Raw genomic sequence first — 54,685 nt, forward strand, 5'->3', positions numbered from 1 at the left:
GCCGCCGGGTGATCCGCTCCAAGGGCCGCAAGGTGATCGGCGTCGAGGACGACCTGCTGCGCCCCGACCTCACCCCGACCCTGGACGGCGAGGAGCTGGCCGTGGTCGGCGACGGCGCGCTGATGGCCTCGCTGGGCCGCGCCCGCAGCCACTCGATGCGCGACATCGTCTCCTCCATCCAGCGGGAGCAGGACGAGGTGATCCGCGCCGCCGCCGCGGGCGCCACCCTGGTCACCGGCGGCCCCGGCACCGGCAAGACCGCCGTCGCCCTGCACCGCGCCGCCTACCTGCTCTACCAGGACCGCCGCCGCTACGCCGGGGGCATCCTGGTGGTCTCGCCGACCCCGCTGCTGGTGTCCTACACCGAGGGCGTGCTGCCCTCGCTGGGTGAGGAGGGCCAGGTCGCCATCCGGGCGATCGGCTCGCTGGTGGACGGCATCGAGGCGGGCACCTACGACACCCCCGAGGCGGCCCGGGTCAAGGGCTCGGCCCGGATGGTGCACCTGCTGCGCCGCGCCGCCCGCGCGGCGCTGGAGCTGGGCGCGCCGCAGGAGCTGAAGGTCGTCGCCCGCGGCGAGGTGCTGAAGCTGGACGCCTCCCGACTGAAGGCCGTGCGCGGCAACGTGGTGGGCTCCGGCGGCACCCCGCTGAACCTGCTGCGCCCGCGCGCCCGCAGGCTGCTGCTGGACGCCCTGTGGCAGCAGGCCACCCGGGACCTGCCGAGGCCCACCGACCACTACGCCCGGGAGCAGCGCCAGGAGGAGAAGGAGTCCTTCGACGAGTACGTCTCGGACGAGGCGTCGTTCCTGGACTTCCTGGACGCCTGGTGGCCGGCGCTGACCCCGCGCGGGGTGCTCGGCACGCTGCGCCAGCACCGGCACATCAACCGGATCGCCCGCCGCGCCGTCACCCCGGACGAGGCCAGGCTGCTGGCCGCCTCCTGGCGCCACCTGTCCTCGCAGGGCGAGGGCGCGCTGTCCGCGCACGACGTCGCGCTGGTCGACGAGCTCCAGGTGCTGCTCGGCGAGCCGGCCCGGCCGAAGGTCCGCGAGGTGGACGCGGTGGACCTGCTGAGCGGGCTGGAGGAGGTCACCACCTTCGCCGACCGCAGCGCCCGCCAGCGGGACCGCCAGCCGGTCGAGCGCAGGGAGTACGCGCACGTCATCGTGGACGAGGCGCAGGACCTCACCCCGATGCAGTGGCGGATGATCGGCCGCCGCTCCCGGATGGCCACCTGGACGATCGTCGGTGACCCGGCGCAGTCCTCCTGGCCGTTCCCGCAGGAGGCCCAGGCCGCGCTGGACGAGGTCCTCTCCGGCAAGCCGCGCCGCCGTTTCACGCTGACCGTGAACTACCGCAACCCGGCCGAGATCGCCGAGGTCGCGGCGAAGGTGCTGGCGCTGGCCGCGCCGGGCACCCCGTCGCCGAGCGCGGTGCGCCACGTCGGTGTGGAGCCGCGCTTCGCGGCCACCACCGACCCCTCGCCGGAGGCCTTCGGCAAGGCCGCCAGGGCCGAGCTGGAGCGGCTGCTAGCCGAGGTGGACGGCACCGTGGCGATCGTGGTGCCGATGGACCGCCGGGAGGAGGCGGCCGGCTGGGCCGAGGGCCTGGGCGAGCGCGTGGTGGCGCTGGGCAGCCTGGAGGCCAAGGGTCTGGAGTACGACGCGACGGTGGTGGCCGACCCGACCGGCATCGCCGGCGAGTCGGAGGCCGGCCTGCGGGTGCTGTACGTGGCGCTGACCCGCGCGACCCAGCGGCTGACCGTGCTCTCAGGACCGGACGACCTGCCGGACGCGGCCGGCGTGCCCGCGCTGCTGCACGGCTGACGGTTCCCGAGGTCCACGGAAGAAGGCCCCCCACCGGATGGTGAGGGGCCTTCAGACGTTTAGTACACCGACCCGCCATGCTCGCCTCGCGGCAAGTGGTCCCTCGAAGGGACGAAGGTTGGGCCCGGGGGCTTGGATCGAGCCGGTGCCTGTCCAATGTAACGCATCGGCCGGGAGAGGCAAGGAGTGAGCGGCGGGAGACCGAGGGCCGCGGATGGGATTGTCGGATCCGCACACTCAATGAACGTTATTTCTGGCTTCCCCCAGGAAGGTGCGACGATCGAGGTCTAGCATGCGTAGGCGATGCCTTCAACAAAATGTTGAGCCTGCGGGACAGACGGAAGAAGGAAGCGTCGATGGCGACGGTGCCCAGTGTCTCCAACTCGATCACGGTACGGCTGGAGGTCCCGGCCCGGGGCAACGCCGTCAGTGCGATCACCACGGCCGTGGAGTCCTCCGGCGGTTCGGTGACCGGTCTCGACGTCACCGCCTCCGGCCTGGAGGCGCTGCGGATCGACGTCACGGTGGCGGCCTCCTCGGTCGCGCACGGCGAGGAGATCGTCGAGAAGCTGCGCGCGATCGACGGCGTGTCGATCGGCAAGGTCTCGGACCGCACCTTCCTGATGCACCTCGGCGGCAAGATCGAGATGTCCTCCAAGCTGCCGATCCGCAACCGTGACGACCTCAGCATGATCTACACCCCGGGTGTCGCCCGCGTCTGCATGGCGATCGCGGAGAACCCCGAGGACGCCCGCCGCCTGACCATCAAGCGCAACAGCGTCGCCGTGGTCACCGACGGCTCGGCGGTGCTGGGCCTGGGCAACATCGGCCCGGAGGCCGCGCTGCCGGTCATGGAGGGCAAGGCGGCCCTGTTCAAGCGCTTCGCCGGGATCGACGCCTGGCCGATCTGCCTGGACACCCAGGACACCGACGAGATCGTCGCCATCGTCAAGGCGATCGCCCCGGGCTTCGCGGGGATCAACCTGGAGGACATCTCCGCGCCGCGCTGCTTCGAGATCGAGGCCCGGCTGCGCGAGGCCCTGGACATCCCGGTCTTCCACGACGACCAGCACGGCACCGCGATCGTGGTGCTGGCCGCCCTCACCAACGCGCTGAAGGTGGTCGGCAAGGAGATCGGCGACATCCGCGTGGTGATGTCCGGCGCCGGTGCCGCCGGCACCGCGATCCTCAAGCTGCTGATGGCGGCCGGTGTCGAGCACGCCACCGTGGCGGACGTGCAGGGCGTGGTCCACCTGGGCCGCGAGGACCTCACCGAGAGCCTGCGCTGGATCGCCGAGCACACCAACCGCTCGGGCCGCACCGGCACCCTCAAGGAGGCCGTGGCGGGCGCCGACGTCTTCATCGGCGTCTCGGCCCCGAACGTCCTGGACGGCGACGACCTGGCCACCATGGCCGAGGACGCGATCATCTTCGCGCTGGCCAACCCGGACCCTGAGGTCGACCCGGCCATCGCCCGGCAGACCGCCGCGGTGGTCGCCACCGGCCGCAGCGACTTCCCGAACCAGATCAACAACGTGCTGGTCTTCCCGGGTGTCTTCCGCGGCCTGCTGGACGCCCAGAGCCGCACCGTCAACACTGAGATGATGATCGCCGCCGCCCGGGCGCTGGCCACCACCGTGGCCGACGACGAGCTGAACGCCAACTACATCATCCCGAGCGTGTTCCACAAGGACGTGGCCAAGACCGTCGCCTCCGCGGTGCGCGAGGCGGCCCTCGCGGGGGCCCAGGAGGCCCCGGCGCCGGCCCGTCCGACCCCCGGCATCGTGGGCACCCTCGACACCGCCGCGTTCCCCACCGTCAAGCTCTGACGGCCGGATCGGGCGACGTGTCGTAGATCGCTCAAATGTACGAATAGCGAGCATACCCGCCCAGCTCGCCCCGAACCCTTGCGACACAAGGGCGAGGGGCGTGTTTGGGCTTGTCAGTCGTAGGGCGTACCGTAGCCCTGCACGGGGCAGGCGTGTCCGACAAGTACGGAACGTCCCCCTGGTCTTCCGGCGTGTCCTCCCGACCGCCGCCCGCGCCCGGTCCGCCGGAGCCGACGGAGCGTCACACCTCCAACGGGCGGGCGATGTTCGAGTGGCTCGGCCGGGGCCCGATTGGCTTTCTCGGGGCCGGTCGGGGCAGGATTCGTATCCAGGCGGGCGGGCGGGCCTTCGACGGCTCCGGCGCGCGGCATCGGGTGCGGACCCGGCCTGCGACCACGCATTGCCTGCATGAGCACAGTGTGCGGACCTGCGGCCCATCCGGGTGCCCCCCGGTGGGAGCACCGATGGGCCCCCGCGCACCGCAAGCGAACAGACCACAGGAGTACACATGAACCGCAGTGAGCTGGTGGCCGCGCTGTCCGAGCGCGCCGAGGTGACCCGCAAGGACGCCGACGCCGTTCTGGCCGCCTTCGCCGAGATCGTCGGCGAGGTCGTCGCCAAGGGCGACGAGAAGGTCACCATCCCCGGTTTCCTGACCTTCGAGCGCACCCACCGCGCTGCCCGCACCGCCCGCAACCCGCAGACCGGCGAGCCGATCCAGATCGCCGCGGGCTACAGCGCCAAGGTGAGCGCCGGCTCCAAGCTGAAGGAAGCCGCCAAGGGCGCTGCCTGAGCCACCCCTTGAACGCCCGAGAGGCCGGGCTCCCCGCTGGGGAGCCCGGCCTCTCGCCGTTGTCGTGACCGGACCGTCAGGCCTCGACCAGCTGCTCGCTGGGCAGCTCGACGTGGGCGCCGAGGTCCCGCAGCTTGTCCATGAAGTTCTCGTAGCCGCGGTTGATCAGGTCGATGCCGTGCACGGTCGAGGTGCCCTCGGCCGCCAGCGCCGCGATCAGGTACGAGAAGCCGCCGCGCAGGTCCGGGATGACCAGCTCGGAGCCGATCAGCTTGGACGGGCCGGAGACGACCGCGGAGTGCAGGAAGTTGCGGGCGCCGAAGCGGCACGGGGTGGCGCCCAGGCACTCGCGGTAGAGCTGGATGTGCGCGCCCATCTGGTTCAGCGCGCCGGTGAAGCCGAGCCGCGACTCGTACACCGTCTCGTGGATGATCGACAGGCCGGTGGCCTGGGTCAGCGCGACCACCAGCGGCTGCTGCCAGTCGGTCTGGAAGCCCGGGTGCACGTCGGTCTCCAGGGCGATGGCCTTGAGCTCGCCGCCCGGGTGCCAGAAGCGGATGCCCTCGTCGTCCACCTCGAAGGTGCCGCCGACCTTCCGGAAGGTGTTCAGGAAGGTCATCATCTCCAGCTGGCGGGCGCCGCGGACGTAGATGTCGCCCTTGGTGGCCAGCGCCGCGCAGGCCCAGGAGGCCGCCTCCAGGCGGTCCGGCAGCGCCCGGTGGTTGTAGCCGTTCAGCTCGTCCACACCGGTGATCAGGATCGTCCGGTCGGTGCCCAGCGTGATGATCGCACCCATCTTCTGCAGCACGCAGATCAGGTCGACGATCTCCGGCTCGATGGCCGCGTTGCGCAACTCGGTGACGCCCTCGGCGAGGACGGCGGTGAGCAGCACCTGCTCGGTCGCGCCGACCGAGGGGTACGGCAGCTCGATCCTGGTGCCGCGCAGCCGCTGCGAGGCGACCAGGTAGGTGCCCTGCGGGTGCTTCTCGATGGTGGCGCCGAACTGGCGCAGCACCTCGAAGTGGAAGTCGACGGGGCGGCCGCCGATGTCGCAGCCGCCGAGGCCGGGGATGAAGGCGTGGCCGAGGCGGTGCAGCAGCGGGCCGCAGAACAGGATCGGGATCCGCGAGGAGCCGGCGTGCGCGTCGATGTCGGCGACATTGGCGCTCTCGACGTGCGAGGGGTCGAGGATCAGCTCGCCGTCCTCGTCACCGGTGCGCACGGTCACACCGTGCAGCTGCAGCAGGCCGCGGACCACCTTGACGTCGCGGATGTCCGGGACGTTGCGCAGTCTGCTGGGGCCCTGCCCGAGGAGGGCGGCGACCATGGCCTTGGGCACCAGGTTCTTCGCACCGCGGACGCGGATCTCGCCTTCGAGCGGGTTTCCGCCATGGACCAGCAGGACGTCGTCGGTCATCGTTCTCGCAATCCGGGGTGCCAGAGGAGTCAGGGAAGGGGCTCCGGGAGAGAGCCGGTGGTGGACCGTCGTACGGGCACGTTCGGACCCCCGGCGAAACCGAGTCGGCACCGTGAAGGGCGTCCACCAGACGTAGATGGTAGTAGGCGCGCCGTTGGTTCCCGTGAGCCTCTCCCGTGATGGTGCTCTCTCCGGGCCCGTGCCCGCCCCCCGGTACGGCCGTACGGGTGTTCGTCGCGGTGGCCGGTTTCCGGGCGTTGCGGTGTCCGAGCGGTGCCGTTCTGCGGGATCATGTGGGCATGACGGCGGCCCATTCGCACGGAGGCCGGTCCCACACCGGCAGTCTGCTCGTCGCGACGCCCCTGCTCACCGACCCGAACTTCGCGCGGGCGGTGGTGCTGCTCCTCGACCACGACGTCGAGGGGGCGCTCGGCGTGGTCCTCAACCGGCCGACACCGGTCGAGGTGGGAAGCGTGCTGGACGGCTGGAACAGACTCGTCGGACAGCCCGCCGTGGTGTTCCAGGGCGGCCCGGTGGCGCTGGACTCGGCGCTCGGCCTCGCGGTGGCCCCGGGGGAGCCCGGCACCGGCGAGCCGCTCGGCTGGCGCCGGGTGCACGGCGCGATCGGCCTGGTGGACCTGGAGGCGCCGCCCGAGGTGATGGCCGGCGAACTGGGCAGCCTGCGGATCTTCGCCGGGTACGCCGGCTGGTCGCCGGGGCAGCTGGAGGCCGAGCTGGAGAGCGGCGCCTGGTACCTGGTGGACTGCGAGCCCGGGGACGTCTCCAGCCCCGAGCCGGAGCGGCTGTGGCGCTCGGTGCTGCGCCGCCAGCGGGGCCCGATCGCCCTGCTGGCGACCTACCCGGACGACCCGACGATGAACTGAGCCGACCGGCCCGGTGCGGTGACACTGGCCGGGTTTCCGGAGGCGCCCATAGACTTGGCACCCATGAGCACTCTTGAGCCCGAGCGCGGCCTCGGCACCGGAACCCTGGTCGAGCCCGTCCCGCAGGTGTCCAACGGGGACGGCGACCACGAGCGCTTCGCGCACTACGTCCAGAAGGACAAGATCATGGAGAGCGCGCTCTCCGGGTCTCCCGTGGTGGCGCTCTGCGGCAAGGTGTGGGTGCCCGGGCGCGACCCGAAGAAGTACCCGGTCTGCCCGATGTGCAAGGAGATCTACGACGGCATCGGCAAGCCGCAGGGCGGCGACGGCGCCGGTGACGGCAAGTAGTCCGCGGCGCTCCGCGCGACGCCGTTTTGCATAGCACCCGGTTTCCTGGGTGGTCTATGCCAATCGTTCCGGGCGTGGGCAGGATGTCGGGATGGACCTCATTCCCGCACCTTCGAGTGCCGCCCGCCGCCCGGACGAGGACTATCCGCTCGACGCCACCACGACGCTGACCGCACCCCCCGCGCTGGCCGACGCCGAGCGCTGGCTGCGGGCCGCCCTGTCCGCCGCCACCGGGCTGCCGCTCGGCCCGGGCCGGCGGGGCGCGGGCATCGAGCTGGTCCACGACGCGACGCTCGCCGCCGAGGCGTACCGGCTCACGGTGCGCCCCGGCCACGCCCTGCTCGCCGCGGGCGGGCCGGCGGGCGCGCTGTGGGGCGCGCAGACCCTGCGGCAGCTGCTCGGACCGGACGCCTACCGGCGGTCGCCGCTGCGCCGCGAGGGCTGGGTGCTGCCCGGCACCGACATCGAGGACGCCCCCCGGTTCGGCTGGCGCGGCGCGCTGCTCGACGTCGCCCGGCACTTCCTGCCCAAGTCGGACGTGCTGCGCTTCGTCGACCTGCTGGCCGCGCACAAGCTGAACGTGCTGCACCTGCACCTGACCGACGACCAGGGGTGGCGGGTCGAGATCAAGCGCTACCCGAGGCTGACCGAGCGCGGTGCCTGGCGGGACCGCTCGATGGTCGGTTACCGGGCCGGGCAGCGCCGCGACGACCGCCCGCACGGCGGCTACTACACCCAGGACGACCTGCGCGAGATCGTCGCCTACGCGGCCGCCCGCGGGGTCACCGTCGTTCCGGAGATCGACCTGCCCGGCCACACCCAGGCCGCCGTCGCCGCCTACCCCGAACTGGGCAACACCGACGTGGTGGACACCGCCGCGCTCGGGGTCTGGACCGACTGGGGGGTGAGCCACAACGTGCTCAACGCCTCCGAGGAGACGCTGCGCTTCTTCGAGGGCGTGCTGGAGGAGGTCCTGGAGCTCTTCCCGTCCGAGTTCGTCCATCTCGGCGGCGACGAGTGCCCCAAGGAGCAGTGGAAGGACAGCGCCGCCGCGCAGGCCCGGATCCGCGAGCTGGGCCTGGCCAACGAGGACGAGCTGCAGAGCCACCTCATCCGGCACTTCGACCGCTGGCTGGCCGAGCGCGGCCGCCGGCTGATCGGCTGGGACGAGATCCTGGAGGGCGGACTCGCCCCCGGCGCCGCGGTCTCCTCCTGGCGCGGCTTCGGCGGCGGGATCGCCGCCGCGAAGGCCGGCCACGACGTGGTGATGTGCCCCGAGCAGCACGTCTACTTCGACCACCGGCAGGCGGACGGACCGGACGAGCCGATCCCGGTCGGCTTCGTGCGCACGCTGGAGGACGTCTACCGGTTCGAGCCGGTCCCCGCGCAGCTGGACGAGGCCGCCGCCCGGCACGTGATCGGCACCCAGGCCAACCTGTGGAGCGAGTTCATGGACAGCGCCAGGGACATCGACTACCGGGCCTTCCCCCGGCTGGTCGCCTTCGCCGAGGTCGCCTGGTCCGAACTGCCCGCCGAGCCGACCGAGCGGGACTACGCCGGTTTCGAGCAGCGGTTGACGGCCCACCTGAAGGTGTTGGACGCGCTCGGCGTCGAGTACCGCCCGGCTGACGGGCCGCACCCCTGGCAGCGCTGGCCCGGGGTGGCCGGACGGCCGATCGAGGGGCCGCCGCCGGTGCGCTAGTCCTACTCACCGGGAACTTCTGAGCGGTCATCCGACGTCAAGAACTGATGAACATCTGCCCTGGCCCGGAGCGGGTCGGGGCAGATACCGCCCGGTATCAGTCCCAATCGGGCAGCCCCGTTCACCGGCCCCGAAGTGATCATCGAGCATTGTGTGCCAGAGTTGCCCAACCCGGCCCGATCGCCCGTACCCTACGGGCCAGGCCGGGCTGCTGACGCAGGACAGCACGGCCGAAGGCCGGCGGGCGGCAGGCGATCGATGAGCAAGTGGAGCACGGTGGGACCCAGGTGAACCGGACGATCATGCTGCCGGCCTCCCTCGACGAGGCCGTCGACGCGCTGGCCGCCGCCCCGGCCGCGGTACCGGTGGCCGGAGCCACCGACCTGATGGAGGCCGTCAACGCCGGCCGACTGCGCCCCGCCGCCCTTGTCGGCCTCGGCCGGATCACCGAACTGCGCGGCTGGCGCTACGAGGACGGCGGCACGGCCGTCCTCGGCGCCGGACTCACCCACGCCCGGATGGACCGCCCCGACTTCGCCGCGCTCATCCCCGCGCTCGCCGACGCGGCCCGCACGGCCGGCCCGCCGCAGGTCCGCAACGTCGGCACCCTCGGCGGGAACATCGTCACCGCCGCCGCCGCGGGCGACACCCTCCCGGTGCTCACCGCGCTGGAGGCCAGCGTCACCCTGGCCCGGGCCGGGGGCACCCGCGAGGTGCCGGTCAGTCACCTGCTCACCGGACTCGACCCGGTGCGCCCCGGCGAACTGCTCACCTGGGTGCGCGTCCCGCTGCTGCACGCCCCGCAGGTCTTCCTCAAGGCCACCGGCCGCAGCGGCCCGGCCCGCGCCACCGCCTCCGTCGCCCTCGTCCTCGACCCGGCCCGGCGCTCGGTGCGCTGCGCCGTCGGTGCCGTCGCGCCGGTGCCGCTGCGCCCGCTGGAGGCCGAGGCCTGGGTGGCCGGCTGCATCGACTGGGACGGCAGCCGGGAGATCGACCCGGCCGCGACCGCCGCCTTCGGCGAGTACGTGGCCGGCGCCTGCGTCCCCGACAACTACGGCGCCGAGGGCGCCTGGGAGGCCGTGACCGAGGGGCCGACCGCGGCCGCCGTTCGGCTGCGGCGTACCGTATCGGTGCTGGCCCGACGGGCACTGGGAAGGGCGCTGAAGTGACCACAGACCCCATCGAGACCCTCGACGCCGACCCGCTCGGCCTCTCCCCGCAGGTCAGCCGCGAGCTGCGCCCGTGCGCCTCGTACACGCTGCGGGTCAACGGTTTCGAACGGCCCGTCACCGACGCCTGGATCGGCGAGAGCCTGCTCTACGTGCTGCGCGAGCGGCTCGGCCTGGCCGGCGCCAAGGACGGCTGCGAACAGGGCGAGTGCGGGGCCTGCTCGGTGCAGGTGGACGGCCAGCTGGTGGCCGGCTGCCTGGTGCCCGCGGCACTGGCCGCCGACAGCGAGATCAACACCGTCGAGGGCCTGTCGGCCGCCGGCGGCGCGAGCGACGTCCAGCAGGCGCTGGCCGCCTCCGGCGCCGTCCAGTGCGGCTACTGCACCCCGGGCATGGCGATGGCGGTGCACGACCTGCTCCAGCGCAACCACCGGCCCACCGAGGTGGAGGCCCGTCAGGCGCTGTGCGGCAACCTCTGCCGCTGCACCGGCTACCGGGGCGTGCTGGCCGCCGTCCAGACCGTCGCGGACGCCCGCGCGCTGGACGCCGAGGAGGCCGAGGAGGCCGCGCAGGCGGTCGAGACCGCCGCCGAGGCGCGGGTCGAGCCGGCCGCCGAGCCGTCCGCGGAGGCGCCCCTCGAACCCGGGCACGCCGTCGAGCCGCCGGTCTACGCCGACGCCGAGGCCTGGATCGAGCACGTCCCCCAGCAGGCCGTCCCCCAGCAGCCCGTCGAGCAGCCCCACCCGGTCGCCCACCTCGTGGAGCAGCACCCCGTGGAGCAGCACCCCGTGGAGCAGCACCTCGTCGGGCAGCAGCCCGCCGTCGAGCAGCACCCCGTCGAGCAGGCCCCGGCCGGGCTGACCTACGGCGACCCCCAGAACGGGTACGACAGCGGCGTGTACGACACCACCGTGCTGGCCCCGATCCGGGACGGCATCCCCGCCCAGGCCGCCGACGACCAGGTGTACCACCCGCCCCAGGGCTACCCCGAGCAGCCGTACCAGGCCACCCCCGCGCACGGCACCTACCTGCCCTTCCCGGACGGCCACCAGCAGCAGAGCGGCTACGACACCGGGTACGACGCCCCGGTCTACGAGTCCACCCCCGCGCACGGAACCCCGCTGCCCGGCGCCGCCTACGACGGCACGCCGCCGCACGGCACCCCGTACGCCGCCCCGCACCCGCACGGTGCCCCGGCCGAGGGCGGCGCCCCGGCCGGAGTCCCGTACGGCGCCACCCCCGCCCACGGCATCCGGCTCCCCGAGGACGACCACGCATCATGACGTCGCCTACCGACATCGGCGCAGCACTCCAGCAGGACGGCGGCGAGGGCGGCGCACCGGAGCCGATCGGCCTGGGCAGCTCCCCGCTGCGCAGCGACGCGCTGCCCAAGGCGCTCGGCATCTACCCGTACGCGGCCGACCTGTGGGCCGAGGGGCTGCTGTGGGGCGCGGTACTGCGCTCGCCGCACCCGCACGCCCGGATCCGCGGCATCGACACCTCGGCCGCGCTGGCGCTGCCCGGGGTGCACGCCGTGGTCACCGCCGCCGACCTGCCACCCGGCCCTGACGGCACCCCCGACGGCGCCCCGGCCGGGCCGATCGTCGCCGACCGGCCGGTGCTGGCCGCCGGCGTGGTGCGCCACCACGGCGAGCCGATCGCCGCGGTCGCCGCCGACCACCCGGACACCGCCCGGCTGGCGGTCGGTCTGATCGCGGTCGACTACGAGCCGCTGGAGGCCGTCACCGACCCGGAGCAGGCCTTCACCGCGCCGCCGCTGCACCCGGACGGCAACCTGTTCCGCCACCTGCCGCTGCGCACCGGGGACCCGGACGCGGTCGGCGAGATCGTCGTCGAGGGCCTCTACCAGGTCGGCCGTCAGGACCCGGCCCCGCTCGGCGCCGAGGCCGGGCTGGCCGTGCCGCGCCCGGACGGCGGCGTGGAGCTGCACCTGTCCTCCACCGACCCGCACGGCGACCGCGACCGCACCGCCGCCTGCCTCGGTCTGGAGCCGGACCGGGTCCGGCTGGTGGTCACCGGCGTGCCCGGCGCCACCACCGACCGCGAGGACCTCTCGTTCCAGGTCACCCTGGCCCTGCTGGCGCTGCGCACCGGCCGTCCGGTGAAGATGACGCTCACCCGCGAGGAGTCCTTCCACACCCACGCCTCGCGCCACCCCGCGCTCCTGCGCTACCGCCACCACGCCGACGCCGAGGGCACGCTGGTGAAGGTCGAGGCGCAGATCCTGCTGGACGGCGGCGCCTACGCGGACGTCTCCGCCGAGGCGCTGGCCGCCGCGACGGCCTTCTCGGCCGGCCCGTACGTCTGCCCGAACGTCTTCGTGGACGCCTGGGCGGTGCGCACCAACAACCCGCCGGCCGGTCGGATGCGCGGCGAGGGCGCCCTGCAGGCCTGCTTCGCGTACGAGTCGCAGCTGGACCAGCTGGCCGCCCGGATCGGCGTGGACCCGGTGGAGATCCGCCGCCGCAACGCGATGTCCACCGGCGACCCGCTGCCCACCGGACAGGCCGTCACCTGCCCGGCGCCGGTGCGCGCCCTGCTGGACGCGGTGGCGGCCGAGCCGCTGCCGGCCCTGCCGGTGGACGACCCGGACGCCGAGTGGCTGCTGCCCGGAGGGCCCGGCGGCGCGGGCGACCCGGCGGCGGTGCGGCGCGGCATCGGCTACGCCGTCGGCATGGTGCACATGCTGGGCGCCGAGGGCGAGGACGAGGTCTCCACCGCGACCGTGCGGGTCAGCGGCGACCACGCCACCGTGATCTGCGCGGCGGTCGACGCCGGGCAGGGCTTCGCCACGCTGGCCCGGCAGATCGTGCAGACCGTACTGGGTGTCAGCGAGGTCTACATCGCGCCGGCCGACAGCGACCAGTCGATCGCCGGGCCGTCCGCCCGTGGCCGGCACACCTGGGTCTCCGGCGGCGCCGTCGAGCGGGCCGCGCTGATGGTCCGCCACCAGCTGCTGCAGCCGATCGCGGCGAACTTCGGGATGTCGGTGGAGCTGCTCCAGATCGCCGACGGCAAGATCACCTCGTACGACGGGGTGCTCGGCATGCCGGTCGCCGAGGCGCTGGAGGGCAAGGAGCTGTGGGCCACCGCGCAGTGCCGCCCGCACCCCACCGAGCCGCTGGACGAGGCCGGGCAGGGCGACGCCTTCGTCTCCATCTCGTTCTGCGCGATGCGCGCCGTGGTGGACGTGGACATCGAGCTGGGCGCCGTGCGGGTGGTCGAGATGACGGTCGCCCAGGACGTCGGCCGGGCGCTGAACCCGCGCCAGATCGAGGACCGGATCGAGGCGGGGGTGGCCCAGGGCGTGGGCCTGGCGCTGCTGGAGGACCTGCGGACGGAGGGCGGGGTGCTGCAGAACCCCTCGCTCACCGGCTACCGGCTGCCCACCGCGCTGGACACCCCGGAGGTGCGGATCGCCGCGCTGCTGGAGGAGCGCGACGTGGTGGCCCCGTTCGGCGCCAAGGCGGTCGGCGCCGTCCCCGCGGTGGTCGCCCCGGCGGCCGTCGCCGCGGCCGTGCGCGCCGCCACCGGCCTGCCGGTCGGCCGGCTGCCGATCCGGGCGGAGGACGCCGTCACGGCCTGACCGGATTCCCCGGGAAATGCCGGGAACGGCGAAAAGGAATTGCCGGCCGACTTTTCGGAGTCGACCGGCAATTCCTTTTCCGGGGAGGCCATGGCGGGAATCGAACCCGCGTGTACCGCTTTGCAGACGGTTCCCTAAGCCACTCGGGCACACGGCCAGTGAATTCATGGTGGCCGATCCGGGGGAGCGGGGTCAATGCTCCTTTGTAAATTCTGTATGGCAGTGTGTGCTACGGTCGGAGACCGGTGGCGGTGTTCCCGCCACCCCGGACGAGCGCGTCGTACCCGGTGACGACAAGACGGCGCAGTTCAGCGGCAATCCGGCCGCTGTGGACTGCGGAGGCATCACCGTCATGGCTTGGCTCGTTCTGATCGTCTCGGGTTTCCTGGAGACCGTGTGGGCGGTCGCCCTGGAATCGTCCAAGGGCTTCACCCGACCCGTTCCCAGCATCGTCTTCGGTGTCGCGCTGCTGGTCAGCATGGGCGGCCTGGCGTACGCGATGCGCACCATTCCGATCGGCACCGGCTACGCGGTCTGGGTCGGCATCGGCGCGGTCGGCACCGTGGCCTACGGCATGGCCGCCCTGGGGGAGCCGGCGACGGTGGCCCGGATCGCCTGCCTGCTGCTGATCGTCTCCGGCGTGGTGGGCCTGAAGGTGCTCCACTGAGAGGTGCTCCACCGAGGCCGTCCCAGGCCTCGCGGCCGAGCCGTTCGCCGACCGGGGTCAGGGGTCATCAAGGCAGACGCCACTTACGATGATACGTATGACCACTGCCTCCCCCACCTCGGTCGACCCCGTACCGATACCCCCCGACGACGACCCCGGTGGCGGGGTCCTCGGCGGCCGCTACCGCGCCCTGACGCTGGGGATCGTCTCGGTGGTCCTGGTGATCGCCTTCGAGGCGACGGCCGTCAACACCGCGATGCCGACCGCGGCCCGTGAGCTGCACGGGCTCGGGCTGTACGCCTTCGCCTTCTCCGGCTACTTCACCACCACCCTGTTCGCCCTGGTCGTCTCCGGCCAGTGGTGCGACCGGAGCGGCCCGCTGCGGCCGCTGTTCAGCGGCATCGCGGTGTTCGGCGTGGGCCTGGTGGTGGCCGGGACGGCACCCGGGATGTGGGTGTTCGTGGCCGGGCGGGCCGTCCAGGGCCTGGGCGGCGGGCTGGTGATCGTCGCCCTGTACGTGGTGGTCGGCCGGGCCTACCCGGAGCGGCTGCGGCCCGCGGTGTTCGCGGCCTTCTCCTCGGCCTGGGTGCTGCCCTCGATCATCGGCCCGCTGGTCTCCGGGGCCGTCACCCAGCACCTGGGCTGGCGCTGGGTGTTCCTGGCCGTGCCGGTGCTGATCCTCCTGCCGCTGGCCGTGATGGGCCCGGCGCTGGCCCGCTCGGAGCGGGAGCACCCGGTGGTCAGGGGCGCGGCCTTCGACCGCCGTCGCACCCTGCTGGCCGCGATGGCGGCGGTCGGAGCCGGCCTGCTGCAGTACGCGGGCCAGCGGCGGGACCTGATCGGCCTGGCCCCCGGGATCGCCGGGGCGGCGCTGCTCGTGCCGGCCGTCCTGGGGCTGCTGCCGGCGCGGACCCTGCGGGCCGGTCGCGGGCTGCCGGCCGTGATCCTGCTGCGCGGGGTGGCCGCGGGGGCGTTCTTCGCGGCCGAGGCCTTCATCCCGCTGATGATGACCACCCAGCGCGGGCTCTCGCCGACGATGGCCGGTCTGACCCTGACCAGTGGCGGCCTCACCTGGGCGCTCGGCTCCTGGCTCCAGGGGCGGCCCGGGGCGGAGCGCTACCGCGCGGTGATGATCCGGGGCGGCTTCGTGCTGACCGCGGTGGCGATCTCGGGTGCCGCGCTGGTGCTGTTCCCGGCGGTGCCGGTCTGGGTCGCCGCGGCGGCCTGGGGCGTCGGCGGCGTCGGGATGGGGCTGGCGGTCGCGAGCGTCAGTGTGCTGATGATGAAGCTCTCCACGCCGGAGGACGCCGGGGCCAACTCGGCGGCCCTGCAGGTGAGCGACGCGCTGGGCAACGTGCTGCTGACGGGCCTGGCCGGAGTGATCTTCGCGGCGCTGGGCGGCGGCTCGCTCGCCGCCGCCCACGAGGACGGCGGGGCGGCCGGCTCGCCCGGCGCCTTCGCGGTGATCCTGCTGTCGATGGCCGGGGTGGCGCTGGTCGGCGCGCTGCTCTCCGGCCGGGTGCGGACGAAGGTCTGACGGTCAGCCGGCGGCGGGGGCTCCGGCCCCCGCCGGGGCGCCGAGGAAGGCCTCCCAGCCGTCGGCCGGGGCCTGGCCCGGGGCGAGGGTCTGGAGCTTGCGGAGCACCGCCGGGTCCTGGGCGTCCAGCCAGTCGACCAGCTGCCGGAAGGAGACCAGCCGGACCTCCGGCTTGCTCGCGATGGCCCTGAGGACGTCCTCGACGGCGTTCATGTAGATGCCGCCGTTCCACTCCTCGAAGTGGTTGCCGATGACGTACGGCGCCCGGTTCCCGTTGTAGGTGCGGTCGAAGCCCATCATGTAGGCGTCGCGGGCCTGGGTCTGGAAGCCGGGGTGGAGCGCCGGGTCGGCCTTGGTGTTGGGGCCGCACTGGTTGTACATGATGTTGTAGTCCATCGAGAGCACCTGGAAGGTGTGCCCGGGGAACGGGATGGACTGCAGCGGGAGGTCCCACAGCGCGCCGCCCTGGATCTTCTGCGGCCACACCTGGGTGCCGTTGCCGCTGCTGTCGTAGCGCCAGCCGCGCCTGACCGCGGTGGGCAGCAGGTTGCGCTGGCCCTCCAGGCAGGGGGTGCGGCTGCCGATCAGCTCCTTGCGGTAGTCGAAGGGCAGGGCCGGCAGGTCGGTGAAGCCGGTGTTGGTGCGCCAGTTCATCACGAAGTCCATCGCCTGCTGGATCTCGCTGTCCCACTCCTCCGGGGACCACTTGCCGACGCCGGTGGAGCCGCAGAAGTGGCCGTTGAAGTGGGTCCCGATCTCGTGTCCCTCCAGCCAGGCCGCGTGCACGTTCTCCAGGGTGTCGCGGATGTGCTGGTCGCTCAGGTAGCCGATGTCGGAGGCGCCGGCCTTGTGCTGCGGCGGGCGGTAGAGCTCCTTCTTGGACTCGGGCAGCAGGTAGAGGCCGCTGAGGAAGAAGGTCATCTTCGCGTCGTGCTCCTGGGCCAGCCGGCGGAAGCGGGCGAACAGGCCGTTGTCGAGCTCGCCGGCGCCGTCCCAGGAGAAGACCACGAACTGCGGCGGCCGTCGGCCGGGCTCCAGCCGGTCGGGGACGGGCTGGCGCGGCTGGGCGCCGGTGTCCGAGGTGGAGCCGTCGCCGATCATGACGGTCCGCTGCTCGGGGGCCGGAGCCGGGACGGGGGTGGCGCCCTGCTCGTCGGCCGCGCCGGTGGCCGGGACGGCGGCGTCGGTCGCCCGCTCCCCGCCGGTGGCGTGGTTGCTGCCGCAGCCGGCCGCCAGGGCGGCGGCGGTGGCGGCGCCGGCCGCCAGCAGGGTGCGGCGGGAGAGGGCGTCCATGGTCACTCCGTTCGTGGGGCGGTGGTGGGCGGTGGGCGGGAGTGCGGAGCCCCCGTCGGAGACGCGGGTGGGGAACCCGTAACCGGGTCAGCATGGCACGGGGGCGGGGCCGTTCGGAGAGGCGCAGCGGACGGTCATGAGCGATCGCTCGAACGACGCAACCGATCGGGTCCGTTGAACCGTCGGTAGGTCGTGTCGGGTGCCTTCCCGGGGGGATCGTGTGTGGAAGGTTTCCGTCGCGCTCCGCTACCGGATGCCCACGGGGCGCAGGGAAAGGGCGATCTACCCTGCCGATCGGCGGGTGCCGGTACGACCGTCGTATGGACGTGCCTTACAGTCCGTTCCGGTTGAATTGTTCCCAGGAAACTCCCAGGAAGTGGGGTTCCGTCGGCAGAGGGGAGCGCCCGTGGGCGTCCAGCAGAGCGGGGGGGCCTGGCCGGGCACCCTGGCGGCGGGGGCCGCGCTGGTGCTCGGTGCCTGGCTGCTGCACGACGGAGGCCCGTCGCTGCCGCCCGCGCCGGGGGCCGGCCAGGCCCAGGCCGGGATCGCGCCGGTCTCGATCGTCCCGCCGCTGGGCCCGTCCGCGCCGACCCGGATCCGCATCCCCGCGGTGCGGTTGGACGCCCCGGTCACGGCGCTCGGACTGGACGCCGACGGCCACCTCCAGACCCCGCCCGAGGGGGACCGGAACCTGGCGGGGTGGTACCGCGGCGGGGCCAGCCCCGGCCAGCGCGGCACCGCGATCCTCGCGGGGCACGTCGACAACAAGGCCGGCCCCGCGGTCTTCTATCATCTGGGCGCGCTCCGTCGGGGGGACCGGATCGAGATCGCCCGGGCGGACGGCGCCACCGCCGTCTACCAGCTTTACGCCATCGAAGTGCACGACCGAAAGGACTTCCCGGACGATCGGGTCTACCGTCAGGCCACTGACGCGCAGCTGCGGGTGATCACCTGCGGCGGCTCGTACAGCGAGGAGCACGGCTACGACGGCAACGTCGTCGCCTACGGTTTCCTGGCCGACACCACCCCGCCGGGCCGAGCCGCATGAGCACGTTGACCCTTGCCTCCCGCTGGAATCCGATCGACTGGCCGCTCACCGAGGGCCTGATCCCGCACGCCGTGCTGGCGGCCGGCTGGGCGGCGCTGTTCGCGCTGGCCGTCGGCCGCGGCCGGAGCTGGTGGCGGGTCCGCCTGCCCGCCGCGCTGGTCACCGCCGCGGCGCTCAGCTGGCTGCTGGACGTCGTGGTCGACGGCTGGTGGCACCCCTTCCCGGAGGGCACGCCCCGGTACGTCACCTGGTGGATAGCCGTCGCCCTGCTCGGGCTCTGCCTGGCCGGTTACCGGATGCGGCGGCTCACCTGGCGCCGGCGCGGCGGCGCGCTGGCCCTCAGCGGCCTGGTGCTGCTGATGTCCTCCTCCGAGGTCAACATCGGCTTCGGCCAGTTCCCGAGCGGGCGCGTCATGCTGGCGCCGTGGCTGACCAAGACCGACGGGCTGGTCGCCACCAAGGCGGGCCAGACCGTGGCCGCCCCGCCGGGCAAGTCCCTGGAGGAGGCCTGGAAGCCCCCGGCGGACCTGCCCGCGAAGGGCACCGTCTCGGTGGTGCCGATCCCCGGCACCAGGTCGGGCTTCCAGGCCCGCGACGCGTACGTCTACCTCCCGCCCGCCTACCAGGCCACCCCGCGGCCGCTGCTGCCGGTGGTCGTGATGATCACCGGTCAGCCCGGCATCCCGGGGGACTGGGTGCTGTCCGCCCAGATCAACGAGACGCTCGACGCCTACGCCGCGGAACACGGCGGCCTCGCGCCGATCGTGGTGATGCCCGATCAGCTCGGCTCGACCTGGGCCAACACGCTCTGCCTCGACTCCAAGATCGCCAAGGCCCAGACCTACCTCGCGGTGGACGTCCCGGACTGGGTCCACCAGAACCTCCAGGCCGCCACCGGCCGCACCGCCTGGGCGATCGGGGGAGCCTCGATGGGCGGCACCTGCGCGCTCCAGCTCGGCGTCAACGCGCCCGAGGTCTACGGCACCGTCCTCGACATGTCCGGCCAGGAGGAACCGACTCTGGGCAGTCGGGAACAGACCGTCAAGGCCGCGTTCGGCGGTGACGAGAAGAAGTTCGACGAGGTCGATCCGCTCCAGGTGATGGCCCGCAAGAAGTTCCCGGACACCAACGTCGCGTTGGTCGTCGGCGAGACCGACGAGGAGTTCAGACCACAGATGGAGAAGGTCTACCACGCCGCCCAGGCGGCCGGAATGAAGGCCAAGTTCGATCTGATGCCGGGCGGCCACGGATGGGTCGTCTTCCGGCCCGGCATCGGCCAGCAGCTGCCGTGGCTCGCCCAACAGACCGGGCTGACCCGGTGACCGGGGCGACCGCGTTGGCCACCGTCGGCGAGCAGCGCGGGCCCGGGCCGGAGACGGAGCGCGCCGCCGAGCGGGGCGCCGACCGGGCCCCGGTCACCCGGACGCCGGAACCGGGCCCGCAGAAGCTCCGGCGGGCGGCCGGGGCGCTCGGCGCCCGGCTGCGCTCGGCGCCGCTGACCCTGACCCTGCTGGCCGGGCTCTGGCTGCTCGGCGCTGCCACCGGCAGCCTGGGCCACGGCCCGTCCGACCGGCTGCTCGAACGGGCCGGGATCGGGCTGTCCACGCTGGCCGAGGGCCACTGGTGGGCGCCGGTCACCTCGATGTTCTGGTGCTCGGGCACCGGCTCGTACGTGTTCACCAGCCTGTTGCTGCTCCTGGTCGGCCCGGCCGCCGAGCACCGGCTCGGGCGGCCGCGCACCCTCGCGGTGCTGGTCGGCGGGCAGGTCGTCGGCACCCTGCTGGGCACCGCCCTGGTCGCCTTCGGCTCCTCGGCGGGGGAGCAGTGGACCGCCTCGGTGGCCGACCAGATCTCGGTCGGCCCCGGCGTCGGCGCGTTCGCGCTGGCCGGGGTGCTCGGGTACCGGCTCACCGTGCTCTGGCGCCGCCGGCTGCACCTGCTGGTGCTGCTCGTCCCGCTGGTGATGACGCTGTACGTGGGCCACCTGCAGAGCGTCCAGCGGTGCGCCGGCGCGCTGGCCGGGCTCGCCCTGGGCGCCCTGGTCAGCCGGGGTCGCCCGCACCTGCGCACCCACCGCTCCTCGCACTCCGAGACCCGGGTGCTGGTCGCGCTCTGCCTGGTCGCCGCCGCCTTCGGGCCGCTGCTCGCCTCGCTGTACGACAACGCCAGCGGGCCCTTCAACACCTTCTCCGAGCTGTACTTCTCGCACCGGCTCAGCCCGGACGAGGTGGCCGACTTCTGCGCGCTGTCGGCGCACGACTGCGCCCGGGCGCACGCCGTCGTCCGGATCTTCGACACCCCGGGCCGGATGATGGCCGCGCTGTTCCCGGCGCTGCTGCTGGTGCTCGCCGAGGGGCTGCGCCGGGGGCTGCGGTTCGCCTGGCTGGTCACCGTGGCCACCGAGCTGCTCTGGGCGGCGCTGCTGTGCTGGCTGTACCTGGACGCCGGGCCGGTCAGCCGGGACGTGGTGCAGTACTTCGTCGAGGCGCTGCTGCTGCCGCTGCTGACCACCGTCCTGCTGGTCGCCACCCGCAAGCGGTTCCCGCTGCGGCTGTCCGGCCGCTCGGTACGCCGGCTGGTCCTGGTGCTCGGCGGCGCGGCGCTCGCCTCCGCGGCCGCCTACGTGGGGGTCGGGCGGCTGGTCGCCGGGGAGTTCGAGCCGGGGGCGACCGCCCGCGGGCTGGTGGCCGGGCTGCCGGCCCAGTTCCTGCCGCCCGCGTACAACGACCTGCTGCCGGACTACCCGATCGCGGTCGGGCCGGTGGCGCGCCTGCTGGAGACGTACTGCGGGCTGGTGTTCTGGGTGGTCGCGCTGGCCGTGCTGCTGTCGGTGTTCCGCCGCCCGGTGCTGCACACCGACGCGGCGGCGGCCGGCCGGGCGCGGGCGCTGCTGACCGAGCACGGCGGCGGGACGCTCTCGTTCATCGCCACCTGGGACGGCAACCACTACTGGTTCGACGAGAGCGGCCGGGCGGCCGTCGCCTACCGGGTGGTGGGCACCGTCGCGCTGACCACCGGCGACCCGTTCGGCGCCCCGGAGGACCGGGCCCGGGCGGTGGCCGGCTTCGCCCGGTACTGCGACGCGCGCGGCTGGACGCCGTGCTTCTACAGCGTCTGCGGCGACACCAGGGCCGCCGCCGCGCAGCTCGGCTGGCGCTCGGTGCAGGTCGCCGAGGACACCGTGGTGCCGCTGCCCGAGCTGGCCTTCACCGGCCGCAAGTGGCAGGACATCCGCACCGCCCTCAACAAGGCCGGCAAGCAGGGCATCTCCGCGGAGTGGTGGGCGTACCACGAGGCGCCGCTCGCGCTGCGGGAGCAGATCCGGGCGATCTCCGAGGAGTGGGTCTCCGAGAAGGGCCTGCCCGAGATGGGCTTCACGCTCGGCGGGCTGGAGGAGCTGGACGACCCGGACGTGCGGGTGCTGGTCGCGGTGGACGAGCAGCGGGTGGTGCACGGGCTGACCAGCTGGATGCCGGTGTACGAGGACGGCGTTCCGGTCGGCTGGACGCTGGACTTCATGCGCCGGCGCTCGGACGGCTTCCGCGGGGTCAGCGAGTTCCTGATCGCCTCGGCCGCGCTCGGGTTCAAGGAGGAGGGCGCGCGCTTCCTGTCGCTGTCGGGCGCGCCGCTGGCCCGCACCGGGCAGGACGAGGAGCCCACCGGGCTGCAGCGGATGCTGGACTGGATGGGCAGGGTGCTGGAGCCGGTGTACGGCTTCCGCTCGCTGCTGGCGTTCAAGGCGAAGTTCCAGCCGGAGTACCGGCCGATGTACATGGCGTACCCCGACCCGGCCGCGCTGCCCGGCATCACCAGGGCGATCGGCAAGGCGTACCTGCCGCACCTGACGGCGGCCCAGGGCGTGCGGCTGATGCGCAGGCTCTCGGGCTGAGCGGAGGTCACAGTCCCCGGGCCCCGGACCCGGGAGACCGTGCGCCGCTGCCCGGCGGTGGCGCCGGGCCGCCCGTCAGCCGAGCAGCTGGGCGAGCGCGCGGTCGGCGTCCAGGTGCAGGTGCTCCTCGCCCTCGGGGACGAGCAGCCGGCTGCGCCACAGGAAGCGGCGCAGGTCGGCGGTGTCGAAGCGGAGCAGCGCGGTGCCCTCGGGGGCCCGCAGCTCGACCATGGTGCGCCGGCCGGCCGCGGGCCGGACGTGGACGTCGCCGACGCCGGCCGGCAGCTCGATGCCGGCCGACAGCAGCTGGCGCGCGAAGATCCAGACGATGTCCTCGGAGCCCGGGCGTTCGGCCGGGTCGTCCAGCGAGAACTCGGAGGGGAAGGCCATCCGGACGGCCAGCGGGTCCTCCGGCAGGTAGGAGAGCACCACCCGCAGCCGGACGGAGCGGTGGGCGGAGAGGATCAGGCGGGCCTGGACGGTCTCTTCGACGGTGCGCACGGGGGGGATCCCTTCGGTTCGGTGCGAGGCCACGCTTCGGCAGGTGGGGTTGGTGCGGCCTCACCCTGGTGAGAGTCACGGGGCGCCTGGTGCTTACCGGGTTTCACGGAGTATTCGATGTGATCCGGGTCACATCGATTTCCGGCCGCGCGGGCCCGCCGCGGAGCCCCGCCTGGAGGCTCGAACGGCGCCGGGCCGGTACGCTGGACGGGTTGTCCGATCGCCGCCCGACCGCGGGGCGAGGCCGCAAAACCGCCTCTGACCTGCGATGATCCCCCTCGGAGACCGTGAGTACTGCCGCCGCCTCCTCGATGCCGCTGTTCTCCGACGTACCGGAGTCGCAGGCCCCCGTCCGATCCGTCGGCCATGCCGCGCCCGCCGGCTCGCACCACCTCTCCCCGGCCTTCCCCGGCCGCGCCCCCTGGGGCACCGCGGGCAAGCTGCGGGCCTGGCAGCAGGGCGCGCTGGACAAGTACATCGAGACGCAGCCGCGCGACTTCCTCGCGGTCGCCACCCCGGGCGCAGGCAAGACCACCTTCGCGCTCACGCTGGCCTCGTACCTGCTGCACAACCACCTGGTGCAGCAGGTGACCGTCGTCGCGCCGACCGAGCACCTGAAGAAGCAGTGGGCCGAGGCCGCCGCGCGGATAGGCATCCGGCTGGACCCGGCGTACTCCTCCGGGCCGCTGTCCCGGGACTACCACGGCATCGTGGTCACCTACGCGGGCGTCGGGGTGAACCCGATGCTGCACCGCAACCGGACCGAGGCCCGCAAGACCCTCGTGATCATGGACGAGATCCACCACGCCGGTGACTCCAAGTCCTGGGGCGAGGCCTGCTTCGAGGCCTTCGAACCGGCCACCCGCCGACTGGCGCTGACCGGTACGCCGTTCCGCTCGGACACCAACCCGATCCCGTTCGTGGCGTACGAGGCGGGCGGCGACGGCATCCGCAAGTCCGTCGCCGACTACACCTACGGCTACGGGCACGCGCTGGCCGACCACGTCGTCCGCCCGGTGATCTTCCTCAGCTACAGCGGCAACATGCGCTGGCGCACCAAGTCCGGCGACGAGCTGGAGGCCCGGCTCGGCGAGCCGATGACCAAGGACCTGATCGCCCAGGCCTGGCGCACCGCGCTGTCCCCGCAGGGCGAGTGGATCCCGGCGGTGCTCCAGGCCGCCGACCGGCGCCTCACCGAGGTCCGCAAGGCGATCCCGGACGCCGGCGGGCTGGTCATCGCCACCGACCAGAACGTCGCCCGGGCGTACGCCAAGATGCTGCGCGAGATCACCGGCGAGAAGGTCACCCTGGTGCTCTCGGACGAGACCGAGGCGTCCAAGCGGATCTCCGACTACGCGGCGGGGACCTCGCGCTGGATGGTCGCGGTCCGCATGGTGTCCGAGGGCGTCGACGTGCCCCGGCTGTGCGTGGGCGTGTACGCGACCTCGATCTCCACCCCGCTGTTCTTCGCCCAGGCCGTCGGCCGCTTCGTGCGCGCCCGCAAGCGCGGCGAGACCGCCTCGGTGTTCCTGCCGACCATCCCGCTGCTGCTGGGCTTCGCCAACGAGATGGAGCTCCAGCGCGACCACGTGCTCGACCGGCCGAAGAAGGAGGGCGAGGGCCTCTTCGACGAGGAGGACCGGCTGCTCGCCGAGGCCGAGCGGGCCAACGACGGGCCGGACGGCGCCGGCGGCGAGGAGTTCTCGTACGAGGCGCTGGGCTCCGACGCGGTCTTCGACCGGGTGCTGTACAACGCCATGGAGTTCGGCATGCAGGCCCACCCGGGGAGCGAGGAGGAGGAGGACTACCTCGGCATCCCGGGCCTGCTGGAGCCGGACCAGGTGCAGATGCTGCTGCAGAAGCGCCAGCACCGGCAGATCCAGCGCAGCAAGGCCAAGCCCGCCGAGGAGGCCGACCTGCTGGAGCTGCCGGCCGAGGAGCGGCCGGTGGTCACCCACCAGGAGCTGCGGGAGCTGCGCAAGGAGCTGAACGCGCTGGTCGCCGCCTGGCACCACCGCACCGACCAGCCGCACGGCACCATCCACAACGAGCTGCGCCGCCAGTGCGGCGGGCCGCTCACCGCGCAGGCCACCGCGAACCAGCTCAAGGCGCGGATCGCGAAGATCCGGGAGTGGGCCACCAAGTAGCGGCGGATCCGGAAGCGGGCGCGGCTCGGTCCGTCGCGTCCGCTCCGGGGGTCTGCTCCGCCGCGTCCGGTCATCGGACCGGGGGCGCGTCGGCGGCCCGGCGCACCCGGCGAATCGCGGGGATTCGTCCGGAATTCGAGGCGGTGTTGAAGTCGATCACGCCCGAATTTTGGACAACCACTTCCGCCGCGTCATTTCCTTCACTACCTTTCCCCCACGCTCTTCCGTCGGGCAACCCCCCGCGGGACGGCGTCGCAGGGCCGCACGCGTCAAGGACGACGCCGTGCGGACCGAGCGCGGCCACCCCCACCTGCGCGCGACACCGACCTTGGAACGGCGCCGCCCGCCCCGCGAGCGCCGCGGAAAGGATTGCCCGCCGTGACTGCCGAGACCTCCCAGACCCTGGACCGCGGCGTCCGGGTCCTCAAGCTCCTCGCCGACTCCGAGCGCGGACTCACCGTGACCGAGCTGGCCGCCCGGCTGGCCGTCAACCGGACGGTGGTCTACCGGCTGCTGGCCACCCTGGAGCAGCACGGACTGGTCCGACGGGACATCGGCGGGCGCGCCCGGGTGGGCCTCGGCGTGCTGCGCCTCGCGCACCGGGTGCACCCGCTGCTGCGCGAGGCGGCCCTCCCGGCCCTGCGCAGTCTGGCCGAGGACCTCGGCGCCACCGCCCACCTGACCCTGGTGGACGGCAACGAGGCGCTGGCCGTCGCCGTGGTCGAGCCCAGCTGGACCGACTTCCACGTCGCCTACCGGACCGGCCTGCGCCACCCGCTCACCGAGAGCGCGGCCGGCCGGGCGATCCTGGAGGCGCGCACCTTCCCCAGCCAGCGCAGGCCCGAACAGGGCTTCGTCATCACCCGTGCGGAGGAGCAGTCCGGGGCGAGCGGGGCGGCCGCCGCCCTGGTCGGACTCAGCGGCATCGAGGGCAGCGTCGGCGTGGTGATGCTGAACGGCATGGTGCCCGAGCGGGTCGGCCCGCGGGTGGTGGAGGCCGCGACCGAGGTGGCCGACGCCCTGAGGTAGCACCCGCGCGGGGTGTCGGGTGTGTTTGGATTCCCCTTGTGTCCGACACCAAGCTCCCCAAGGCCCTCACCTCCCCGCGGACCCGCGCGCTCACGCTGTGCGGGGTGCTGGTCGCCGCGCTGTTCGGCGTGGCCGCCTTCGTGCCGCTGCCGTACACCATCACCTGGCCGGGCCTGACCGCGGACACCCTGGGCACGTACGAGAACAAGCCGGTCCTCACCATCACCGGGGCGCCGCTGCGCACCACCGAGGGCGAGCTGCGGATGGTCACCATCACGGCGACCAACCCGGGGCAGAAGAACACCTTCTGGCGCTCGCTGCAGGCGTGGTTCGACCCGAAGGAGGCGGTCCGCCCGACCGAGACGGTCTACCCGGAGAGCAACCCGGCGAAGGCCGACGAGGCGACCGCCCAGCAGATGGCCGAGTCGCAGGACGCCGCCACCGCGGCCGCGCTGGACTACCTCCACCTGTCGCCGGACCAGGTGAAGGTCAAGATCGACCTGGGCGCGGTCGGCGGCCCCAGCGCCGGCCAGATGCTGGCGCTGGGCATCGTCGACAAGCTGGCCGGCGACGGCAAGGGCGGCGACCTCACCGGTGGGCTCACCATCGCCGGCACCGGCACCATCGACAAGGACGGCACCGTCGGCCCGGTCGGCGGCGTCCCCCTGAAGACGCAGGCGGCCGCCAGGGACGGCGCGACGGTGTTCCTGCTGCCCAAGGACGAGTGCACGGACGCCAAGGTGAACACCCCGGCGTCGCTGCGTCTGGTGCCGGTCGGCAACCTCGCCGAGTCGGTCTCCGCCCTCCAGGCGCTGAGGAGCGGCGGCACCGTCCCGTCCTGCTGACCGTCCCGTCCGGCAGGGCCGCCGGGGCCGACCGGCCCCGGCGCGGTCAGATCCCGAAGGCCACCGAGGCGAAGTCGTCGCCCAGCCGGGTGTGCAGCTGGGCGGCGATCCCGGCCAGCCGGTGGGCCTGGGCCATCGGCAGGGAGACCGAGATCGCACCGATGCCGTTGCCCGCGACGATCGGCACCGCCGCACCGGCCGAGCCGATCTCGTACTCCTGGAACTGGGTGATCGGGACGACCCGGCGCGGGCCCTGGCGCGGCAGCAGCGGCAGGCACGCCGGGTCCCGCAGGGTGTACGGGGTGAACGGCACCATCGGGTAGCGGGCCAGGTGGTCCCGGCGCTCCTCGGCGGTCATCAGGGCCAGCACGGTCTTGCCGGCCGCGGTGGCGTGCGCGGCGGCCCGGAAGCAGGCCCGTTCGATCAGCGGCGCGCCGGGGGCCTCGGCGGCTTCGACCAGCTCCACCTCGCCGTGCCGGTACCAGGTGAAGTAGACGGCGGCGGACAGTTCGTCGGCGAGCATGCCCAGCAGCGCCTTGAGCCGGGCCCGGCCCGTCGCGGGACCGTCGTACCGGATCAGCCCGGCGACCGCGGGGCCGGTCAGGTAGAGGCCGCTGCGGCGTTCCAGGTAGTGGTCGTGCACCAGGGTGCGCAGCAGGTGGTACGTGGTGCCCAGGGCCAGGCCGGTGTCCCGGGCGAGTTGCTTGGCGGTGGCGCCCTTGGGGTAGCCGGCGGCCGCCTGCAGCAGGCGCAGCGCGCGCTGGGCGGAGGCGATGAGGGTGGGGGCGGTTCCGTCGGCCGCGACCGCGTTCGTCATGCGGGGGCCGACCCGGGGGAGGGCTCGGTCGGCACGCGTTTCAGCGGACCGGAGAGCGGCGCGAGGATTAGTAGAACGTTCATATATAAATCTTGCGGCCACCGACGCCCCACGGATGTGCCAAATCGGCGCGTCGGGCCGTGTCTCCCCTCCTACTCGGCGGCGGCCTGGTCCACCAGCGGCAGGATCCGGTACGGAACCGGGTTCTCCAGCACGATCGCGGTGGACGAGCGGACGATCCCGTCGAAGCCCAGCACCCGGTCGATCACCCGCTGCAGATCGGCGTTGGACCGGGCCACGATCCGCACCAGCATGTCCCCGATCCCGGTGATGGTGTGCAGCTCCAGCACCTCCGGCACGCTCGCCAGGTGCGCCCGCACGTCCGCGCCCTGGCCCTGGGAGATCTCCAGGGTGGCGAAGGCCGTCACCGGGTAGCCGATCGCCGCCGGGTCCACCTCCGGCCCGAAGCCGCCGATCACGCCCTTGGCCTGGAGCCGGTCCAGCCGGGCCTGCACGGTGCCCCGGGCGACCTGCAGCCGGCGCGAGCACTCCAGCACCCCGATCCGGGGCTCCTCGGCGAGCAGCCGGATCAGCCGACCGTCCAGGGGGTCGATGGTGTCGTTGGTGCTGACCGGCGGGGCGGCGGAAGCGCCCTGCGGGGCCGGGGAGTTGGGTGCGCCGGGGGAACCCGGGGAGTTCGGGGAGTGGGCGGGGGGCATTCGCGGCACCGTCCTGGGGTGGGCATTCTGTACAGCTGCGCGGCCGATTCTTCCGCTCCGGGGCACAGCTTGACCAGGAGGAAACGGAACAGTTGCGCGCAGGTCGGCCCGGCGCCACCCTCCAGCCACACCCCCGCGCCCAGGGCCCCACCCCCGGGTGCCGGGGCGGCCAGGATGGTCCGTACGCCAACCGGGAGGGCAGTCATCATGACCGACACCGCCGCCGAACCCGCCCTGTTCGGGGCAGGTCTCGTACCGTTCGGGACAGGCCTCGCACCGTTCGGGACAGGCCTCGCACCGGACCCGGCGGAGGCGGGGCCGCTGCCGATGGGCCGTGCGGACGCGGTGGTCTTCGCGGTCGCCGACGCCGAGCGGGCGGCCCGCCGCTACTGCGCCGCGCTCGGGCTGCGCTGTACCGCGTACGCCGGTCCGGAGACCGGCGAGCCGGAGACGCTCTCGTACGTCCTCGCCGCACCGGGGACGCGGATCGTGCTCACCTCCCCGGTGCGGGGCACCGGCCCGCGCGGCCGGGAACTGACCGCGCATCTGGACCGCCACGGGGACGGGGTGCTGGACCTCGCGGTGAGCGTGCCGGACGTCTACTACGCGTACGACTACGCGGTGGACCGGGGCGCGCTGTCGCTGGCCGAGCCGTACGAGGCGCGGGACGACTACGGCGCGGTGGTGCTGGCCACCATCGCGGTGCCGGGCGGGACCAGGCACACGCTGGTGGACCGGGCGGGGTACGCGGGGCCGTACCTGCCGGGGTACGTGCCGTGCGAGGGCTTCTGACGGGACGCCGCCTGGAGTCGCGCCGGGAAGCGGGCCTCAGCGGATCACCGTCTCCACGATCGGCGGGTGGCCGTTCCAGGAGGCGATGACCGAGTTGGTCTCGGTGTCCCGGACGAAGTCGACCCGCAGCCACTGGCCGTCCGTCCACACCAGCATCTGCCAGCCGGGGTCCGGGGTGGCGGAGACCAGGGTGGCCCGGTCCGGCTTCAGGTCCAGCGCGACCTTGCCGCCCGGGATCGGATAACTCCTCACCGTGGACGTCGTGGTGGCGGTGGGGGCGGGCCGGCGGGTCGGTGCCGCCGTGGTGGTGGCGGGAGCCGGGCCGTGCGGGGTGGCGGCGGTGGACGTGGCGGCGGCGGTGGTGGTGGTCGGGGAGGCCGCCGGGGAAGGGGGCGTCGACTGTGCGGCGGAGTGCGGCTGGTCCGTGGTGGCGGGCGCCGGGTGCGGCGTGCCGTCGGCCTTCGGGGAGGGCAGCGGCAGCGCCGTGGGCTGCTCGAACGCGGCGCCGGTCAGCACCGCGTGCACGCCGAGCCAGGACAGCGCCACCGCCGCTCCGGTGGCCGCCGCCCAGGCGCCGAGCTGTACCAGTCCGTTCCGCATCGTCCGCACATCCTGCCGTATTTCCATTCGGAAGGAGACCGGCACCCCCGGTATTCAGCAGGGCAGTTGCACAATGTCCGGACCCACCCCCGAGGTACAGACCACTCACCGGCGATGGCGTACCGTGCAGGCCCATGGCAACAGTGCTCGTGGTCGAGGACGACCCCTTCGTACGTTCCGCCCTCATCCGCCACCTGACCGACACCGGTCACGCGGTCCGCAGCGTGGGCACGGCTCTGGAGGCGCTGCGGGAGGTTGCCCAGGTCGGCTGCGACCTGGTGATCCTCGACCTCGGCCTGCCCGACCTGGACGGCAGCGAGGCGCTCAAGATGATCCGCGGCCTGACCAACGTGCCGGTGATCGTCTCCACCGCCCGGGACGAAGAGGCCGAGATCATCCGGCTGCTCAACGACGGCGCCGACGACTACCTGGTGAAACCTTTCTCCGGGGAGCACCTCAGCGCCCGGATGACCGCCGTGCTGCGCCGGTTCGGCGGCGGCGCCGCACCCGTCGCCCAGGTGCTGCGGGTCGGCGGACTGGCCATCGACCTCCAGCGGCGGGAGGCCGCGCTGGACGGACGGCCGCTCGACCTGACCCGCCGTGAGTTCGACCTGCTGGCCTTCCTGGCCGCCCGGCCCGGCGTGGTGGTGCCCCGCAAGGAGATCCTCGCCGAGGTCTGGCAGCAGACCTACGGCGGCGACCAGACCATCGACGTCCACCTCTCCTGGCTGCGCCGCAAGCTCGGCGAGACCGCCTCCAACCCCCGCTACCTGCACACCGTCCGGGGCGTCGGGGTCCGGCTGGAGGCCGCCGAGGGGCTGGCGGAGCACCGGACATGAGGCGGTTCGGGCGCTCGCTGCGCTGGGCCCTGATCAAGGCCGCCGTGGCCGGCACCACCATGGTCGCGCTGGCCTTCCTGATCCCGCTCGGGATGATGGTCCAACAGACCGCGCGGGACCGGGCGTTCACCGCCGCCGAGCGGCAGGCCGCGGCGCTCGGACCGGCGCTGGCGATCACCACCGACGAGGACGCGATCACCCGGGCCCTGGCCAGCACGGACGCCGGCGGGCAGGGGCGGATGGCGGTCCACCTCCCGGCGGCCGGGCAGCCCGCCGGGGCGGGGGGCGGCGACGCGCTCCACGACGGCGGTGGCGCGGGCGCCGGGGCGGGTGGTCCCGGTGCGGGTGGCGCTGGTGCGAGTGGTCCGGGGGCGGGTGCTGCCGGGGCGAGCGGTCCCGGTGTGGCGGCCGCCGCGGTCGGCGGGCCCGGGGGGCCGATGCTGGGGGAGGGGCGCGCCGCGGCGGCCGACGTGGCCACGGCCGGCGGGCAGGGCCGCTCCTTCACCGTGCAGGTGGCCGGCGGGTACGCCCTGCTCCAGCCGGTCGCGGTGGACACCGGGCGGACCGCGGTGGTCGAGGTGTTCGTGGCCGAGAGCGACCTCACCAGGGGCGTCGCCACGGCCTGGCAGGTGCTCTCCGCCGTGGCGCTCGGCCTGGTCGCCATCTCGGTGCTGGTCGCCGACCGGATGGGCAGCCGCATCGTCGCCTCCGCGCGCAAGCTCGCCGCCGCCGCCCGCTCGCTCGGCGCCGGGAACCTCTCGGTGCGGGTCCCGGTGGAGGGCAAGCAGGTCGAGGGCAGCCCCGAGGAACTGCGCGAGGCCGGCCAGGCGTTCAACACCATGGCTGACCGGGTGGTCCAACTCCTCGCAGCGGAACGGGAACTGGCCGCCGACCTGTCGCACCGGCTGCGCACCCCGCTGACCGTGCTGCGGCTCAATGCCGCCTCGCTCGGCGAGGGCGACGCGGCCGACGCCACCCGGCACGCGGTCGCCCAACTGGAGCGCGAGGTCGACCAGATCATCCGCTCGGCCCGCCGCGCCCCCGAGGACGCGCCCGCCGTCGCGGTCGGCTGCGACGCCGCCGAGGTGATCCGGGAGCGGGTCGCCTTCTGGTCGGCGCTGGCCGAGGACGAGGGGCGCCGCTGGCAGCTGGCCGGCGCCGAGCAGGTCGCGCCGGTGCCCGTCCAGCGCGGGGACCTGGCGGCCGCCGTCGACGCGCTGCTCGGCAACGTCTTCCGGCACACCGCCGTCGGCACCGCCTTCTCGGTCGACGTGCTGGCCACCGGCTGCTCGGTGATCGTCCTGGTCGGCGACGCCGGACCGGGGTACAGCGACCCGGCCACCGCCCTCAGGCGCGGCGAGGGGCACGGCGGCGAGGGCTCCACCGGCCTCGGCCTCGACATCGTCCGCAAGCTCGCCGAGTCCACCGGCGGGGACGTCGCGCTCGGCCGCTCCGCGGTGCTCGGCGGCGCCGAGACCCGGCTGCGGCTGCGCACCGGACCGCAGGAGGCACTGCCGGCGCGGGGCGGACGGCGGCGGACCCGGGGCGCGCTGTTCCAGAAGTGACGGCAGGGCGGGGCGGTGGCCGGGGCGGTGGCCGGAGCGGCCCGGGAGGCGGGGCGCGGGGCCCTTCTCGTACGGGCTCATCCTTAACGGCGGCCTAAGGGAGTTCTACCCCTCGCTCAGCCCGGCGGTCGCGGCCCCGGGCCGCGGCTAGCGTCGGTCACGCCGGTCACCCGACCACCCCGGCGCCGACCCGCACCCCGACCGTCACCCCCACGGCGACCGGTGTGCCCTTCCCCCGGGTCGGCGCCGGGGCCGGTCAGGGCCGACGCGTCACGCTGCGTAGTTGATCGTGTCCGATCCCCGTCGGGCGGCATCCGGTATCGTCGCTGGTTGGCCGAGCCGTGGACGGAGTGGACAGTGACAGCGGTGCAAGACGAGCGCAGCCCGGTGCGGACCGCACCCGACCCCTCGCCCGCCCCCCTGTCGGACCGGCTGCGCCGGGCCCTCGGCGCCCCCGTTCGGGCGCTGCGCGAGGCCCCCCGCCGCCCGCTGCTGGCCGCCTCCGGCGTGGCGCTGCTGTCCCTGCTGGTGTACGCGGTGGTCCGGCACTTCGTCCACACCTCGATGGTGGACATGATCGTCTACCGGGCCGAGGGCGCCGCCGTGGCCGACGGCACCGACCTGTACGCGCTGCGCGTCACCGAGTGGAACCTGCCCGCGACGTACCCGCCGTTCGCGGCGATGCTGTTCGTCCCGACCACCTGGTTCCCGGTCCCCTTCCTCCGGGTGGCGATCACTCTCGGCAACCTCGGGCTGCTCGCCCTGCTGACCCACCTGTCCTTCAAGCTGGTCGGCTGGCCGCGCCGCGAGCTGCGGCCGATCGGCGTGGTCCTGGTCACCGGCCTCGGGGTCTGGCTCGAACCGGTCTTCACCACGCTCCGCTACGGCCAGATCAACCTCGCGCTGGCCTGCCTGATCCTCTGGGACCTCACCCGTGCGGACGGGCGGCGCAGCAAGGGCGTGGCGATCGGCATCGCCGCCGGCATCAAGCTCACCCCCGGCCTGTTCGCGGTCTACCTGCTGATCACCGGCCGGATCCGGGCCGCCTTCGTGGCCGGCCTCACCTTCCTCGGCACCTTCCTGCTCGGCGCCCTCGTCCTGCCCGACGCCACCTGGGGCTTCTGGACCAAGTACCTCTACGACTCCTCCCGGGTCGGCAAGACCTGGATCGTCGACAACCAGTCGATGCGCGGCGCCTTCGCCCGCCTGCTGCACTCGGCCGACCCCGGCACCGTCGCCACCGTCGGAGCCGGCCTGGTCGCGCTGGCCGGACTCGGCGTCTCCGCCTGGGCCGCGCGCAGCGGCCCCTGGCTGCCCCGGTCCGAGGCCTGGGGCGTCTGCTGCGCCGCCGTCACCGCCGTGCTGATCTCGCCGATCAGCTGGACCCACCACTGGGTCTGGTGCGTGCCGATGCTCGTCCTGCTCGCCGCCGAGGCCTCGGTCGAGCACGCCCGCCCGGTCGGCGTCCGCCGACTGCGCTGGCGGGCCGTGTTCTGGGCCACGCTGGTCGCCTTCCTGTCCTTCGCGATGTGGGCCGCGAAGCCGGTCGGCCTGGCCGTTCTCGACATGCCGCTCTGGCGCCAGCTGCCGACCTCGGTCTACCCGTGGGTCGGGCTCTGCTTCCTGCTCGCCGCCGCCGTCCGGATAAGGGCCCGACGCCTCTCGGCCGGCGCACCGCTGGTCCGGCTGCCCGGACAGCGGGACGCCGGCGGCCCGGACGCCACCCGCGGTCGTCAGCAGGCCCCCGCGGCCCGCTGAGCCGGCGGGGGCGCCGCTCCTGCTTCCCTGGTCCGGCTTCTTCCGGTCCTTCGGCAGGGCCCGTTGCCTGTCCTCGCGTTCGCGCTGCCGCGCGGGTTCGTGCTCGTGCCCGTGCTGCTGTACGTGCCAGTGCACGCTGCGGCGCACGCCTAGGCGAGCAGCTCGGCGAGCGAGCCGTCCATGTCCAGCGCGGCCAGCTCGCTGCCCGGCGGGACGAGCCGGTGCGCCCGCTCCAGCCAGGCCGCGACGGCCGGCAGCGGGGCCTCCAGCAGCGCGTCCCCGGCGGGCGAACTCAGCGCCAGGCAGAGCACGCTGCGCCGGCCCGAACGGGTCGGCCAGATCCGTACGTCGCCCTGGCCGCACGGGCGGAAGGTGCCCTCGACGAGCAGCTCGCGGGCGAACACCCAGGTGACCGGGGAACCGGTGTCCAGGTGGAAGGTCATGTACACCGCGTACGGGTCGTGGCTGCCGTAGGACAGCCGGGCCGGGACGGGGACGCTGTGCTCGGGCGAGAGCACCAGGTTGAGCTCCAGCTCGTGCTCGACGACGCTGACGGGACGCTCCATGATCGTCTTCCTCTCTGCCTTCGGGTTGTGCCCGGCTTCGGGCCCTGTGACCTTTGAGAGGGCGGTCCGCACCGGCTCTTACACACGTTTCCGGGATTTCTTCGGGAAGTCCGGTGAGGGGTGGTGAACAGCTGATGACACGGCGTGCGGGCAGTCGTCGCGCGCCGGGTTCCCTACCTTGAGCGACCCTCTGTTGTCCGGCGAATCGCGAACTTTCCGTCACGGCTTCGATGAGGTACTACCCTTTGTGATTGCCCGGCGACTGTCCGCCCATCGGCGGTGCCCCCCACGCGCGCCGACCGCCGGGAGCGTGCCTGGTCGTGCGCGCGAGTGGACGCGTCTGCGGTGGTCGGGCCCGGTCGGCCCGCACCCTCCTCGTCAGGACCTGCCAGGAAAGAAGACCCCCATGACGGACCGCCCCTTCGTCGCCCACGGCGACCCGGCCGTCGCGCCCGAGCCCGGCTACTACCCCGACCCGTCCATCCCCGGCTTCGTCCGGTACTGGGGCGGCGCGGCGTGGGTGCCCGGCACCAGCCGGCCCGCGCCCGCCGGGGGAGAGATGCTGGAGCCGCCCCGGTACGTGACCCGGCGGCCCGCCCCGGGCGGTGCGGCGGTGCGGGCGGTGCCGCCGCCGGTGGTGCCGGGGGCCGCGCTGCCGGGGGTGGTCGGAGCCGGAGTGCCGGAACCGGTGGTCGCTGAACCGGTGGTCCCGGGGCCGACGGCCCTGGGGGCGGTGGCATCATCGGAGGCCGTGGCGTCGGGGGCGGTGGCGTCGGGGGCGGTGGCGTCGGGGGCGGTGGCGTCGGGGGCGGTAGCGGAGGCGCGGGCCGGGCTGCCGGTGGGTGGGGGCGACACCGGGCCGGTGTACTTCGACCAGACCTCGGGCGGGGCGTCCTTCGTGCTCGGGCCCCGGGTGGCGGAGGTGATCGGCGGGCCGGTGTTCCGGACGGTCGACGGACCGGGGGCGTCGCCGGGACTTACGGCGGGCGTGCCGGCCATCGGGGTACCGGCCCCGGGGGTGCTGCCCGCGGGGGTGTCGTCGGGCTTCGCCGGCGCCGAGCCGCCCCAGGCCGCCCCGGCCCAGGCCCCGGCCGCCTTCTCGGCCCCGCCCGTGTCCCCGTCGCCTTCGCCGTCCCCGTTCCCGTCCGACTCCCCGGCCCAGGGTTTCGGGGAGTCCGGCTGGCAGGCCGATCCGCGGGCGCAGCGGGGCCTGATGGACACGGGCGACGCACCGCGTTGGGTCTCCTGGGGGGTGCTTCCGGAGGCACTCGATGCGCAGGACGGGCGCGCGGAGCCCGAGCACACCCCGGCTGCTGCGGAACTGGCCGCCGCCGGCGCTCCCGTCGTGGCGGTCGCGATGCGGGAGGCGCCGGTGCCGGCCGTCCTGACCTCGGGTCCGGTGCCGGTGATCGGCGAGGAGGCGGTGGCGGCCGCTCGTCCGGCCCCGGGGCCGGACGCGGTCGCGGTCGCCTCGAAGTCCATGGCCACGGCGGCGGTCGCGGCGACGGCGCCCGTCGCTCCGCTGCCCGCCGTGCGGACGCTCCGCGAGACCGCCGTCCAGCCCCGCCCGTCCGCCTCCGCCGCCACCGTTTCCGCGTCCTCCGGGGCCGCGCGGGCCGCCGGGGCCGCCGGCAGCGCTCGGACCGGTCGGGCCGCTCGGGCCGGTAGGAACGCCCGGGCCGCCGAGCCGGCCGGCCTCGGCCGCCGACTGGCGGCGCGGGCCGTGGACACCGCCGTCCTGCTGGTGGTCGCGGTCGCCGCCGGGGTCCCGCTCGGCCGCTCGGTGACCGACCACCTCCAGCGGAAGGTCGACCAGGCCCGGATGGCCAGCGTCCTAGCCCGGCGCCAGGTCCAGGTCTGGCTCGTGGACGACGTGGTGCTGGGCAAGATCGCCGTACTGCTCGGCATCCTGCTGTTCGTCAGCCTGCTCTACGAGGTGCTGCCGGTCGCCCGTACCGGCCAGACCTTCGGCAAGCGACTGGCCCGGATCCGTGTGGTGGACGCCGCCGCCCCGGCCGCCCGGGCCAGGCTGAGCCTCGGCCGCTCGCTGCTCCGGTGGGTCGTGCGGCAGGCGGGCACGGTGCTGCTGCTCGGCCTGGTCTGGCCGGTGTTCGACCGGACGGCCCGGCGGGGCTGGCAGGACCGCGCGGCCCGTACCCGGGTGGTGCGCGGCTGAGGGCAGCCAGGGGGCCGGTGCAAAACGGACGGAATGTCCCGAACATTGAGAATTCGTGATGTTCTACTCGGGGACATGAGCACCCACGACCCCTCAGGCTCCCAGCCGGAGGGGGGCGACAAGCCCTCCTTCGACAAGCAGCCCCCGCAGCCGGGCGGCGGCACGCCGGAAGGCGAGCCGTCGGGCCCGACCCCGTCCAACGGCCAGCCCGGTGGCGAGCCCGGTGACCAGCCCGGCGGCCCCGGCGCCTACCGGGGAACCTACGGCGGCAGCCCGTACGGCGACCAGACGCCCGGTCAGGACCCCTACGGGCAGTCCCCGTACGGCCAACCCCCGTACGACCAGCCGCCGCCCGGCCACGGAACCGGCTACGGACCCGGTGCGTACGGCACACCCGGCGCCGGCCCCGTCCCCGGCATGCCGCCCATCGGCACCTGGCCCAAGCGGATCCTCGCCCGGCTGATCGACTACGCCCTGGTGCAGGTCATCGCCGTGATCGTCGTGGGGCCCTTCGTCGACCTCAGCACGCGCAACGGCTCCACCGAGGCCTTCTGGCTCGGCTGCGCCATCTACCTCGTCTACGAAGCCCTGATGCTCAGCCGGGACGGCCAGACCCTCGGCAAGAAAGCGATGAAGGTCCGGGTCGCCATGCTTGTCGACGGGAACAAACCCACCCCGTCCGCAGCCTGGACCCGCGCCGCCGTCTTCATCCTCCCGGCCGTCATCTGCTGCGCCGCGCTCTGGTGGATCGTCGACGGATTCTTCGGCGTCTTCGACAAGCCCTACCGGCAGTGCCTGCACGACAAGGCGGCGAAGACCGTGGTGGTCACCACGGAGGTCTGAGCGGAGCGGCAGGACGCGACCGCGCCCGGCGGCGGATCAGCGCTGCCGGGCGTACGCGTGCCCGGCGGCGGCCGCCGTCCGGTCGGCCGCACCGGCCGGATCCGCGGGAGCGGCCTTCTCGGCGGCCGCCCTGGCCGCGGCGGCCGACATCGAAAGCACCGTCACCACGGTGCCGAGCGCCAGCGCGAACCCCACCAGCACCGCGACCGCCAGGACGCCCGAGGCGCCCGAGACGGCCAGCAGTGCCACCGTGGAGGCGACGACGGTGAACGAGCCGAGGCAGGCCTGGGCGACGGAGGGGCGCGGCATGGCGGGGAGTCCTTCGCACGTCGGGGGGAACGGGCGGGAATGGTGCCGGATCCCGTGGTCCTACCCCGCGGGGAGACGGGTACGTCCAGGCTAGACCCCGAACGCGGGGGCACAGGGGGCGCACGGGCTCACCCCGGGGTCGTCCGACCCGGTCGGTACGGTGAACCGGAACCCGTCGACACCACGCGTCACCGCCCACGCCACCACCACCCGGGGGAACCGACATGCCCATCCCCGCCGACTGGCCCACCACCGAGGCCGAGGCACTCGCCGAACAGGAGCGGCTGCGCCCGCTCGTCCAGGCCCACGACGACCCGGGCCACGACCCCGCCGCCCCCGGCACACTCATCGCCGGCGTCGACGTCGCCTACGACGACGACCGCGACCTCGTCGTCGCCGCCGCCGTCCTCCTCGACCGGGACACCCTGGAGGTGGTCGAACAGGCCACCGCCATCGGCCGGATCGCCTTCCCGTACGTCCCCGGACTGCTCGCCTTCCGCGAACTCCCCGCCGTCCTCGACGCCCTGGCCGCACTCACCCGCACCCCCGACACCGTCGTCTGCGACGGCTACGGCCTCGCCCACCCCCGCCGCCTCGGCCTCGCCAGCCACCTCGGCGTCCTCACCGGACTGCGCACCCTCGGCGTCGCCAAGACCCCCTTCACCTTCGACCACCACACACCCGACGCGGCCCGCGGCTCCTGGACGCCCCTCACCGACCCCGCCACCGGCGAGGAAGTCGGCCGCGCGGTGCGCACCAGGACCGGCGTGAAACCCGTCTTCGTCTCCGTCGGCCACCGGACCGGCCTCGACACCGCCGTCCGCACCACCCTCGACCTCGCCCGCCACTACCGCCTCCCCGAAACCACCCGGCACGCCGACTCCCTCTGCCGACGCGCCCTCGCCGACGCCCAGCAGACCGGGACGAACGCGAACTGACCAAGCCCCCGGCCGGATTCGGGCCCGGTGTGTTAGACATGAGACACCGGGGCCCGGCCCCGACCGCCAGGGACGGACGCACGGGGGGCGCCGAAATGGGAACAGGGAGCACCGGTACCGGCTCCACCGGCGGAGCCGGACAGGGCTACCGCATCGAAGTCGAACAGCTCCGCACCTTCGCCGGCCAAGTACGGCTCCTGCTCGCCGACTTCCAGAAGCACGCCGACGGCACCGACGCGCACGGGCGCAGCGCCATCGGCAAGAACGCCTTCGGGACCTTCGCCGAAGCCACCGAGATCCACGGCCGCTACGGCACCATGCGGGACGCGCTGCGCGACGTCCTCAACCAGCTCCAGGACGCCGTGAACGAGGCCCAGCAGAAAGCCGACCTCACCGCCGTCAACTACGAGGAGCAGGACCGGCACGCCGCCACCAGGCTCAAGGTCGGCGACGACGGCTGGTCCGTCGCCCAGCCCTCCGCGAGCAGCCAGGCCGCGGCCCAGCAGAACCGCACCCCGTCCACCCGCGGCAACGCCACCGTCTGACCCGCGCCCGCCCGGACCGAACGGAGGCCGACCGCCCGTGGTCTACACCGACTTCACCAAGTACAGCCACGCCCAACTCCGCACGATGGCCCAGGCCCTCGACCCCGGCGCGGTGATGGCCGCCGGCGACCCCTGGCGCAGGGCCGCCGACACCCTCAAGCAGATCCGTCAGACCCTCACCAAGGCCAGCACCGAAGCCGCCACCTCCTGGGAAGGCACCACCAGCGACGCCTTCCACACCCGCATGCTCACCCTGGCCGCCAGCATCAACAACGCCGCCGCCTACGCCAACGACGCGGCCAACATCCTCCACAACGCGTCCGAGGCCATGGCCAAGGCCAAACGCGACATGCCCGAGGAACCCGGCAACTGGGACAAGGTCAAGGACACCGTCGGCGACGCCCTCTTCGGCGACGAGGACGAACACATCCCCCTCGCCGACCGCAAGAAGGCCGAAGCGGCCGCCATCATGCAAACCCTCGCCATGCACTACCGCATCGCCACCCCGGCCCTGAAGCCCCCACCGCCGTACGACCCGAAGCCGCGGCAGCCGATCCGGGACGACCCGACGGACGGGGCCCAGGGCGATCCGATCGGAGCCGCAGCGACGGCAGCCGCAATGATGTCGGGCACCTCGATGGGGGCGGCGGGGGCATCGACCCGGGCGACCACTGCGCCACCCCCTCAGCGCCAGAGTTCCTCCCAGCCGCCGATGGCAGCTCGTTCCGTGGCGAGGAGCGTGCCCGCTCAGACCGACTCGGGGATCAAGGGCGGTACGGCGCAGGCCCCGCCGAAGCCGTCGGCCCCTTTGAGCAATGGTTCCGGTGATGGTATTTCCGGCAGGCCGGCGGCACCCGCGAGCGGAAGCCTGCCGAGTCCGGGGCTCGCCGGGACGCAAACCTCCGGACTGGATCTCGTGCAGACCGGGGGCTCCGCCACCGGGCTGGTTGGCGGCAGCAGCGGTCATGAGGCTCCCCGTACTGCCGGCCCGGCAACTGCCTCTCCGGCCGGGCCGATCGTCGGCCCGGGGAAGATCGGTCCTGTCGATGGGGGTGTCTCGCGTGGGGTGATGCCGGCCGAGGGCTCTGGGCCGCGTGGAGGTCGTGCCTTCGGCGGTTCCGGCGAGGTCTATCCCGGCATCGGCTCCGGAGGTCGTGGAGCGCCGGCAGGCAAGCAGGCCGGGGCATCTCTGGCTCGACCTGGCGGCGTCTCCGGAGAGATGGCGAGGCCGGGTGGAACGCAAGGCAAGCAGTCATTCACAGAGGGCGGGTCCGGGTTGGGGGCGCGAAACCGGCTCAGGGTCGATTCGGGTGTCGCTGCCACGAACGGCCTGTCTCCCGGTGTCCCGCTGGGCGGAGCGCGGGGACACAGGAAGGACCGGGAGGAGGACGGCAAGCGGCCGGACTACCTCGTCGAGGACGAGGAGACCTGGGCGTCGGACAAGCCCGCGAATCCGAACGTGGTGGAATGAAATCCGGTCCGTTAGCGGACGACGGTTCTGATCGCATCCCGCAGGTCGGTGACCTGCGGGATGCCGCGCTGAGTGGGGTGACCAGGCTTGACGAGCCGCCGGTTGGTACGTGGTACGGCGGCCCTTGCCGCCGGGGCACTGATCTGGGGTGTCGCCGCGCCATTGGCATCGGCCGATCAGATCAGGGACCAGCAGTGGGCTCTGAAGGCCTTCGAGGCGGAGACGAAGGTCTGGCCGACGAGCCAGGGCGAAGGTGTGGTCGTCGCCGTGATCGACACGGGGGTGAGTCAGGACCAGCCCGATCTGACCGGACAGGTGCTACCCGGAGGTGACTTCTCCGGTGGCAACACCGACGGGCGAGTGGACAACGACGGTCACGGAACCGGGATGGCGACCCTGATCGCGGGGCACGGACATGGCTCCCGGGAAGGGATCATGGGGCTTGCCCCGAAGGCGAAGATCCTTCCGGTGAAGATCAAGTCCGATGGCGACGGCCCTGAGTCGAACTCCACCGTCGAGCCGCAGCCGTCCCCTGATCCTCAGCAGAACGACTTGGCGGACGCGGTTCGTTTCGCGGCGGACCACGGCGCGAAGGTCGTCAACATCTCCCTCGGAGGCTATTCCCGCTTCGACTCGAAGCTGCGGAAGGCGGTCAACTACGCGGTGTCCAAGGACATCGTTCTGGTCGCCAGCGCCGGCAACAGCGGGACCGGGCTGGGGCTCGAGTATCCGGCGGCTTTCCCCGGTGTCGTGGCGGTGGGAGCCGTGGACTCCAACGGGTCTGTGTGGGAGCGTTCCACATCGGGCGTCGAGACCACGCTGGCCGCGCCCGGTGTGGGCATCTACCGTTCCGCGTTGAAGTCCTCTACGGGCTACGAGCGCAGGAGCGGCACGTCGGATTCCACTGCCTATGTCTCTGCGACCGCAGCGCTCATCCGGTCCAAGTATCCGAACCTGTCGGCCGGACAGGTGATCAATCGGATGATCAAATCGGCCACCCCGCCGGCGAACGGGACGGCGGTGCCCAACAACCAGTACGGCTACGGGATCGTCGCGCCGGCGAAGGCCCTGGAAGCGAATCCGGCCGTGGACAACGGGCCTCGGGAGAATCCCCTGATCGGGCGACTGGAAGCGAAGGGCACGCCGCCTCCGGTGGATGAGGAGACCGACGAACCCTCCGTGGCGCCCATGGTCCCCGAGGGGGACAGCGGGAGTAGCCACAGCTCGACCGTGGTGTGGGTCCGTGTGGGGCTGGTCGGCCTGCTGATCGGTGCTGTCGGGCTCGTCGTGGTGTTCGTGGTGCGGGGGCGGCGGCGGGGTCAGTGAGTGGCGAGCCATTCGGTGCGTAGGGCGGCCATCTGCGGGACGTCCCAGTAGCGGCCGTCCCAGTGGTGGGCTTGGCGGGAGCGGCCTTCGAGGGTGAAGCCGGACTTGCGGTAGGCGTGGGCGGCGCGTTCGTTGTACTCGAAGACTTCGAGGTGGACGCGGTTGAGGCGGATGGTCTCGAAGGCGTGGCGCAGGACCAGGAGGGTGGTTTCGGTGCCGATGCCGCGGCCGGTGGCGTCCGGGGTGAGGGCGATCCGGTAGCTGGCGGAGGAGTTGTCGGGGTCGACGTCGGTGAGGGCGGTTTCGCCGAGGAAGCGGCCGGTGGTGGGGTCTTCGACGGCGAGGTCGAGGCGGTCGGGCTGTTCGGCGCGGGTGGTGCACCACTGGTGGATCCGGTCGCGGGTGAAGGTGGTGCGGGTGCCGGTGAGCCGGTTGGTCTCCTCGTCGGCGCAGAGTTCCCACATCGGGTCGGTGTGCCGTTCGTCGAGGGGGACGAGTCGGACGGTGGGGCCGTGCAGGGTGGGTTTGACGGCGAGGGCGGCGAGATCGGCGGTCATGGTGCCCAGGATGGGTGGCCGGGTTCCGGTTCGTCCACGCATTTGTCCTGGAGTGCGCGTGGGGGTGGGGGCGCGTGTCGGGCGAGTGCGCCGGGCGGGCGCGTTGGGGTGGCAGTAATTCGGCGACGGCTGGCGTCAATGCCGCTGGTGGGGCCCTCCGGTGACGGGGATGCTGGGCCCATGAGTACTTCTGAGAGCACGCCGGGGGCCACCGTCGACGCGGGGATCGTCCCGGACACCAAGGACTGGACCTGGGTGCTGGAACGCCCCTGCCCCGACTGCGGGTTGGACACCCCGCGAGTGGTGCGGGAGGACGTCGCCGGGATGGTCCGGGCCAACGCGGAGGGCTGGCTGGCGGTGCTGGCGGGGGACGGGGAGGGACTGCGCCGGCGGCCGGCGCCGGGGGTGTGGTCGGCGCTGGAGTACGCGTGCCACGTCCGGGACGTCTTCCGGCTGTTCGACGTCCGGCTGGGGCTGATGCTGGACCGGGACGACCCGCTGTTCCCCAACTGGGACCAGGACGGGACGGCCGTCGCCGAGCGCTACGGGGAGCAGGATCCGCGGGTGGTGGCCGGGGAGTTGGCGCAGGCCGCGGAGACGCTCGCCGTGGCCTTCGGGCGGGTGGCCGGTGCGCAGTGGGAGCGGACCGGGAACCGCGGCGACGGGGCGCGGTTCACGGTCGAGTCGTTCTCCCGGTACCTGATCCACGACCCGGTGCACCACCTGTTCGACGTGACGGGCGAGCGGGTCTGAGGCCGGGCGGGGGCCTGGGGGAAGGGCCCCGGCCGGCGGAGGGGCCGGTGCCGGCGGCCGGGGTGCGGCGTCACCAGCCGGAGGCCTCGCGCAGCATGGTGCGGCGCAGTCGCCCGGCCACGCTGGCGGCGTCGGTGCCGATGACGTCGGCGATCTCGGGGGCGGCGAGGCCGACGACGTAGTGCAGGATCGCCAGGTCGTCGTCGGCCGGGTGGCGTTCCGGGGCGGCGGGCATCCGGCGGCTGTGGTCGGCGACGGTGCCGCGCAGGATCTCCCAGGCGTGCGCGGTCGGGTTGGAGCTGCCCATCAACTCCCGCCAGAGCACCGCGATTTCCGCGAAGGCCTGCTGGACGGCGGCGGTCGCGGCGCTGTGCTCGGTCAGCCACACGTGCGCGTAGCTGAGGTACCGGGGGCGGTGGAGTTCGCAGAACGCGGTGAACTCCAGTGGTACGTCCGCCGGCTCGCCGGGCCCCGGGGGCGGCTCGGCGGAACGTTCGTGACGGTTGGTCATCTCGGCTTCTCAAAAAGGGAGATGGATTTCTGACGGTCGATCATCTGTGCTCACTCTACGGTAGGCCCTCGGTGCGCTGGGTGACCAATCCGATGGAATGCCCGGAACCCGTCGCCGCCAGGCCGGTTCCGGTGGAGACCGGGTGCGACGAGGCGGCGGGACGACCGGGCGGGGGGGGCGGCGAGGGCCGGTGGGGCAGTGCTGCGCAGTGGCGTGGGGCTCGTAGGTGCGAGCGTGTCGCGGCTGGTCAGAGGGTGTGGACGGCGGTGGCTGCAAGGCAGTTGATGTGCCACCGTAGGGCCTGGGGAGGCTGGCGTCCACGCCCGGGGCGCGAACCTGTGCGCGCACAACCACCCGCACAACCGCGCTCGCGATCAGCGCGGAGATCGTCGTGAAGATCACCACGGACGGGGGCATGGTCGTCACCACGGTGACGACCGCACGGGGGACGGCGCCCACCGGGGAGGGTGTGCACGGGGGCGTGCACGGGGGTGTACACGGGGGCGGCGTGCGCGGGACGGGCCGCCGGACGGGCGGGCCCGCGGAGGCGGCGGGCCGGGCCCGCCGCGCGCATCGACCGCGCCCCGGCGGTCTGGACGGGACCGGCCGGGGCGGTGGGGCGGGCGGACCGACTGCCCGTCAGGAGGTGGTCCGGGCCTCCGTGGGGGAGATCCGGTCGGCGGCGGTGTCCCGTTCGACCTGGGTCGGGAAGGCTTCGACGGCCCGCCGTCGGGCCGCCTGCGCCGCCGTGGCGGCAGCGGCCGCAGCCGCCGCGGCCGCCCCGGCGGCGGCCTCCTCGCGCTCGCGCCGGTGCGCCGCGCCCGAGGGGTGCCCACCCGGGGCGTGTCCACCCGTGGCGTGCGTGCCCGTGGCGTGCGTGCCCGGGGCGTGTCCACCCGCGGCGTGCCCCCCGGGGGCGTGCCCGCCGCCGGTCAGCGTTCCGGGGGTGAGCCCGCCGGCCGCGAGGGTTCCGGCGGGCCGTCCCGCCGCCCGTCGTCGGCGGCCGAGCGCGGCCCGGGCGGCGTGTTCCTCGGCGGCCTGTCTAGCGGCCAGGTAGGCCTGCACGGCCGCCATGCCGTAGACGGGTTGGATGAGTTGGTGGCCCTTGAAGAAGGGCCTGGCCGGGGCGAACCCGGCGGCGACCACGAGGTCGCGGATCTCTGCTATCTCGGCCTCACTGCGCGCGGTGAAGCGGACCTCCCAGCCCTTCTTGTACGTATGGCCCTTCTCGCCGCTGCGGCGGGCGGGGTCCGGGCGGCGGACGTATCCGGGCAGACGGCCGAGGCGGAGCTGGGCCGCGCGGAGGCCGGCGGTCTCGTCACGTGACATGACGTAAGCCTAGGCAATCCCCGGGGCGGGATTGACGCCTTGGGAGTCCCTCGCCGTATGCCCTTGGTCACTCTGGGTCAGGCGACCAGGTTGGCGATCGTTTTCGATCACATATGACAACCTGATGAGCGTCAATTACTCCAAATGAGTGAGGGTATGAGGACTTTAGTGCGGGCTGATCCCGATTTCGCGACGGTTGGGTAACAGTGCGTCAGGGTCCCGGTCGCGGGTGTGGGCGGTTGGGGATGGTGTCGGCATGAGCTACCGGATTCCGTCCCCGCCGCCGTCCCTGGAGGACCTGGCGAAGCGTCAGCAGAACGTCGTCACCGCGAGTCAGTTGCGCGCCCGGGGCGTGCCGGCCCGGATCATCACCGAGCACTGCCGCCGGGGCGGTCCCTGGCAGCGGATGCTGCCCAGGGTCTACCTGCTGCAGGCCGCCGAGCCCACCCCGGAGCAGCGGATGTGGGCCGCGCTGCTGTACGCCGCGCAGAACGGGCGCCAGGAGGGCCGCGGGGAGGGCGCGGTGATCACCGGCGCGGCCGCGCTGGCGCTGTACGGCTTCACCGTCGTGCCCCGGCTGCCCGCGGTGACCGGGGTGGACGTCCTGGTGCCCCGGCAGCGCCGGCTGAAGGATGTCGGCGGGGTGCGGATCCGGCGCACCGAACGGGAGTTGGTGGCCCGCTCGGTGCACGGTCTGGCCTGTGCGCCGGTGGCCAGGGCGGTCGCCGACGCGCTGGTCGAGTGGACGGCGGAGCCGGGTGGCCCGGCGCCGGTGCGCGCGGTGCTGCGGGAGGCCGTCGCCGGGCCCGGGAACCGCTGCACGGTACAGGAGTTGGTGACCGAGCTGGCCGACTCCGGGTTGACCCGCGAGCCCCGGGTGCGGGCCGCGCTGGACGAACTCCTCGCCGCCGAACGGGACGTGGTGCTGGAGCGGCTGGGCCGGCTGGTGGACGAGTGGCGGCTGCCCGCCCCGCTGAACGCCCCGGAGCTGCGGATGGGCGGCGGCACCTACATCGCCGTCCCGGACCTCTACTGGCCGGAGCGGGGCGTCGCGGTGGAGGTGGACCCGGAGCTGCGCTGCGTGAGCGAGGGCGAGGCCGCCTGGGTGCGCGGCGGCCGGCAGCGGATGGAGTACCTGGGCGTCCGGGTGGTGTACGTCGGCGGGGCGCGGCTGGCCGCCGACCCGGACGCGGTCGGCGGCGAACTGCGCGAGGCGTACCGGGCCGGCGGGACGGACGTGGTGGAGCTGCTGGTGGTCTGAGCGGACGGCGGCTCCGCGGGCACCGCGCCCGCGTCCACCGGAGCCGCTACGGACGCACCACCGGTTCGCCGACCAGCTCGACCCCGGCCGCCCGCAGCTCCGCCAGCGCGGCGGCGGTGGTCTCCGGGGCGACCCCGGCGGTGAGGTCCAGCAGCACGCGGGTGGTGAAGCCCGCCCGGGCCGCGTCCAGCGCGGTCGCCCGGACGCAGTGGTCGGTGGCGATGCCGACCACGTCGACCCGGTCGACCTGCCGCTCACGCAGCCACTCCACCGGACCGCGGTTGTTCTCGTCCAGCCCCTCGAAGCCGCTGTACGCCGCCGAGTGGGCCCCCTTGTCGAAGACCGCCTCGACCGCGCCGGAGATGACGGCGGGCGCGAAGTTGGGGTGGAAGCCCACGCCCTCGGTGCCGGCCACGCAGTGCGGCGGCCAACTGTCGACGTAGTCCGGCTCGGCGGAGAAGTGGGCGCCCGGGTCGATGTGGTGGTCGCGGGTGGCGAGGATGTGCCGGTAGCCGGGGGAGGACTCGGCGATCAGGTCGGTGATGGCGGCGGCCACCTCGGCGCCGCCGGCGACGGCCAGACTGCCGCCCTCGCAGAAGTCGTTCTGCACGTCGACGACGATCAGTGCCCGGTACATGACTCGCAACCTCGGATCTCGGGGGCCCGCGGAGGCGGCGCCCCGGTGGGGGAGCCCTCGGGAGTGCGCGGCCCGGCCGTGCCGGGCGCGGGGGGTCCTCGGGGAGCTCCGGGGGAACTCGGGGAACTCTACGGCTGACTCTAGGGAGTGGCACGCGGGGGCGGAAGCCCCGGGGCGGGTCCGGTGCCCGGGGCCGGCACGCCGGACCGGCCCCGGGCTCGGCTCAGCGGGCCGGCCCGGCGGGCAGCACCAGTTCGGTCGGCAGGACAGGGTCGCCCTTGGACAGTTGGGTGGCCGACAGCGGCAGCGCGGCGCGGGCGCGCACGTGCCGGTCGCGGGCGGCGCTCAGCGGCTCCCGCCCGACGGTCTCGCCGGCCAGCACCAGCGGCACCTGCACCAGCTGCGGCCGCAGCTCCTCCGGGACGGGCCCGGTGCCGACCACCTCGGCCTCGGCCACGCCGTCGGCGTCGGGCCGGCGGGCGGCCCACTTGCGGCCGCCGATGCTGGTCTTGCCGCCGGCCGCGCGCTTGGCCACCGGGACCAGCGGCCCGCCGTCGGTCTCGGCGCGGGCGACGAGCTTGTAGACCATCGCGCAGGTCGGGTGCCCGCTGCCGGTGACCAGGCTGGTGCCGACGCCGTAGCCGTCCACCGGGGCGGCGGCCAGGGCGGCGATCGCGTACTCGTCCAGGTCCGAGGTGACGATGATCCTGGTCCGGTCGGCGCCGAGGTCGTCCAGTTGGCGGCGGACCCGGTGGGCCAGCAGGGTGAGGTCGCCGGAGTCGATCCGGACGGCGCCCAGTTCGGGGCCGGCCACCTCGACCGCGGTGCGTACGGCCTCGCGCAGGTCGAAGGTGTCGACCAGCAGCGTGGTGCCCCGGCCCATGGACGCGATCTGCGCCTTGAAGGCGTCCCGCTCGCTGTCGTGCACCAGGGTGAAGGCGTGGGCGGCGGTGCCGGTGGTCGGGATGCCGTGGGTGAAGCCGGCCTCCAGGTCGGAGGTGGCGGCGAAGCCGGCCACGTAGGCGGCCCGGGCGGCGGAGACGGCGGCGTGCTCGTGGGCCCGGCGGGCGCCCATCTCGATCACCGGGCGGCCGCCGGCGGCGGCGGTCATCCGGGAGGCGGCCGCGGCGATGGCCGAGTCGTGGTTGAGGATCGAGAGGATCACCGTCTCCAGGATCACGGCCTCGGCGAAGCTGCCCTCGACGGTGAGCAGCGGCGAGCCGGGGAAGTAGACCTCGCCCTCGGGGTAGCCGTGGACGTCGCCGCGGAAGCGGTAGTCGGCGAGGAAGCGCAGGGTGTCCTCGTCGACCACGTCCTGGTCGGCCAGCCAGTCCAGCTGGGGGGTGGTGAAGCGGAAGTTCTCGATGGCGTCCAGCACCCGGCCGGTGCCTGCCATGACGCCGTAGCGGCGACCGCTCGGCAGGCGGCGGGTGAACACCTCGAAGACGGAGCGGCGGTGCGCGGCCCCGCTGCGCAGGGCGGCCTGCAGCATGGTGAGCTCGTAGCGGTCGGTGAGCAGCGCGGTCGAGCAGGCCGCGCGCACTGAAGTGGCGTCCATACGGATGATGCTACTACCACTTAGCGTCAGAGTGACGATTTCTCGGGGAGCATGCCGGGCCGGAATCGCCCGGGTGTCGCCCGGATGGCAGCATGGGGCGTGAGGGGTTACGGACGACTGTGCAGCGAGGAGGACCCGGCGTGAGCGTCGCGCCCGTGGAGATCGAGCGCCCGGAGGTCGAAGGGGTACCGGTGACCGAGCCGGACACGCCCTGGGTGACCATCGTGCACAACGACCCGGTCAACCTGATGAGCTACGTCCAGTACGTCTTCCAGGCCTACTTCGGCTACCCGAAGGACAAGGCCAGGAAGCTGATGATGGACGTCCACACCAAGGGTCGGGCGGTGGTCTCCAGCGGCTCCCGCGAGGAGATGGAGCGCGACGTCCAGGCGATGCACGGCTACGGCCTCTGGGCGACGCTGCAGCACGACTGACGCCGGGCCGACCGGCGCCGGCGGGACGGGCGCCGGCGCGACCGGGCACGGGCGGCCGGTACCGACCCGATCGGTGCCGGGCCGCCGGCCGTACGACCGAAGACGACGAAGACGGGCTGACCGATACAGATGGCTGGGTTGTTCGAGAGCACCGGCGGTGGCGGCGCGGCGATCGCGCTGGACGAGTGGGAGGCCTCCATCCTGCGCTCGCTGGAAGTGCAGTTGCTGGAGCTGATCGGCCCCGGCCCGGGCGGGGGCAGTGACGACCCGCTGGCCGCGCTGTTCGCCGAGGGGCCGACCGAGGCGCCCGCCGACCCGGTGCTGGCCCGGCTCTTCCCGGACGCCTACGGCGACCCGGAGAAGCCGGACGACGAGGAGGCGAAGGTCGCGTCCGGGGAGTTCCGCCGCTTCACCGAGCTGGACCTGCGGGCCCGCAAGCGGGACGACGCGCTGTTCGTCGTCCGGGCGCTGGACGGCCTCGGCGACGGCGGCGGGGTGCTCAAGCTGGCCGTGTCCGACTGCCAGCGCTGGCTGGGCGCACTGAACGACCTGCGGCTGGCCGTCGGCGTCCGGCTGGAGGTCACCGAGGAGGACGAGGACGGCCTCTACGAGCTGCCTGACGGGGACGAGCGCAAGCCGCTGGTGATGGCGTACCTGTGGCTGGGCGCCCTGCAGGAGTCGCTGCTGGAGGCCATGGCGGACTGATTCCGCGCGGGCTGACCCTCGTGGGGGAGTGATCCTGCCCGATTCCGGGCAAGCCTCGGCCGTTTTGTCCAGAATATGGACGATCGGTCGGGGCATTTCTTATGAAAATCGGGCAAACCATACCAGGCCATGCTCAAATAACGCTCAGATGGACACCGCTATCCGAACCCCGCGTGGTACGACTTCTCCACCCCCGAGACCGACCAGGACGGTGCACAGTGGCCGAGAAGTTGTACGACGAAATGGTCGACAATCCACCGGATGCGGAGGGCTACGAGCGCGGGCTCGGCAGCCGCCAGATCCAGATGATCGCGATCGGCGGAGCCATCGGCACCGGCCTGTTCCTCGGTGCGGGCACCGCGATCTCCCGCTCCGGCCCGAGTCTGATCCTCTCCTACGCCGTCGCCGGCCTGGTGATCTTCGTGATCATGCGGGCGCTCGGCGAACTGCTCACCTACCGCCCGGTCTCCGGCAGTTTCGCCGAGTACGCCCGGGAGTTCCTCGGCCCCTTCGCCGGCTACGTGACCGGCTGGACGTACTGGCTGTTCTGGGTCGTCACCGGCATGGCGGAGACCACCGCCGCCGCCGTCTACGTACGGTTCTGGGCGCCCGACATACCGCAGTGGATCAGCGCGCTGACCTTCCTGGTCGTGCTCTACGCGGCCAACCTGATCTCGGTGAAGCTGTTCGGCGAGATCGAGTTCTGGTTCTCCATGGTCAAGGTCACCGCCATCATCGGCATGATCCTGATCGGCGTCGGAGTGCTGACCCTCGGCTTCAGCAAGGCCGGTGACACCGCGTCACTCGGCCACCTCTGGCAGGACGGCGGCTTCTTCCCGCAGGGAATCGGCTCCACCGTGATGACCCTCCAGATCGTCATGTTCGCCTACCTGGGCGTCGAACTCGTCGGCGTCACCGCGGGCGAGAGCGAGAACCCCGAGAAGACCCTGCCGCGCGCCATCAACACGCTGCCGTGGCGGATCATGCTGTTCTACATCGGCGCCCTGGTGGTCATCCTCTCGCTCGTGCCGTGGACCGAATTCCAGCCCGGCGTCAGCCCGTTCGTCGCCGCCTTCGGCAAGATCGGCATCCCGGCGGCGGCCGGCATCATCAACTTCGTGGTGCTCACCGCGGCGCTCTCCTCCTGCAACTCCGGGATGTACTCCACCGGCCGCATGCTGCGCGACCTCGCGCTGAGCGGCCAGGCCCCGGGGCGGCTCACCAGGCTCAACTCCCGCCGCACCCCGGCCTTCGCGATCACCGTCTCCAGCCTGCTGATGGGCGTCGGCGTGGTCCTCAACTACCTCGTCCCGGCGCGGGCGTTCGAGTACATCACCTCGGTCGCCACGGTCTGCGGCCTGTGGACCTGGGCGATGATCCTCATCTCCCAGATCCGCTACCGCCGGGCCTGGCAGGCCGGCCACCTTCCGCCGCCCTCCTTCAAGGCGCCCGGCGGCGCCTGGGTCAGCGGGGCCGCGCTCGCCTTCCTCGCCCTGGTCGTGGTGCTGATCGGCCTGGACCGGGACAACCGGATCTCGCTGTTCGTCTTCCCGGGCTGGGCCCTGCTGTTGGTGGTCGGCTACCAGGTGCTCAAGCGCCGCGACCCGCGGGCCCTGCGCGGCGGCGCCCCGGCGCCGGAGCCCGCCGCCGCCGGCACCGCGGACGCCCGCGACGGGAACGTGGACACCCACTGACCGCGCCCCGGACGCCCCGGCGGCCATCCGCCGGGGCGTGGCTATCCTGAGCCGCATGCTGACCATCACCCGAGAACTCCGCGACCGGATCGTGGCCCACGCCCGCGCCGACCACCCGGACGAAGCCTGCGGCGTGGTCGCCGGACCGGCCGGCAGCGGCCGACCCGAGCGGTTCGTCCCGATGCTCAACGCCGCCCGCTCGCCGACCTTCTACGAGTTCGACTCGGGCGACCTGCTCAAGCTCTACCGCGAGATGGACGACCGCGACGAGGAGCCGGTGATCGTCTACCACTCGCACACCGCCACCGAGGCCTACCCCTCGCGCACCGACGTGAGCTACGCCTCCGAACCGTTCGCCCACTACGTCCTGGTCTCCACCGCCGACGGCAACGGCGAGGACGACCCCTACCAGTTCCGCTCGTTCCGCATCGTGGACGGCGAGATCACAGAGGAAGACGTTCAGGTCGTCGAGGCCTACCCGGCCTGACCGGCCCACCCGCGAACCCGGCCCGCCGACCCCTCCCGAAGGGGCGGCGGGCCGTCGTCGTCTCAGTCCTGGGAACGGGAACATCCGGATCCCGAGACGGGCATGTCGGAGCGGGCCCGGGAATCTATACGATGAGTCCATGCGTTCCGTCGATGTGAGCACTCAGGCCCCGGGCACCCGCCTCGTGGCGCGCCTGCACATCGACCTGTGCCGGCACGCCGGCGCGATCTGTCCCGGCACGCCCGCGCGCTCGCGCTGAGAGCCGCTTCACCACCTCACCCGGGCCCGCCGCCCACCGGCGACGCCGAGCCCCGGGCACCCCCCTCCGCCCTGCCGCGTCCGCAGCGGCCCACCCACTCCACGACCCGCACAGGAGCGCACTCATGGCCATCGAGGTCCGCATCCCGACCATCCTCCGCACCTACACCGACGGCGCCAAGGCCGTCGAGGGCAACGGCAGCAACCTCGGGGAACTCTTCGCCGACCTCGACGCCCGCCACCCGGGCATCGCCGCCCGCCTGGTCGAGGGCGGCGAGCTGCGCCGCTTCGTCAACGTCTACCTGAACGACGAGGACGTCCGCTTCCTGGAGGGCATCTCCACCGCCCTCGCCGACGGCGACAGCGTCACCATCCTGCCCGCCGTGGCCGGCGGCGCCCGCTAGACCCGCCCCGGGGTTCCCCCGCCGCGGCGGGGGAACCACCCCCGCCACCCTCACCGCCTTGGCCGGAGGCCTCCCTTGCGTTACGACAGTCCGCTCGAAGCAGTCGGCAACACCCCGCTGGTCCGCCTGCCGAGGCTGTCCGCCGCCGTCCCCGGCAACGCCGAGGGCCTGGTGAGCCTCTGGGCCAAGCTGGAGGACCGCAACCCCACCGGCTCGATCAAGGACCGCCCGGCCCTGCACATGATCGAGCGCGCCGAGGCCGACGGCCGGCTCACCCCCGGCTGCACCATCCTGGAGCCCACCAGCGGCAACACCGGCATCTCGCTGGCCATGGCCGCCAAGCTCAAGGGTTACCGGATGGTCTGCGTGATGCCCGAGAACACCAGCGAGGAGCGGCGCGAGCTGCTCCGCATGTGGGGCGCCGAGATCATCTCCTCCCCGGCCGCCGGCGGCTCCAACACCGCCGTCCGGATCGCCAAGGAGACCGCCGCCGAGCACCCCGACTGGGTCATGCTCTACCAGTACGGCAACCCCGACAACGCGGGCGCCCACTACACCGGCACCGGCCCCGAGATCCTCGCCGACCTGCCGACCGTCACCCACTTCGTGGCCGGACTCGGCACCACCGGCACCCTCATGGGCGTCGGCCGCTACCTGCGCGAGAAGGTCCCCGGCGTGAAGATCGTCGCCGCCGAACCGCGCTACGACGACCTGGTGTACGGGCTGCGCAACCTGGACGAGGGCTTCGTCCCCGAGCTGTACGACGCCGAGGTGCTCACCACCCGCTTCTCCGTCGGCTCCGCGGACGCCGTCCGCCGCACCCGCGAACTCCTCCAGCAGGAGGGCATCTTCGCGGGCGTCTCGACCGGCGCCATCCTGCACGCGGCGATCGGCGTCGGCCGCAAGGCGGCGGCCGCCGGGGAGCGCGCGGACATCGTCTTCGTGGTCGCCGACGGCGGCTGGAAGTACCTGTCCACCGGCATCTACACCGCCGAGTCCACCGAGGCCGCGGTCGAGGCGCTGCAGGGCCAGCTCTGGGCCTGAGGCCTCGGCCTCAGCGGCTCTGAAGGGCCCGCTGGGTACGGGTCCAGACCTGCCGGTCCACCGCGCCGGCCCGGCGGCGGAACGCCGACAGCGGCACCTCGCGCAGCTCGTCGGTCTCCAGCCAGCTGGTCCGGCCCTGCCGGTCGCCCACCGAACCGGGCGGCAGCGCGAGCACGCCCGGGCGCTCGGCGTGGTGCTTGCTGGTGATCTTCGCGACGGTGGCGGTCCGGCCGCGCACCCGCAGCACCAGGCACGGGCGGTCCTTGGAACCGGGGCCGTCCTCGAACGGCACCTGCGCCCACCAGATCTCCTGCGGCTGCGGGCCGGCCCCCGTCCGTGGCCGCGGCCCCGTCGGTCCGGCCGGTCCGGACGGGCGCGGGGCCGGACGGGTGCGCCGCACCAGCGCCGCCGCGGCGGCGGCCAGCAGCGCGACGCCGAGCAGCGACAGGACGAGCCAGGCAGCGGTCATGCCGTTCATGCGGCGAACCGTACCGGGCCGGGGGCGCACGCCACCACCGTGCGGGCCGTGACGGTCCGGCAGTCGACCACCGGACGTCCGTCCGCGCGTTTGTCCGCGCACTGCTTCCGGTTCGTCACGGAACTGCCACAATGCCCGTTCTGTGCCCGGAGTTCCGCCCGGTCCCGCCAGGCTGCGTCACGAACGTCCGCCCCCGTCCCCCCGGAGGTGCCCCCGTGACCCGTGGCCCCGAGCTGTGGTCCTACGCCGAGATCGCCCGCCACATCAACGTCCGGCGCGAGACCGTCCGCAGCTACCGCCGGCACCGGCTGCTGCCCGATCCGGATGTGATCGACGGCAGCGGCCACCCGCGCTGGTACCCGTTCACCATCCGTACCTGGGCCCGCAACCGGCCCCGGCGGCGCTGATCCCCGGCCCGTCAACCGGCCCCGCTCCCGCCCCGGGCGTTCTGGTGATTCCGCCCACAGCCCGGCACGGGGACGGGGGCAAAGTGCCGCTCCGCCCTTACCCTCGACACACCAACGCAGTGCTACCGGCCGGTCCACCGGCCCCGGCCTGCCGTTTTCCATGCTGTTTTCCGTGGAGGACGGTGATGCCGTTTTCCAGCAGCAGCCAGGACGTGTCGGGGCGGAGGGGCTCGGATGAAACTGACCGTGGTGGGGTGCTCGGGGAGCTTCCCGTCCGCCGACTCGCCCTGCTCCAGCTACCTGGTCGAGGCCGAGGGCTACCGCGTCGTCCTCGACCTCGGCAACGGGGCCCTCGGCGCCCTCCAGAAGCACG

At 73.5% G+C, this 54,685-nt stretch carries 52 protein-coding genes, 1 tRNA gene and 1 riboswitch (2 of these 54 only partly in view); of the genes, 38 read left to right on the forward strand and 15 right to left on the reverse strand.

Translation table 11 applies throughout. From position 1 onward, the window contains the following. The 3 genes from ACIQ87_RS17365 to ACIQ87_RS17375 form a co-directional block, all read left to right on the forward strand. On the forward strand, window positions 1-1,826 hold the 3' portion of the coding sequence (locus ACIQ87_RS17365) for a HelD family protein (RefSeq protein ID WP_402407055.1). Its footprint begins 478 nt before the window's first position; the window shows 1,826 of its 2,304 coding nt (coding positions 479-2,304); its start codon lies beyond the left edge, outside the window; its stop codon occupies window positions 1,824-1,826. A gap of 356 nt (window positions 1,827-2,182) precedes the next feature. Continuing rightward, window positions 2,183-3,655, forward strand: a complete 1,473-nt coding sequence (locus tag ACIQ87_RS17370) for an NAD-dependent malic enzyme (protein WP_402407057.1) — start codon at window positions 2,183-2,185, stop codon at window positions 3,653-3,655. 508 nt (window positions 3,656-4,163) lie between these two features. Next, a complete protein-coding gene (locus ACIQ87_RS17375) occupies window positions 4,164-4,448 on the forward strand; it encodes an HU family DNA-binding protein (protein ID WP_030242980.1) in 285 nt (94 codons plus the stop codon). A gap of 76 nt (window positions 4,449-4,524) precedes the next feature. Here ACIQ87_RS17375 and murA read toward each other — a convergent pair whose 3' ends face one another. Beyond that, the gene (murA, locus tag ACIQ87_RS17380) at window positions 4,525-5,865 is read right to left on the reverse strand and encodes a UDP-N-acetylglucosamine 1-carboxyvinyltransferase (protein WP_402407059.1); all 1,341 of its coding nucleotides are present in this window, start codon (window positions 5,863-5,865) and stop codon (window positions 4,525-4,527) included. Between the two features lie 299 nt (window positions 5,866-6,164). Between murA and ACIQ87_RS17385 the strand changes: the two genes are divergently transcribed. The 6 genes from ACIQ87_RS17385 (at window position 6,165) to ACIQ87_RS17410 (ending at window position 13,575) form a co-directional block, all read left to right on the forward strand. Then, entirely contained in the window at window positions 6,165-6,749 is a 585-nt protein-coding gene (locus ACIQ87_RS17385; protein ID WP_402407062.1) for a YqgE/AlgH family protein, read from the forward strand. 63 nt (window positions 6,750-6,812) lie between these two features. Then, entirely contained in the window at window positions 6,813-7,097 is a 285-nt protein-coding gene (locus ACIQ87_RS17390) for a DUF3039 domain-containing protein (protein ID WP_402407065.1), read from the forward strand. A 91-nt stretch (window positions 7,098-7,188) separates the two neighbouring features. Further along, window positions 7,189-8,799 carry a beta-N-acetylhexosaminidase gene (locus ACIQ87_RS17395; protein ID WP_402407068.1) on the forward strand — a complete coding sequence of 537 codons (1,611 nt, stop codon included), beginning with the start codon at window positions 7,189-7,191 and terminating at the stop codon, window positions 8,797-8,799. Window positions 8,800-9,101: 302 nt separating this feature from the next. After that, window positions 9,102-9,968, forward strand: a complete 867-nt coding sequence (locus ACIQ87_RS17400) for an FAD binding domain-containing protein (RefSeq protein WP_392881353.1) — start codon at window positions 9,102-9,104, stop codon at window positions 9,966-9,968. After that, window positions 9,965-11,251, forward strand: coding sequence for a 2Fe-2S iron-sulfur cluster-binding protein (locus ACIQ87_RS17405; protein ID WP_402407069.1), 1,287 nt, complete (start codon window positions 9,965-9,967; stop codon window positions 11,249-11,251). Before ACIQ87_RS17400 ends, ACIQ87_RS17405 begins: the two co-directional genes overlap by 4 nt. Next, window positions 11,248-13,575: a xanthine dehydrogenase family protein molybdopterin-binding subunit gene (locus ACIQ87_RS17410; RefSeq protein WP_402407072.1), complete on the forward strand. Its 2,328-nt coding sequence runs from the start codon at window positions 11,248-11,250 to the stop codon at window positions 13,573-13,575. The genes ACIQ87_RS17405 and ACIQ87_RS17410 overlap by 4 nt, the downstream gene beginning before the upstream one ends. Window positions 13,576-13,660: 85 nt before the next feature. Here ACIQ87_RS17410 and ACIQ87_RS17415 read toward each other — a convergent pair. Beyond that, window positions 13,661-13,732: transfer RNA gene (locus tag ACIQ87_RS17415), tRNA-Cys, on the reverse strand. A gap of 85 nt (window positions 13,733-13,817) precedes the next feature. After that, window positions 13,818-13,883: riboswitch (guanidine-III (ykkC-III) riboswitch) on the forward strand. A gap of 44 nt (window positions 13,884-13,927) precedes the next feature. Between ACIQ87_RS17415 and ACIQ87_RS17420 the strand changes: the two genes are divergently transcribed. Together ACIQ87_RS17420 and ACIQ87_RS17425 are read left to right on the forward strand one after the other, a co-directional pair. Next, on the forward strand, window positions 13,928-14,242 hold the full coding sequence (locus tag ACIQ87_RS17420; protein WP_402407074.1) for a DMT family transporter: 315 nt from the start codon (window positions 13,928-13,930) through the stop codon (window positions 14,240-14,242). 97 nt (window positions 14,243-14,339) lie between these two features. Then, window positions 14,340-15,779: an MFS transporter gene (locus tag ACIQ87_RS17425; protein WP_402407077.1), complete on the forward strand. Its 1,440-nt coding sequence runs from the start codon at window positions 14,340-14,342 to the stop codon at window positions 15,777-15,779. A 3-nt stretch (window positions 15,780-15,782) separates the two neighbouring features. Here ACIQ87_RS17425 and ACIQ87_RS17430 read toward each other — a convergent pair whose 3' ends face one another. Then, window positions 15,783-17,072 (reverse strand): hypothetical protein, encoded by a 1,290-nt coding sequence (locus ACIQ87_RS17430; protein ID WP_402407079.1) that lies wholly within the window; start codon window positions 17,070-17,072, stop codon window positions 15,783-15,785. A 406-nt stretch (window positions 17,073-17,478) separates the two neighbouring features. Here ACIQ87_RS17430 and ACIQ87_RS17435 point away from each other — a divergent pair, with 406 nt between their 5' ends. From ACIQ87_RS17435 to ACIQ87_RS17445, 3 genes are read left to right on the forward strand one after another with little or no spacing between them, the layout of a single operon-like run. Beyond that, entirely contained in the window at window positions 17,479-18,120 is a 642-nt protein-coding gene (locus ACIQ87_RS17435) for a class F sortase (RefSeq protein ID WP_402407082.1), read from the forward strand. Next, window positions 18,117-19,442 carry an alpha/beta hydrolase gene (locus ACIQ87_RS17440; protein WP_402407085.1) on the forward strand — a complete coding sequence of 442 codons (1,326 nt, stop codon included), beginning with the start codon at window positions 18,117-18,119 and terminating at the stop codon, window positions 19,440-19,442. The genes ACIQ87_RS17435 and ACIQ87_RS17440 overlap by 4 nt, the downstream gene beginning before the upstream one ends. Beyond that, a complete protein-coding gene (locus ACIQ87_RS17445; RefSeq protein ID WP_402407087.1) occupies window positions 19,439-22,009 on the forward strand; it encodes a rhomboid family intramembrane serine protease in 2,571 nt (856 codons plus the stop codon). Before ACIQ87_RS17440 ends, ACIQ87_RS17445 begins: the two co-directional genes overlap by 4 nt. A gap of 75 nt (window positions 22,010-22,084) precedes the next feature. On the opposite strand, the gene ACIQ87_RS17450 is transcribed toward ACIQ87_RS17445, so the two are convergent. Continuing rightward, window positions 22,085-22,510 carry an SsgA family sporulation/cell division regulator gene (locus ACIQ87_RS17450; protein ID WP_402407090.1) on the reverse strand — a complete coding sequence of 142 codons (426 nt, stop codon included), beginning with the start codon at window positions 22,508-22,510 and terminating at the stop codon, window positions 22,085-22,087. Between the two features lie 311 nt (window positions 22,511-22,821). Here ACIQ87_RS17450 and ACIQ87_RS17455 point away from each other — a divergent pair, with 311 nt between their 5' ends. The 3 genes from ACIQ87_RS17455 to ACIQ87_RS17465 all read left to right on the forward strand — a co-directional run bounded on the left by ACIQ87_RS17455 (window position 22,822) and on the right by ACIQ87_RS17465 (window position 26,531). Continuing rightward, window positions 22,822-24,657 carry a DEAD/DEAH box helicase gene (locus tag ACIQ87_RS17455; RefSeq protein WP_402407345.1) on the forward strand — a complete coding sequence of 612 codons (1,836 nt, stop codon included), beginning with the start codon at window positions 22,822-22,824 and terminating at the stop codon, window positions 24,655-24,657. Window positions 24,658-25,035: 378 nt separating this feature from the next. After that, a complete protein-coding gene (locus ACIQ87_RS17460) occupies window positions 25,036-25,686 on the forward strand; it encodes an IclR family transcriptional regulator (RefSeq protein ID WP_049654777.1) in 651 nt (216 codons plus the stop codon). Window positions 25,687-25,724: 38 nt separating this feature from the next. Then, on the forward strand, window positions 25,725-26,531 hold the full coding sequence (locus ACIQ87_RS17465; protein WP_402407092.1) for a S16 family serine protease: 807 nt from the start codon (window positions 25,725-25,727) through the stop codon (window positions 26,529-26,531). A 46-nt stretch (window positions 26,532-26,577) separates the two neighbouring features. Here the strand turns inward: ACIQ87_RS17465 and ACIQ87_RS17470 are convergent, their stop codons facing one another. Together ACIQ87_RS17470 and ACIQ87_RS17475 are read right to left on the reverse strand one after the other, a co-directional pair. Next, window positions 26,578-27,348 (reverse strand): helix-turn-helix domain-containing protein, encoded by a 771-nt coding sequence (locus ACIQ87_RS17470; RefSeq protein ID WP_402407093.1) that lies wholly within the window; start codon window positions 27,346-27,348, stop codon window positions 26,578-26,580. Between the two features lie 152 nt (window positions 27,349-27,500). Next, a complete protein-coding gene (locus ACIQ87_RS17475; protein WP_402407096.1) occupies window positions 27,501-28,067 on the reverse strand; it encodes an Lrp/AsnC family transcriptional regulator in 567 nt (188 codons plus the stop codon). Window positions 28,068-28,274: 207 nt separating this feature from the next. Here ACIQ87_RS17475 and ACIQ87_RS17480 point away from each other — a divergent pair, with 207 nt between their 5' ends. Further along, window positions 28,275-28,859 carry a VOC family protein gene (locus tag ACIQ87_RS17480; RefSeq protein WP_402407098.1) on the forward strand — a complete coding sequence of 195 codons (585 nt, stop codon included), beginning with the start codon at window positions 28,275-28,277 and terminating at the stop codon, window positions 28,857-28,859. Between the two features lie 36 nt (window positions 28,860-28,895). Here the strand turns inward: ACIQ87_RS17480 and ACIQ87_RS17485 are convergent, their stop codons facing one another. Next, entirely contained in the window at window positions 28,896-29,459 is a 564-nt protein-coding gene (locus ACIQ87_RS17485) for a hypothetical protein (RefSeq protein ID WP_402407101.1), read from the reverse strand. A 134-nt stretch (window positions 29,460-29,593) separates the two neighbouring features. Here ACIQ87_RS17485 and ACIQ87_RS17490 point away from each other — a divergent pair, with 134 nt between their 5' ends. The 3 genes from ACIQ87_RS17490 (at window position 29,594) to ACIQ87_RS17500 (ending at window position 33,621) form a co-directional block, all read left to right on the forward strand. After that, window positions 29,594-30,298: a response regulator transcription factor gene (locus ACIQ87_RS17490; protein WP_402407103.1), complete on the forward strand. Its 705-nt coding sequence runs from the start codon at window positions 29,594-29,596 to the stop codon at window positions 30,296-30,298. Then, the gene (locus ACIQ87_RS17495; protein ID WP_402407106.1) at window positions 30,295-31,863 is read left to right on the forward strand and encodes a sensor histidine kinase; all 1,569 of its coding nucleotides are present in this window, start codon (window positions 30,295-30,297) and stop codon (window positions 31,861-31,863) included. Before ACIQ87_RS17490 ends, ACIQ87_RS17495 begins: the two co-directional genes overlap by 4 nt. A gap of 357 nt (window positions 31,864-32,220) precedes the next feature. Beyond that, complete coding sequence (locus ACIQ87_RS17500) at window positions 32,221-33,621, forward strand: glycosyltransferase 87 family protein (protein ID WP_402407108.1); 1,401 nt, start codon at window positions 32,221-32,223, stop codon at window positions 33,619-33,621. A gap of 149 nt (window positions 33,622-33,770) precedes the next feature. On the opposite strand, the gene ACIQ87_RS17505 is transcribed toward ACIQ87_RS17500, so the two are convergent. Beyond that, a complete protein-coding gene (locus tag ACIQ87_RS17505) occupies window positions 33,771-34,187 on the reverse strand; it encodes an SsgA family sporulation/cell division regulator (protein ID WP_402407110.1) in 417 nt (138 codons plus the stop codon). Between the two features lie 406 nt (window positions 34,188-34,593). Between ACIQ87_RS17505 and ACIQ87_RS17510 the strand changes: the two genes are divergently transcribed. After that, on the forward strand, window positions 34,594-36,363 hold the full coding sequence (locus ACIQ87_RS17510) for an RDD family protein (RefSeq protein ID WP_402407112.1): 1,770 nt from the start codon (window positions 34,594-34,596) through the stop codon (window positions 36,361-36,363). Between the two features lie 75 nt (window positions 36,364-36,438). Next, the gene (locus ACIQ87_RS17515) at window positions 36,439-37,206 is read left to right on the forward strand and encodes an RDD family protein (protein ID WP_402407114.1); all 768 of its coding nucleotides are present in this window, start codon (window positions 36,439-36,441) and stop codon (window positions 37,204-37,206) included. Window positions 37,207-37,242: 36 nt separating this feature from the next. On the opposite strand, the gene ACIQ87_RS17520 is transcribed toward ACIQ87_RS17515, so the two are convergent. After that, entirely contained in the window at window positions 37,243-37,515 is a 273-nt protein-coding gene (locus ACIQ87_RS17520; protein ID WP_402407116.1) for a hypothetical protein, read from the reverse strand. Window positions 37,516-37,739: 224 nt separating this feature from the next. On the opposite strand from ACIQ87_RS17520, the gene ACIQ87_RS17525 reads away from it, so the two are divergent. The 4 genes from ACIQ87_RS17525 to mycP all read left to right on the forward strand — a co-directional run bounded on the left by ACIQ87_RS17525 (window position 37,740) and on the right by mycP (window position 41,795). Then, window positions 37,740-38,453, forward strand: coding sequence for an endonuclease V (locus ACIQ87_RS17525; RefSeq protein WP_402407117.1), 714 nt, complete (start codon window positions 37,740-37,742; stop codon window positions 38,451-38,453). A gap of 95 nt (window positions 38,454-38,548) precedes the next feature. Next, window positions 38,549-38,998 (forward strand): hypothetical protein, encoded by a 450-nt coding sequence (locus tag ACIQ87_RS17530; RefSeq protein ID WP_402407118.1) that lies wholly within the window; start codon window positions 38,549-38,551, stop codon window positions 38,996-38,998. Between the two features lie 37 nt (window positions 38,999-39,035). After that, window positions 39,036-40,469, forward strand: coding sequence for a hypothetical protein (locus ACIQ87_RS17535; protein WP_402407120.1), 1,434 nt, complete (start codon window positions 39,036-39,038; stop codon window positions 40,467-40,469). A gap of 87 nt (window positions 40,470-40,556) precedes the next feature. After that, a complete protein-coding gene (mycP, locus tag ACIQ87_RS17540) occupies window positions 40,557-41,795 on the forward strand; it encodes a type VII secretion-associated serine protease mycosin (RefSeq protein ID WP_402407121.1) in 1,239 nt (412 codons plus the stop codon). Here mycP and ACIQ87_RS17545 read toward each other — a convergent pair. Continuing rightward, window positions 41,789-42,352, reverse strand: coding sequence for a GNAT family N-acetyltransferase (locus ACIQ87_RS17545; RefSeq protein ID WP_402407124.1), 564 nt, complete (start codon window positions 42,350-42,352; stop codon window positions 41,789-41,791). The two genes, mycP and ACIQ87_RS17545, sit on opposite strands and share 7 nt — an antisense overlap. Before the next feature lie 180 nt (window positions 42,353-42,532). On the opposite strand from ACIQ87_RS17545, the gene ACIQ87_RS17550 reads away from it, so the two are divergent. Next, entirely contained in the window at window positions 42,533-43,105 is a 573-nt protein-coding gene (locus ACIQ87_RS17550) for a DinB family protein (RefSeq protein WP_402407127.1), read from the forward strand. Between the two features lie 70 nt (window positions 43,106-43,175). On the opposite strand, the gene ACIQ87_RS17555 is transcribed toward ACIQ87_RS17550, so the two are convergent. Next, entirely contained in the window at window positions 43,176-43,616 is a 441-nt protein-coding gene (locus tag ACIQ87_RS17555; RefSeq protein ID WP_402407129.1) for a hypothetical protein, read from the reverse strand. A gap of 639 nt (window positions 43,617-44,255) precedes the next feature. Further along, entirely contained in the window at window positions 44,256-44,945 is a 690-nt protein-coding gene (locus ACIQ87_RS17560; RefSeq protein ID WP_402407131.1) for a hypothetical protein, read from the reverse strand. A 256-nt stretch (window positions 44,946-45,201) separates the two neighbouring features. Here ACIQ87_RS17560 and ACIQ87_RS17565 point away from each other — a divergent pair, with 256 nt between their 5' ends. Next, complete coding sequence (locus ACIQ87_RS17565; RefSeq protein ID WP_402407134.1) at window positions 45,202-46,206, forward strand: hypothetical protein; 1,005 nt, start codon at window positions 45,202-45,204, stop codon at window positions 46,204-46,206. A 46-nt stretch (window positions 46,207-46,252) separates the two neighbouring features. Here ACIQ87_RS17565 and ACIQ87_RS17570 read toward each other — a convergent pair whose 3' ends face one another. Then, window positions 46,253-46,843 (reverse strand): isochorismatase family protein, encoded by a 591-nt coding sequence (locus ACIQ87_RS17570; protein WP_392881014.1) that lies wholly within the window; start codon window positions 46,841-46,843, stop codon window positions 46,253-46,255. A 223-nt stretch (window positions 46,844-47,066) separates the two neighbouring features. Next, entirely contained in the window at window positions 47,067-48,401 is a 1,335-nt protein-coding gene (locus ACIQ87_RS17575; RefSeq protein ID WP_402407138.1) for a nicotinate phosphoribosyltransferase, read from the reverse strand. A gap of 140 nt (window positions 48,402-48,541) precedes the next feature. Between ACIQ87_RS17575 and clpS the strand changes: the two genes are divergently transcribed. The 7 genes from clpS to ACIQ87_RS17610 all read left to right on the forward strand — a co-directional run bounded on the left by clpS (window position 48,542) and on the right by ACIQ87_RS17610 (window position 53,427). Next, window positions 48,542-48,835 carry an ATP-dependent Clp protease adapter ClpS gene (gene clpS / locus ACIQ87_RS17580; RefSeq protein WP_049654313.1) on the forward strand — a complete coding sequence of 98 codons (294 nt, stop codon included), beginning with the start codon at window positions 48,542-48,544 and terminating at the stop codon, window positions 48,833-48,835. A 129-nt stretch (window positions 48,836-48,964) separates the two neighbouring features. Further along, on the forward strand, window positions 48,965-49,540 hold the full coding sequence (locus tag ACIQ87_RS17585; protein ID WP_402407140.1) for a DUF2017 domain-containing protein: 576 nt from the start codon (window positions 48,965-48,967) through the stop codon (window positions 49,538-49,540). Between the two features lie 242 nt (window positions 49,541-49,782). Continuing rightward, window positions 49,783-51,234 carry an amino acid permease gene (locus ACIQ87_RS17590; RefSeq protein ID WP_402407347.1) on the forward strand — a complete coding sequence of 484 codons (1,452 nt, stop codon included), beginning with the start codon at window positions 49,783-49,785 and terminating at the stop codon, window positions 51,232-51,234. 55 nt (window positions 51,235-51,289) lie between these two features. Then, window positions 51,290-51,721 (forward strand): Mov34/MPN/PAD-1 family protein, encoded by a 432-nt coding sequence (locus ACIQ87_RS17595; protein ID WP_402407142.1) that lies wholly within the window; start codon window positions 51,290-51,292, stop codon window positions 51,719-51,721. A 139-nt stretch (window positions 51,722-51,860) separates the two neighbouring features. Next, window positions 51,861-51,980 carry a putative leader peptide gene (locus ACIQ87_RS17600; RefSeq protein WP_310593142.1) on the forward strand — a complete coding sequence of 40 codons (120 nt, stop codon included), beginning with the start codon at window positions 51,861-51,863 and terminating at the stop codon, window positions 51,978-51,980. Window positions 51,981-52,104: 124 nt separating this feature from the next. Continuing rightward, on the forward strand, window positions 52,105-52,383 hold the full coding sequence (locus ACIQ87_RS17605) for a MoaD/ThiS family protein (protein ID WP_030257420.1): 279 nt from the start codon (window positions 52,105-52,107) through the stop codon (window positions 52,381-52,383). A gap of 75 nt (window positions 52,384-52,458) precedes the next feature. After that, a complete protein-coding gene (locus ACIQ87_RS17610; RefSeq protein WP_402407145.1) occupies window positions 52,459-53,427 on the forward strand; it encodes a PLP-dependent cysteine synthase family protein in 969 nt (322 codons plus the stop codon). A gap of 10 nt (window positions 53,428-53,437) precedes the next feature. Here ACIQ87_RS17610 and ACIQ87_RS17615 read toward each other — a convergent pair whose 3' ends face one another. Then, window positions 53,438-53,896 carry a type II toxin-antitoxin system PemK/MazF family toxin gene (locus ACIQ87_RS17615; protein WP_402407350.1) on the reverse strand — a complete coding sequence of 153 codons (459 nt, stop codon included), beginning with the start codon at window positions 53,894-53,896 and terminating at the stop codon, window positions 53,438-53,440. Window positions 53,897-54,120: 224 nt separating this feature from the next. Here ACIQ87_RS17615 and ACIQ87_RS17620 point away from each other — a divergent pair, with 224 nt between their 5' ends. Next, the gene (locus tag ACIQ87_RS17620) at window positions 54,121-54,312 is read left to right on the forward strand and encodes a MarR family transcriptional regulator (RefSeq protein WP_392881027.1); all 192 of its coding nucleotides are present in this window, start codon (window positions 54,121-54,123) and stop codon (window positions 54,310-54,312) included. 234 nt (window positions 54,313-54,546) lie between these two features. Further along, window positions 54,547-54,685, forward strand: partial view of an MBL fold metallo-hydrolase gene (locus ACIQ87_RS17625; RefSeq protein WP_402407147.1) — the 5' portion only. 608 nt of this gene lie beyond the right edge of the window; the window shows 139 of its 747 coding nt (coding positions 1-139); its start codon is at window positions 54,547-54,549; its stop codon lies off the right edge, out of view.

This window comes from Kitasatospora sp. NPDC096204, assembly GCF_044763205.1.
Lineage (GTDB): Bacteria > Actinomycetota > Actinomycetes > Streptomycetales > Streptomycetaceae > Kitasatospora.

What these genes read in the sequence shown, in the direction of transcription:
- ACIQ87_RS17590 (WP_402407347.1), top strand. Translation starts at nt 49,783, where the DNA reads ATGGTCGACAATCCACCGGATGCGGAGGGCTACGAGCGCGGGCTCGGC.
- ACIQ87_RS17605 (WP_030257420.1), top strand. Translation starts at nt 52,105, where the DNA reads ATGGCCATCGAGGTCCGCATCCCGACCATCCTCCGCACCTACACCGAC.
- ACIQ87_RS17555 (WP_402407129.1), bottom strand. Translation starts at nt 43,616, where the DNA reads ATGACCAACCGTCACGAACGTTCCGCCGAGCCGCCCCCGGGGCCCGGC.
- ACIQ87_RS17425 (WP_402407077.1), top strand. Translation starts at nt 14,340, where the DNA reads ATGACCACTGCCTCCCCCACCTCGGTCGACCCCGTACCGATACCCCCC.
- ACIQ87_RS17420 (WP_402407074.1), top strand. Translation starts at nt 13,928, where the DNA reads ATGGCTTGGCTCGTTCTGATCGTCTCGGGTTTCCTGGAGACCGTGTGG.
- ACIQ87_RS17495 (WP_402407106.1), top strand. Translation starts at nt 30,295, where the DNA reads ATGAGGCGGTTCGGGCGCTCGCTGCGCTGGGCCCTGATCAAGGCCGCC.
- ACIQ87_RS17615 (WP_402407350.1), bottom strand. Translation starts at nt 53,896, where the DNA reads ATGACCGCTGCCTGGCTCGTCCTGTCGCTGCTCGGCGTCGCGCTGCTG.
- ACIQ87_RS17390 (WP_402407065.1), top strand. Translation starts at nt 6,813, where the DNA reads ATGAGCACTCTTGAGCCCGAGCGCGGCCTCGGCACCGGAACCCTGGTC.
- ACIQ87_RS17375 (WP_030242980.1), top strand. Translation starts at nt 4,164, where the DNA reads ATGAACCGCAGTGAGCTGGTGGCCGCGCTGTCCGAGCGCGCCGAGGTG.
- ACIQ87_RS17485 (WP_402407101.1), bottom strand. Translation starts at nt 29,459, where the DNA reads ATGCGGAACGGACTGGTACAGCTCGGCGCCTGGGCGGCGGCCACCGGA.
- ACIQ87_RS17370 (WP_402407057.1), top strand. Translation starts at nt 2,183, where the DNA reads ATGGCGACGGTGCCCAGTGTCTCCAACTCGATCACGGTACGGCTGGAG.
- ACIQ87_RS17385 (WP_402407062.1), top strand. Translation starts at nt 6,165, where the DNA reads ATGACGGCGGCCCATTCGCACGGAGGCCGGTCCCACACCGGCAGTCTG.
- ACIQ87_RS17475 (WP_402407096.1), bottom strand. Translation starts at nt 28,067, where the DNA reads ATGCCCCCCGCCCACTCCCCGAACTCCCCGGGTTCCCCCGGCGCACCC.
- murA (WP_402407059.1), bottom strand. Translation starts at nt 5,865, where the DNA reads ATGACCGACGACGTCCTGCTGGTCCATGGCGGAAACCCGCTCGAAGGC.
- ACIQ87_RS17470 (WP_402407093.1), bottom strand. Translation starts at nt 27,348, where the DNA reads ATGACGAACGCGGTCGCGGCCGACGGAACCGCCCCCACCCTCATCGCC.
- ACIQ87_RS17525 (WP_402407117.1), top strand. Translation starts at nt 37,740, where the DNA reads ATGCCCATCCCCGCCGACTGGCCCACCACCGAGGCCGAGGCACTCGCC.
- ACIQ87_RS17565 (WP_402407134.1), top strand. Translation starts at nt 45,202, where the DNA reads ATGAGCTACCGGATTCCGTCCCCGCCGCCGTCCCTGGAGGACCTGGCG.
- ACIQ87_RS17455 (WP_402407345.1), top strand. Translation starts at nt 22,822, where the DNA reads ATGCCGCTGTTCTCCGACGTACCGGAGTCGCAGGCCCCCGTCCGATCC.
- ACIQ87_RS17400 (WP_392881353.1), top strand. Translation starts at nt 9,102, where the DNA reads ATGCTGCCGGCCTCCCTCGACGAGGCCGTCGACGCGCTGGCCGCCGCC.
- ACIQ87_RS17510 (WP_402407112.1), top strand. Translation starts at nt 34,594, where the DNA reads ATGACGGACCGCCCCTTCGTCGCCCACGGCGACCCGGCCGTCGCGCCC.
- ACIQ87_RS17430 (WP_402407079.1), bottom strand. Translation starts at nt 17,072, where the DNA reads ATGGACGCCCTCTCCCGCCGCACCCTGCTGGCGGCCGGCGCCGCCACC.
- ACIQ87_RS17585 (WP_402407140.1), top strand. Translation starts at nt 48,965, where the DNA reads ATGGCTGGGTTGTTCGAGAGCACCGGCGGTGGCGGCGCGGCGATCGCG.
- ACIQ87_RS17490 (WP_402407103.1), top strand. Translation starts at nt 29,594, where the DNA reads ATGGCAACAGTGCTCGTGGTCGAGGACGACCCCTTCGTACGTTCCGCC.
- ACIQ87_RS17515 (WP_402407114.1), top strand. Translation starts at nt 36,439, where the DNA reads ATGAGCACCCACGACCCCTCAGGCTCCCAGCCGGAGGGGGGCGACAAG.
- ACIQ87_RS17395 (WP_402407068.1), top strand. Translation starts at nt 7,189, where the DNA reads ATGGACCTCATTCCCGCACCTTCGAGTGCCGCCCGCCGCCCGGACGAG.
- ACIQ87_RS17570 (WP_392881014.1), bottom strand. Translation starts at nt 46,843, where the DNA reads ATGTACCGGGCACTGATCGTCGTCGACGTGCAGAACGACTTCTGCGAG.
- ACIQ87_RS17410 (WP_402407072.1), top strand. Translation starts at nt 11,248, where the DNA reads ATGACGTCGCCTACCGACATCGGCGCAGCACTCCAGCAGGACGGCGGC.
- ACIQ87_RS17520 (WP_402407116.1), bottom strand. Translation starts at nt 37,515, where the DNA reads ATGCCGCGCCCCTCCGTCGCCCAGGCCTGCCTCGGCTCGTTCACCGTC.
- ACIQ87_RS17530 (WP_402407118.1), top strand. Translation starts at nt 38,549, where the DNA reads ATGGGAACAGGGAGCACCGGTACCGGCTCCACCGGCGGAGCCGGACAG.
- ACIQ87_RS17575 (WP_402407138.1), bottom strand. Translation starts at nt 48,401, where the DNA reads ATGGACGCCACTTCAGTGCGCGCGGCCTGCTCGACCGCGCTGCTCACC.
- ACIQ87_RS17480 (WP_402407098.1), top strand. Translation starts at nt 28,275, where the DNA reads ATGACCGACACCGCCGCCGAACCCGCCCTGTTCGGGGCAGGTCTCGTA.
- ACIQ87_RS17505 (WP_402407110.1), bottom strand. Translation starts at nt 34,187, where the DNA reads ATGGAGCGTCCCGTCAGCGTCGTCGAGCACGAGCTGGAGCTCAACCTG.
- ACIQ87_RS17440 (WP_402407085.1), top strand. Translation starts at nt 18,117, where the DNA reads ATGAGCACGTTGACCCTTGCCTCCCGCTGGAATCCGATCGACTGGCCG.
- ACIQ87_RS17600 (WP_310593142.1), top strand. Translation starts at nt 51,861, where the DNA reads ATGCGTTCCGTCGATGTGAGCACTCAGGCCCCGGGCACCCGCCTCGTG.
- ACIQ87_RS17545 (WP_402407124.1), bottom strand. Translation starts at nt 42,352, where the DNA reads ATGACCGCCGATCTCGCCGCCCTCGCCGTCAAACCCACCCTGCACGGC.
- ACIQ87_RS17560 (WP_402407131.1), bottom strand. Translation starts at nt 44,945, where the DNA reads ATGTCACGTGACGAGACCGCCGGCCTCCGCGCGGCCCAGCTCCGCCTC.
- ACIQ87_RS17550 (WP_402407127.1), top strand. Translation starts at nt 42,533, where the DNA reads ATGAGTACTTCTGAGAGCACGCCGGGGGCCACCGTCGACGCGGGGATC.
- ACIQ87_RS17595 (WP_402407142.1), top strand. Translation starts at nt 51,290, where the DNA reads ATGCTGACCATCACCCGAGAACTCCGCGACCGGATCGTGGCCCACGCC.